Genomic DNA, 54699 nt, shown 5'->3' on the forward strand with positions numbered 1-54699 from the left:
GACTGCCAATCTCCCCCCTCGAGGGGGAGATGTCCGGCAGGACAGAGGGGGGCGCCGTAGAGTGCCGTCATCAAAAGGCCTGCCCCATCCTCAACGTCTGCGCCCCCTCGATCCCGAGCGGCAGATGCGTTGCCGCGACGATCATCCCGCCCTCGGAACAATGCCCCCTCATCAATCCCGCGAATCGCGCCTCCGAATCCTTGTCCAGACCCGCCGTCGGCTCGTCGAGCAGCCAGATCGGTCGGTGGCTGACCAGCAGTTTCGCGATCGCCGCGCGTCGTCTTTGCCCGGTCGAGAGATAGCCGAACGGCAGATGGCCGATGCCGCCCAGTCCGACCGTCTCCAGCGCCTCCTCGACGCCGAAGGATCCACCGCCGTTGAAGTCGCGCCAGAAGCGCAGGTTTTCCGTCACGCTGAGCGCCGTTTTCATTGCGTTCTGATGGCCGAGATAGTGGCAGGCCGAAGCGATCGACGGAAATTCATCGCCGCCGCCCTCGATCAGCAAATTGCCTTCAGCCTTCGGCAGCAGTCCGGCGACGATCCTGAGCAAGGTCGATTTGCCTGATCCGTTCGGCCCGGTGACGACAAGCGCCTGGCCTTGATCGAGGTCAAAGCCAATGCCCGAAAACACCGTCTCGCCGCCGCGTTCGCCGCCCAGATTTTCGGCGATAAGCCGCATCCCTCGCCCGCCCTGAAACAATCCGCCTCGGCCCCTGCCGCATCGCACAAATTTGCTTTTTAACTGTCTAGAACTATTCCAGAAAATTCTCTATATGCGGTGCATCCGTGCCAGCGGTCGGCGCGGGAACAGAACTAGCGCCGAACCAGCGCACGCGCCGCCTTGAACGGCTCGGGTTGCTTGGGAGCGGACAGCGGAAATGGCCGTACCCGCACCTTTGCGCGTGATTGCATGCCATCGGCGTCCGTTCCCTTTCAGGCTGAACAGACAAGGACGGATCGCACGTGTCAAAATCCCTCGACAGTTTCAATTGCCGCCGCACGCTGAAAGCGGGCGACGCCGAATATACCTATTTCGACCTCGTCGAGGCCGAGAAGAACGGCCTCATCGGCATCGCCCAATTGCCTTATTCGATGAAGGTTCTGCTGGAGAACCTTCTGCGCAACGAGGACGGCCGCTCCGTCACCAAGGACTCGATCAAGGCCGTCGCCGGCTGGCTGACCGACAAGGGGACGGCCGGCGTCGAGATTGCCTATCGCCCTGCCCGTGTCCTGATGCAGGATTTCACCGGCGTTCCGGCGGTGGTCGACCTGGCGGCGATGCGCGACGCCATGGCCTCGCTCGGCGGCGACCCGCAAAAGATCAACCCGCTGGTGCCGGTCGACCTCGTCATCGACCATTCCGTCATTGTCGACGAGTTCGGCTCGCCGATGGCCTTCGCGCGCAATGTCGAGCTCGAATATGAGCGCAACGAGGAACGCTACAAGTTCCTGAAATGGGGCCAGCAGGCGTTCCGCAATTTCCGCGTCGTGCCACCCGGTACCGGCATCTGCCATCAGGTCAACCTCGAATATCTCGGCCAGGTGGTGTGGACCAACACCGAGGACGGCGAAACGACCGCTTATCCCGACACCTGCGTCGGTACCGATTCGCACACCACAATGATCAACGGCCTCGGCGTGCTCGGCTGGGGCGTCGGCGGCATCGAAGCCGAGGCGGCCATGCTCGGCCAGCCCGTCTCCATGCTTTTGCCCGAGGTCATCGGCTTCCGTCTCACCGGCAAGCTGAAGGAGGGCGTCACCGCCACCGACCTCGTGCTCACCGTCACCCAGATGCTGCGCAAGAAGGGCGTCGTCGGCAAGTTCGTCGAATTCTTCGGCCCCGGTCTCTCCAATATGACGCTGGCCGACCGCGCCACCATAGGCAATATGGCGCCTGAATATGGCGCCACCTGCGGCTTCTTCCCGGTCGATAGCGAGACCATCCGCTACCTCACAATGTCGGGCCGCGAGGAAAGCCGCATCGCGCTGGTCGAAGCCTACTCCAAGGCGCAAGGCATGTGGCGTGACGCAGGCTCCGCCGACCCGGTCTTCACCGACTTGCTGGAGCTCGATCTCGGCGACGTCGTGCCGTCGATGGCCGGCCCGAAGCGCCCAGAGGGCCGCGTCGCGCTGGAAGGCATCCCGGCCGGCTTCGTCAAGGCTATGGACACCGAATACAAGAAGGCGGCTGAAATCTCGAAGCGCTACGCCGTCGAAGGCACCGGCCATGATCTCGGCCATGGCGACGTCGTCATCGCCGCCATCACCTCCTGCACCAACACCTCGAACCCGAGCGTGCTGATCGGCGCCGGCCTGCTCGCCCGCAACGCCAATCGCCTCGGCCTCAAGCAGAAGCCCTGGGTGAAGACCTCGCTGGCGCCAGGCAGCCAGGTGGTCGCCGAATACCTCGAGAAATCCGGCCTGCAGAAGGAGCTCGACCAGATCGGCTTCAACCTGGTCGGCTTCGGCTGCACCACCTGCATCGGCAATTCCGGCCCGCTGCCGGCGCCGATCTCCAAGACCATCAACGATAAGGGTCTGATTGCCGCCGCGGTGCTTTCCGGCAACCGCAACTTCGAGGGCCGTGTCTCGCCCGACGTGCAGGCCAACTATCTCGCCTCGCCGCCGCTGGTCGTGGCGCACGCGCTGGCCGGCACGGTGACGAAGGACCTGACCACCGAGCCGCTCGGCGAGGACAGGAACGGCAAGCCGGTCTACCTCAAGGATATCTGGCCGAGCTCGGCGGAAATCCAGGAATTCATCGAGAAGAACGTGACGCGCGAGCTGTTCGCCCGCAAATATGCCGACGTCTTCAAGGGCGATGAGAACTGGCAGAACGTCAAGGCGCCGGAAGGCCAGACCTATGCCTGGGACGACAATTCCACCTATGTGCAGAACCCGCCCTATTTCGCCGGCATGACCACGGGCTTCGGCAAGATCGGCGACATCAAGGGCGCCCGCGTGCTGGGCTTGTTCGGCGACAAGATCACCACCGACCACATTTCGCCAGCGGGCTCGATCAAGGCCGCCTCGCCGGCCGGCAAATACCTTACCGAGCATGGTGTCGGCGTTGCCGACTTCAACCAGTACGGCACGCGCCGCGGCAACCATGAGGTGATGATGCGCGGCACCTTCGCTAACATCCGCATCCGCAACCACATGCTGGGCGAGAACGGCAGGGAAGGCGGCTACACCATCCATTACCCGTCGAAGGAAGAGGAATCGATCTACGACGCGGCGATGCAATACAAGAAGGAAGGCGTGCCGCTGGTCATCTTCGCCGGCGTCGAATACGGCAACGGCTCGTCGCGCGACTGGGCGGCCAAGGGAACGAACCTCCTTGGTGTCCGCGCGGTCATCGCCCAGTCCTTCGAGCGCATCCACCGCTCCAACCTGGTCGGCATGGGCGTCATCCCCTTCGTCTTCGAGGAAGGCACCTCATGGGCTTCGCTCAACCTGAAAGGGGATGAGCTGGTCGAGATCGACGGCCTGGACGCCCTCAAGCCGCGCCAGAAGATGGAAGCCAGGATCACCTATGGCGACGGCACGGTGAAGAAGGTGCCGATCATTTGCCGCATCGATACGCTTGACGAACTCGACTACTTCAAGAACGGCGGCATTTTGCAGTACGTGTTGCGCGATCTTGCCGCGTAGCGGCAAGGGAGTAGGGCTTAGGCAGTAGGAAATAGGACCTACTGCCTACTGCCTCGCTGTGGCGCGCCGTAGCGCGCCGCGGCGGCCAGCAGCACGCCCAGCATCAGCCCGTTGAGCAGGTGCCAGAGGAAGTGCGTGCCGAGCGGGAAGCTGGTGCAGACCAGCGGATCGACCATGCGGCAGATGACCGACAGCACGAAGATCGCCGATCCGGCCAGATTATACCAGCCGGCGCGATTGCCGCTGGCCGTCACCCAGACACCGAAGAAGGCGAGCGCCAGGAACGGCGGCAGGTAGCCTGTGGTGCCGTTCGACGCCTGGCGCAGCCAATCCGGCACGGCCAGAGTTATCGCTCCGACAACGGCATAGAAAACGACGAAGATCGCGATCGCCTTGCCCCATTCCAGGCGCAGGAAGCGGCGCAGGTTGAACAGCGTGTAGGCCAGCGTGAAGCCGGCGATCGGCACCACGTCGGCCCAGACCGTTCCCTTGGTGGCGAAGATGTGAAAGATCGTCGAGCCGACGCCGATCGCCACCACCCACCAGGCCAGGACCTCGGCGAAAATGCCGGTCCTGCATCGCCGCACTTCGCGGACGCCCCATAGTCCCGCGGCAATGAAAGCCAGGTTGGTCAAAGCATTCACCGGCTCGGCCCAAAGTTCAGGACCCGTTCGCTCGCAATAAAGATCGACTGGAGCCAGGAAACTTTGCCACATGATGATGATCCCGCCCCCGAATCGAACCGCCGGTTGAAATGCAGTGGCTTCTCCTATTGCCGCCCTACCCAGGCTTGCAATGGCAAAATTTCACCGCAACGTGACTTCCCGTTGACTTCCGGTTCTGCCACATATTTCAGCCAATCAAAACAAAGCCGGCATCACCGGCGGGAATTGGAATGGTCATGGCCTCGCGTAGATCATTGTGGCTGGCAGCGTTTGCGCTGGCCATCTCGGCGTTCGCCGGTGCCGGGCACGCCGGCGAATCCGGCGGGCTCCTGGCCGACAAGCCCCAGGGCGACAGGCCCGTGGGCGTGGTCGAGCTGTTCACCAGCCAAGGCTGCAGTTCCTGCCCGCCTGCCGACGCCTTCTTCTCCGAACTTGCCGCCAGGCAGGATCTTGTCGCGCTCTCCTATCACGTCGGCTACTGGGATTATCTCGGCTGGCGGGACACGCTGAGCAGCAAGGAAAACACCGAGCGGCAATATGAGTATATGCGGGCCTTCGGCAACCGCTCAGTCTATACGCCGCAGGCGGTCATCAACGGCCGGGTCCATGTCAACGGCGCCAATCGCGGCGAGGTCGATGGCCAACTCGCCCGCATGGCAAGGATCGGCGAAGACATGCGGGTCGCCATCAAGGTCAGCCGGACCAGCGACCGCGTCATGATCGATACCGGCGATGGCGGGACCGGTCCCAGCGATGCCCATGTCGTCATCGTCTATTTCGAGCCGCCGCAGACGGTCACGATCGGCCAGGGCGAGAACACGGGCCGCAAGATGACCTATTGGAACGCGGTGACCGGCATCCAGACAGCGGGCATCTGGCACGGCAAGGCGCAGCGCTACGAATTGCCGATGAGTGAGATTTCCAAGAAGGGCGGCTGCGCCGTGCTTTTGCAGTCCGTCGGCAAGGACGGCCTGCCAGGGCCCATCCTGGGCGCCGCCTTCATTCACCGCCCCGGTTCCGATGCGCCGTTCGATCGAAGGCTCTGAAGCGCGCCGCCGAAAACGGAAATGATGCGACGCGCTGTCGGTCTCCATTCATGCCTGTCGACCAAACGGAATCGCGTTTGAGTGACCTGCCTCAATGGCCGGTCAGGCGATCAGCGAAAGCGGCGAGGCGCGACGTCCGCCCCAGGCCGTTTGCCTCCCGCCGGTCGGCGATGCGGTAGAGCTGGTACATGGCGTGGACGCCGAGCCAGCGCAGCGGCTCCGGCTCCCATTTCTTCACCGTGCGGTTGACCCAAGGCAACCGGGTCAGCTCCGTGTCGTGTCCGAGCACCAGGTCGCGCAAGGTGCGGCCGGACAGGTTCGAACTGGAAACGCCGAGCCCGACATAGCCGCCGGCCCAGCCGATGCCGCTTTCGCGATCGAAGCCGCACGTCGTGCACCAGTCGCGCGGCACGCCGAGCGTGCCGCACCAGGCATGGTCGAGCCGCACGCCTTTGGTCTGCGGCAGCAGCCTGGTCAGGATCTCGTGCAGCTGGTCGATGGTCGCCTGTTGTGTCTTGCCGCGCCTGTCGGTGCGCGATCCGAAGCGGTAGGGCACGCCCCGGCCGCCCATGGCGATCCGGCCTTCCCGCGTGCGCTGCGCATAGCAGTAGGTATGCGCGGCATCGCCCAGCACCTCGTAGCCGCTCCAGCCGATTTCGTCCCAGAGCTTCTGCGGCAGCTTCTCGGTCACCACGATGGCGCTGTTCAGCGGCAGCCAGAGACGCTCGTAGCCGGCAATACCGGCGGTGAAGCCCTCGGTGGCGCGCACGATCTTTTCGGCGCGCACGACGCCGCGGTCGGTGGTGACCTTGCCCTTCTCGAGCGCCAGCACCTGCGTCTGTTCGTAGATGGCGACGCCGAGCCGCGCGACCGCCGCCGCCAGACCCTGCACCAGCTTGGCCGGCTGCACGCGCGCGACGTCGCGCACGACGAAGGCGCCCAATACATTGTCGATGGCGATGCGCTCGCGCGCTTCCTGCGCACCGAGGAAGGCCAGCCGCTCGGGCGGCATTTCCCAATGCCGGGCCTCTTCGTACTCGGCTTTGGCGCGCTCAAGCTGCGCGGCGTTTGTGGCGACGGTGATGTTGTCGACGCGGCGGATATCGGCGTCGATCCCTTCGGCAGCGGCAATCGCGATCACCTCGTCGACCGTGCCGGACATGGCGCGCTGCATGTCGATCACCGCCCCGCGCGAGGAGGTTTTTGCATATTTCTCGCGCGACCAGCTGAAGCCGCCGGACAGCCATCCGCCATTGCGGCCCGAGGCACCGAAGCCGGCGAACTCCTTTTCGACGATGGCGATGCGCAGCGCGGGCTCCGCCTTCTTCAGATAGTAGGCCGTCCAAAGTCCGGTATAGCCGGCGCCGACGATGCAGACATCGGCCTCGATGTCGCCGGGCAAGGGTGGGCGGCTGGCCGGCGGGCCACCTATGTCGGCATACCAGAACGACACGTCGCCATTGCGCTGGGCTTGCATCTTGTGATCCGTTCTCCGTGCGATTCCAGGAAAAGTGTGGAGCGGTTTCCCGTCCGGAACTGCGTTAAAAACCAAGAGAGGAGGCGGCCTCGTCGTTTTCCATGGAAAGGCGAGGCCGCTCTGTTTCAGGTAAGGGTCAGGTCGGCCTTGTCGTCATCGGCGAGCAGCTTCACGTCGCCGCCGGCGAAGAGCACGTCGACCTCGTCTCCAATGGCAAAGGTGTCCGCCTCGAGCGTCGAGCGCACGATGGCTTTCGAGCCGTCGGCGAGCTCCACCTCGTATTTGGAGCCGGAGCCGAGATAGATGGCCTCGCCGATACGCCCGGCGAGCCGGTTGCGGCCATCCCCGCCGCCGCCGCGACGCGCAAGCGCCAGCTTTTCGGGACGCAGCAGCATCACCGGCTTGCCGCCATTGGCGAGACGCTTTGCGGTCGCCACTCTCTGGCCTGATATTTCGATCGCCGTCTCCTTGCCGGAAGTGGCGGCGGGGCCGCGCAGCACGGTGGAATCGCCAATGAACTTGCCGACGAAAAGCGTCGCCGGCTCGTCGTAGAGTTCGCGGCCGGTGCCGATCTGCTCGATACCGCCGCGGTTGAACACGGCGATGCGGTCGGAGAGCACCAGCGCCTCCTCCTGGTCGTGCGTCACATAGACGAAGGTGGTGCCGAGTTCGCGGTGGATGCGCTTGATCTCGAGCTGCAGCCATTCGCGCAGTTTCTTGTCCAGCGCGCCGAGCGGCTCGTCCATCAGCAGCAGCGGCGGATCGAAGACGATGGCGCGGGCCAGCGCCACGCGCTGCTGCTGGCCGCCCGAAAGCTCGCTTGGAAAGCGATGGCCGAAATCGGCCATCTTGACCATGTCGAGCGCGTGGCGGACGCGGCGTTCGCGTTCTGCCCCGGTGACGCCGCGCAGCTTCAGCGGATAGGCGACATTGCGGCCGACCGTCATGTGCGGGAACAGTGCATAGTGCTGGAAGACCACGCCGATGTTGCGCTTGTGCGCCGGCACGCCGACCACGCTCTTTTCCCCGACCAGCAGCTTGCCGCTGGTCAGGTCGGTAAAGCCGGCGATCACGTTCAGCGTCGTCGTCTTGCCTGAGCCGCTCGGGCCGAGCAGCGTCATGAATTCACCCGGCTCGATTCGCAGCGACACGCCGTCGAGCGCCTTGAAGGAACCATAGGCCTTGCTTACCGACTCCAGGTCGATCGCCGCACCGCGATTTTCCGCTTTCTGATTCATAAGCCTCCCTTCCGCTCACGGCCAAGAAGCAGCATGCCGCCGCCGATCAGCAGTGTCGTTGCGCATAAGAGGATCGTGCCGACGGCCGCGACCGTCGGGTCGGCGTCGCGCGTGATGGAAGCGAAGATCTGCACCGGCAACGTCTTGAGATAGGGATTGGTGATGAACAGCGACACGACGATCTCGTCGAAGGAGGTGGCGAAGGCGAACAGCAGGCCTGACAGTACCCCGGGGGCAATCAGCGGCAGCGTCACCGTGCGGAACGTGGTGAGCGAACCTGCGCCCAGGCTCGCCGCGGCTGTCTCCAGCCGCTTGTCGAACACTTCGAGATTGGCCGAAACGGCGATCAACACGAAAGGCAGCGCAAGGATGGTGTGGGCCAGAACGAAGCCGAGCAGCGTGCCGACAAGCCGCGTGTCGAGATAGACGGCGTAGATGCCGATGGCCAGGACCACGCCCGGCACCACCATCGGCGTCAGCATCAGCATGCGCAGGAGATTTGCCGGCCGCGCCTGCATGCGGTCGAGGCCGAAGGCGGCAAGGGTGCCGAGCACGGTTGCCAGAACCGCAACGATCGATGCGACCTTCAGCGAATTGAGGAAGCTGGTCGACCAATCCGGATTGGTGACGAAATTTTCGTACCATTGCCAGGAGAAGCCCTGGGGTGGAAATGCCAGCGATTTGTTCTCGTTGAATGACATCGGCACCACGACGAGCGTCGGTGCCACCAACCATATGGCTACCAGCAGGCAGACAAGGCCCAGCATGAGGCGGGTAAGCGGCTTCATCTCCATCAGGGCCGCCCCGCTTGCCGATGGCTGGACCGCATCACGGGCGCGGCAAGCGCCAGCAGCACGAAGGTCGTGACGAGCAGCACCACGCCCATGGCGCCGCCCCTGCCCCATTGCAGGAGGCTGAGCACCTGTGTCTGCACCAGCGTCGACAGCATCGTCGAGCGCGGTCCGCCGAGCAGGGCCGGCGTGATGTAGAAGCCGAGCGCCAGGATGAAGACGATGATCGCGCCGGCATAGACGCCAGGCATCGACAGCGGCAGATACACCGTGAGGAACGCGCGCGAGGGTCTCGCCCCGAGGCTCCGCGCGGCTTGCATCAGCCTGAGATCGATGCCTTTCATGACCGAATAGAGCGGCAGGATCATGAAAGGCAAAAGCACCTGCGCCATGCCGATGACCACGCCCGTCTGGGTGCGGATCAGCCTGATCCCACCGAACCCGAGCGCCCGCAGGATCGAGTTGATGACCCCCGAATCCTGCAGCAGTATCACCCAGGACAAAGTGCGTACCACGCCGCTCACCCAAAACGGGATCAACACACAGAGCAGCAGCACCAAGCGCACGCGTGGTCGGACCGCGGTCATCAGATAGGCATAGGGATAGGCGCAAACCACGCAGACCAGCGTGACCCATGCTGAAATGAGGAAGGTCCGCCGGAGCACGGCAAGGTTGATGGGCGCGCCGAAGAACCAGATATAGTTCTGCAGGCCCCACTGCGGCTCCGACAGGCTGCGCACGACGATGGTGAGCAGCGGATAGCCAATCACCGCGAAAAGCAGGACCAGCGCCGGCAGCGCGAGCGCGAACGGCCGCCACGCCCGGCGCCTTTCGGCGGCCGGAATGGTTGGCTGGGACGCGCTCACGGCTTTTGGTCTCCCTCAGCCGGTCAGTTGCCGGACATCAGCGCGGACCACTTCTCCTGCGCCACCGCGAAGTTCGGGACCCAGAACTTGAAGTTCTGCTTGTAGCCCTGCTTCTGGCGTTCGGGCGTGTTGGTCAGGAAAGCGGAGACGGAAGCGTCGACCTTGGGCTGCGCTTCACTGTTGATCGGCGTGTAAGACGTTTGCTCCGTCAACACCTCCTGCGCGTGCTTGCCAAGATAGGCGTTGAGCAGCGCGTAGGATGCCTCCGTGTCCTTGGCGCCGACGGGGATCGTCATCTGATCCATCACCACCAGCCAGTCCTGCCAGGCCGGTGCGTATTTGGCGCCGTTCTTGACCGCGGTCATGGCGCGGCCTGTCCACATCATCAGCATGTCGGCCTCGCCGGATTCGGCAAGTTGCTGCGATTCTGCACCCGTCTTCCAGAAGATGGTATCGGGGCCGAGCTTGCGAACCACATCGATGGCCTTGTCGATATCGGCCACCGTCATCGCCTTGGGGTCCCCGCCGGCAACCTTGAACGCCTGTTCCAGCAAGCCACCGGTCGGGCTGCCGGAGCCGTCGATTCCGCGCACGCCGGGGAATTTCTGCGTGTCGAAGAAGTCGGCCCAGCTCTTGGGCGGATTGTCCTTGTACTTTTCGGTGTTGTACATCAGCACGACGCCGTAGTTCATCGCCGGCACCGAGCACTCGCCGACCTGGCCCTCGGGAATTTTCGAGACGTCGAGTTTGGTGAAGTCCAGCTTCTGGAACAGTTTGCCGCAATAGACATAAGGCGGCAGATCGTCGGTATCGACAACGTCCCATGTCACATTGCCGGACTCGACCTGCGCCTGCAGCTTGGCGATCTCGGTCGGGCCGTCATTGAGCAGCTTGACGCCCGACTTGTCCACGAACTCCTTGAGCGCTGCCGCCTGGCCGTCCTGGTAGATGCCGCCATAGGACACGAAAGTCAGCGTCTTGCCCTTCAGCGAGCCTTCGGCCACCTCTCCGGCAACCGGCTTCGATTGCGCGAGCGCGGCCGTCGCCGCCAGAAGCACGCCCAGGCACGCCGCATGTGCAAATTTCACTCTCATGTTCAACTCTCCCATTCCAGAGCTCGCATTTGTTCTCATTCACCCGGATGCGAGCGGTTTCCGGGCCTGTACTGATCGAGTTCCAGCGCGCCTGCGGTCGGCGGCGCGATGATCCAGAGCACCTCCGCCGGTGTGTCGCCGACATTGACCGTGCGGTGCGGCACCGAGGTCGCGTATTCGACGCTGTCGCCTTCGCGCATCAGATGGCGCTCGTCGGCAAGCGTCAGTTCGACGGTTCCCTTGAGCACCATGAACATCTCATGCTCGCCGCCATGCACATAGGCGTCGTCGCCGGTCGAGCCGCCGACCTCGAAATGCCCCGCATAAACCTCGAACTGATGGATCGGCCGCCGCGACAAAAGCATCTTGCGGCCTCGCACGCCGACGGGAACGACAGGCCGTTCCTCGCGCCTCAGCACCTTGTGCAACGGACGGCTGCTGCCCTCGAACAGGTCGTTGATGCCGAGATCGAGAGCGGCGGCGATCCTGAGCAGCGTGCCTGTGTTGGCGCCGCACAGATTGCGCTCGAGCTGGCTGATGAAGCTCGCCGTCGTGCCGGTCATGTCGGCCAACCGGCGCAGCGAGACGCGCCTTGCCATGCGCAGCGCCTTGATGCGGGGACCGACGCCGCCGGCCTCAGGGGTGGCCGCGACCGTACCATTCACCTCTTTCGCCGTGGAGTCCGATATGCGTGGCATTGCCGCTCCCGTTTCACTTAACACCTTATTAAGTGGTGATGGCGTTGGCAAGCGCGGACGGCATGCCAAGATTTCGGCGCCCATCGATCCTGCCGGTCGCACCGGATCGGGCTGAAAACCGTCCATACGGCGGGAAATCCGCATTAGCGGCGATCCAGGCATGAAAAAACCGACGTCAGCTTGCTTCTGACGTCGGTCATTTAGGTTTTGGGATCGTCGCACCCGGTCTTTCCGAGGAAAAACCGAGGTTGGTTCGATCCGACGCAGACCCGTGGGCGGGGGGCTTGGGGTTTACGAGCCGGTGCCGGACCGAACCGTCTCAGGCAACGCCGGTAAATTCGTCGGACATTGGGGCATGAGCGCGGATAAAAAATGGCGAGAATGTGGCGGAGCATCACCAATTCCAACATGTCGTTTGCAAACGTGACTGGACGCGACGGAAATGGCGGGGGTCCGCACCGCTTCGCCGGCACTTGCAATTCGATGGCGAAAGCGCCAACTTTGGTTGGCAAAGATTCATTTTTGAAGGATCGAGGCATGACCGATCACGGCGGCGGGACGGAGGATGGCGACGCATCCGCGATACTGATCCCGCTCCACGAGGCACGCCGTGCGCGCCTCGACCAGCCGGTGCGCTTCGAGCGGCGCGAACTGGACCAGATCCTGAAACTCTACGGGCGCATGGTTGCCGCCAATGAATGGCGCGACTACGCTATCGATCATCTCACCGACAGGGCCGTGTTTTCAGTGTTCCGCCGGGCCAGCGAGGTGCCGCTGTTCCAGATCGTCAAGGACCCGAAACTGGCACGCAAACAAGGCGCCTTCGCCGTCATCGCCGCGGGCGGCCGTATCCTCAAGCGCGGGCAGGAGCTTGGCCGTGTGCTCGGCGTCTTCGACAGCAAGCTGAAGCTGGTCGAGGCCTGAACCGCGGCGCAATTGCTCGGTTGACCTCAGTCTTGGCGCTCATCTAAGCCCTTATTTTTCTTGGTGGAATTTCCGTTCCGGCAATGATTCCGGATCTGGCGGGGCGGATGCACCGCCGTTCAGCGCCAGTTGCATGAACACCGTGTCCAGCCAGCGTCCGTGCTTGTAGCCGGAACCTTCGAGGCGGCCGGAATGACGAAAGCCGAGCTTTTCGTGCAGCTTGACGGAAGCGCTGTCGGGATGGCCATCGCCGATCACCGCGACGATCTGGCGAAAGCCCGCAGCCTCGGCGGCCGCGATCAGGCTTTGCATCAGTTTGAGGCCGACACCCTGGCCCTTGGCATCAGGCGCGACATAGACGGAGTCCTCGACGACAAAGCGATAGGCCGGGCGCGGCCGGAAGGGACCGACATAGGCATAGCCGAGCACGGCGCCATCCTTTTCCGCCACAAGGTAAGGGAAGCCGCCGGCCTGGAGCGTGTCGAATCGCATGCCCATTTCGGCGCGGCCTGGCGGCTCCAGCTCGTAGCTCGCCGTGCCGCGGGTCACAGCGTCGGCATAGATTTGCGTAATGGCGTCGAGGTCGGCCGCGCGCGCGGCCCGTATAACGATAGTGCTCATTCTTTATGCAGGCCTCTTGTCTGCCTGCAATAACAGCAAAGGTCGGCGCAAAAGAAAAGGGCGGCCGTTGGGCCGCCCCTTCCAAACCCGATGGTCCAGTCAGACCATGACGCGGACCAGCCCTCAGCGGCGGTCGCCCATGAACTGGAGCAGGAACATGAACAGGTTGATGAAGTCGAGATAGAGCGTCAGCGCGCCCATGATGGCCTTGCGGCCAGCGACGTCGGAGGCGTCGCCCTCGAAATACATCTCCTTGATCTTCTGCGTGTCGTAGGCGGTGAGGCCGGCGAAGACCAGCACGCCGATCGCCGAGACGGCGAAGGATAGCGCCGACGACTGCAGGAAGATGTTGATCACCATCGCGATGATGATGCCGAACACGCCCATGATCAGGAACGAGCCCATCGCTGTCAGGTCGCGCTTGGTCGTGTAACCGAACAGCGACAGCGCGCCGAAGGCCGCGGCGGTGGCGAAGAAGGTCTGCGAGATGCTGGCGGTGGTGTAGACCAGGAAGATCGACGACAGCGACAGGCCGACCAGGCCCGCATAGACCCAGAACGTCGTCTGCGCCGCCGACACGCTCATCGACTGGACGCGGAACGACAGGAACAGAACGGCGGCCAGCGGGGCCAGCATCACCAGCCAGCGCAGCGGCGAGCCGAAGATCGCGTAGCCGAACGAGGTCAGCATCTCGCCGCTCGGCAGCGTCGCGACAGCCGAGGCCGGATCGGTGGTTGTGGCCAGCATGATCGTGCCGACGGCGGCAAGACCAGTGATGAGGAGACCAAGCCCCATCAAATTGTAGACCTTGATCATATAGGCGCGCAGGCCCTGATCGATGTCGACGGCGGCGCCGGGCACGGCGCGCGTCTGATAGTTGCGAATGGGTTCAGCCATTGTGGTCCTCTATTGCTTCTGCCCCGTCCGGTGTCGGGTCCACCCGGACCCAGGCGCCGCTGGCGGGACTCCAGCATGCCTGCGGCGAAATATGATGGTTATTCGCGTCAAGAACAAGACCGTAACCGGGTGTAATGCTTCGTGAGGCACGCATGGCGCGGTTTTCCAGCCCTTTGGCCGCGAAACATTACGTCGATTTAACCAAATGCCGGCCGTCGGCGGGGTGGAACCGATGCGGACTCAGAGGTTTCGCAGCACGGGCGCTGCCTTGTGGCCGAGCACCCGCCAGGTGCCGGCGAGACCGATGCCGACGGTGATGACCAGCGCAAAGAGAATGGTCGCCACCGCCACTTCCGGCATGAAATGCGACGGCAATGTCATGATGCGGGCGACGACGAACCATGCGGCGGCACTGCCGGCGGCGAGCGCGAAGACCGCCGTGGCGAGGCCGATCAGCATGTATTCGAGCGAGAAGGCCGATATCAGCGTCAGCCGCGTCGCACCGAGCGTCTTCAGCACCACCGCGTCATGGATGCGCGCCCGGTTGCCGGCGGCGAGTGCGCCGGCCAGCACAAGCACCGACGCGATCAGTGCCACGCCGGCCGCCGCCCTGATCGCCGCGCCGAGCTGTCCGACCAGACGGTTGACGATGTCGAGCGCGTCCTTGACGCGGACCGTAGTGACTGCCGGGAAGGCGCGGGTGACGGCATTGAGGATGCGGGCGTCATCAGCCGCGGTGGCGCTCTTTTCGGTCAGCGTCGCCACCCAGCCATGCGGCGCGCCGGCAAATGTGTTGGGCGAGAACACCATGACGAAGTTGATGCCCATCGTCTCCCATTCGACCTGGCGGAAATTGGCGATCCTGGCCGTGACATTGCGGCCGAGCACGTTGACGGTGACGGTATCGCCGAGCTTCAGCCCGATTTCCTTGCCTTCCTTGTCGGAAAACGAGACGAGCGGCTCGCCGGTATAATCGGCCGGCCACCAGTTCCCCTCGGTCAGCGTCGCGTTGTCCGGCTGCTTGGCCTCATAAGTCAGGCCGCGGTCGCCGCGCAGCACCCAGGCGCCCTCCGCCGGCACCTTGACCTTGTCGACGGCGACGCCGTTGAGCGCCATCACCCGGCCGCGCAGCATCGGCACCTTGGCCAGCGTCCCCTGCGGGGCCTCCTTGCTGATCAGACTGGAGAAGCCGTCGACATCGCTGCTCTGGATATCGACGAAGAAGAAGTTCGGCGCCCGCTCAGGCAGGCTGCCGGAGATCTGCCGCCGCAGATTGCCGTCGATCAGCGCCAGCGTCACCAGCAGCGTCAGGCCAAGCCCCAGCGACAGCACCACCGACGGCGTCAGCGCGCCTGGCCGATGGATGTTGCCGACGGCGAGCCTGAGCGCCACGAAGCGCACGCGCGGGCTCTTCCTTGCCGCCCATTGCACCAGCGCACCGACCAGGCGCAGCACCAGGAAGGCGAAGATGGTGGCCCCGACGAAAATCGAAGCGATGCGCTGGTCGCCCGAAAACAGGATGGCGAGCGCTGCAAGAAGCACTGCGATGCCGAGCGCCGAAACGACATAGACAGGGCGTGGAAAACCGCGGCCCTCCAGTCCCATCTCGCGGAACAGCGCGGTCGCCGGCACATCGCGGGCGCGACCGAGCGGCAGCAGCGCGAAGGCCAGCGTCACCAGCAGCCCGAACAGCGCTGCCATGCCGAGAGCGCCGGGATAAAAGCCGCCTTGCGCCGGCACCGGAACGACCGACTGAAGCGCGGCGCTCGCGGCAAAGGGCATCAGTGCGCCGAGCACCAGACCTGCGGCGATGCCGAGGGCCGCGATCATCAGGATCTGCACGAGGTAAACGGCAAAGACGAAGCCGCCCGATGCGCCCAGGCTCTTGAAGGTGGCGATGACGCCGCGCTTGCCGTCGAGATAGGCGCGCACCGCGTTGGCGACGCCGACGCCGCCGACCACCAGCGCCGTCAGCCCGACCAGGGTCAGGAATTGCGAAAAGCGTTCGATGTTGGAAGAGAGCGCCGGGGCCGCATTGCTGCGCGTGCGGATCGACCAGCCGGACTCCGGGAAATCCTTGGCAGCCTTGTCCTGGATGGCCTTGAGCCGCGCCTCGTCGGCGTCGGCGGCCAGCCGGATCTTGTAGGAATTCTCGACGAGGCTGCCCGGCTGAACCAGCCCTGTCGCGACCAGGCCCTCGGTCGAGATCATCAGGCGCGGCGCGAAACCGAAACCTTCGGACACGGCATCGGGCTCGGTGACCAGCCTGGCGCGCAGTTCGAAGGTGGCGGTTCCGAGCTTCAGCCGATCGCCGAGCTTCACATGCAGCCGCTCGAACAGCAGGTCGGGCGCGGCCGCGCCGAAAACACCGAACTGTTCGCCAAACAGTTCCTGCTTCGTCAGCGCCGGCTCGGTTTCCAGGGCACCGTAAAGCGGATAGGCCTCGTCGACGGCCTTGGCCTCGACCAGCGCCTGATCGGAGCCGTCGGCAAGCCGCGCCATCGAACGCATGCTGACGGTTCTCGACACCGTGCCCAGCCCATCGAGGAAGCCGCGTTCGGCTTCGCTTGCGTCGCGCTGGTTAAGCTGGAAGCGCAGATCGCCGCCAAGCAGCGTCTGGCCCTGGTTGGCGACGCCGGCACTGATCGAACGGGCCACGGAATTCACGCCGCCGATCGCCGCGACGCCGAGCGCGATGCAGGCAAGGAAGATCAGAAAACCGGACAGGCCGCCGCGCATCTCGCGCAAGGAGAAGCGGACGGCGAGCTTCAACGTCCGCGCCGGTGACATCAGGCGATGGCCTTGGTCGGCGCCGGTGCCTCGATCCTGCCGGAGCGCATGGAGACCTGGCGCGAACAGCGCGCCGCGAGCGCCGGATCATGCGTGACCAGCACCAGCGTCATGCCGCGCTCGGCCGCCTTGGCGAACAAAAGGTCGGCGACCTGCCTACCGGTCGCCTGGTCGAGATTGCCGGTCGGCTCGTCGGCGATGAGGATGCGCGGCGATGGCGCAAGCGCCCGGGCGATCGCGACGCGCTGCTGCTCGCCGCCCGAAAGTTCGCCGGGATAGTGCGTCACGCGGTCGCTCAGACCGACGGCCGCCAGCTCGCGTTCCGCCACCGAGAACGGATCGGCATGACCGGCCAGCTCCAGCGGCACGGCGACATTTTCGAGCGCCGTCATATTGGGGATGAGATGGAAGGACTGGAACACGATGCCGATGTTTCGCCCCCGAAACGATGCGATCTGATCCTCGCTCTTGCCGTTGAGCAGCTCGCCGGCGATTCGTACCGTGCCCGAATCGACCCTTTCCAGACCTGCGAGAACCATGAGCAGCGTCGACTTGCCCGACCCCGACGGTCCAACGATGCCGGTCGCCTCGCCGCGCGCCACATCGAGGCTGACGCCCTTCAGCACATGGACGGACGAGGCGCCTTCGCCCAATGTCAGCGATACGTCTTTCAGCTCGATGACGGCTTCTGTCAAAATGAAAGCGTCCTATATGGAGATGAGGGCTCCGCCTGCGGGCCGTCGCCGGAAGAATTCTCTGTCATATGGGACCTGCCGCATGTCTTTCCAACGCAGAATTGCCGCAGGCCTGATCGTTTTCCTCGCCATTTGCGGCGCCATCTCGTCGGCACGCGCCGAGCCTTTCAAGATCGTCGGTTTCGGTGACAGCCTGATGGCCGGCTACGGCCTCGGACCCGACGAGGGTTTTACCGACAGGCTGCAGGCGGCGCTGCGCGCCAGGGGCAGGGATGTAACCGTCGCCAATGCCGGCGTTTCCGGCGACACCTCCAGCGGCGGGCTGGCGCGGCTCGACTGGTCGGTGCCGGACGGCACGCAGCTTGTCATCCTCGAACTCGGCGCCAACGACATGCTGCGCGGCGTTTCGCCCGACATCACCCGCAAGAACCTGGATACGATGCTGGCCAAGTTGAAAGAGCGCAAGATCGCCGTTCTGCTGGCCGGCATGCGCGCAGCGCCCAATCTCGGCGCCGACTATCAGAACGCCTTCGACGCCATCTTCCCGGAACTGGCTGCAAAATACGGCGTTACCTTGCACCCGTTCTTTCTCGACGGCGTAGCCGGCCAGTCCGCCCTGCAGCTTGAGGATGGCTTGCATCCGAACGCCAAGGGGGTCGCCCAGATGGTCGAGCGCATCCTGCCTGCGGTCGAGAAGGCCATCGCGGCGGCGCCGGGAGGATCGTAAGACGGGATAGGCCCTTTCCGTTGGGGAAATCTTTTTGACGAGACCTGTGACCAACAAACCTCTTGCCCCGCTTGATTATCGATGATTCGCTGGGGGCACAGTTCGATTCGAGGAAGGGAGGCTCTTCATGCCGCGTCTTTTCACCGCCCTCGAAATTCCGCGTGACGCCGCCCTTTCGCTGTCCCTGCTCAGGGGCGGCCTGCCCGGGGCCCGCTGGATCGACGTCGAGAACTATCATCTGACGCTGCGCTTCATCGGCGATGTCGAAGGCCATGTCGCCGACGAGATCGCCAACGCGCTCGACCGCGTCCACCGCCCCTCCTTCCCGCTGACGCTGGCGGGCGTCGGCGCTTTCGGCCAGAGGAAACCCCATGCCGTATGGGCCGGGGTCTCTGCCTCGCCGGATCTCTCGGCGCTTCAGGCTGAAATCGAGCGCATCTGCCAGCGGCTCGGCATTCCGGCCGATCCGCGCAAGTTCATGCCGCATGTCACACTGGCCCGCCTGCGCAATTCGAGCCCGCTGGACGTCGCCCAATATCTTTCGGCGCGCGGCAATTTTTCGACATTGCCGTTCCGCATCAGCCGGTTCGTCTTGATGTCGTCGCGCGATTCGGTCGGCGGCGGCCCCTACATCGTCGAGGAAGCCTGGCCGCTGTCGGGCGCCGATACGCGCGCGGCAAGCCGCGTCGCCAGCGCCTCCGACGCTTCGCGGATCATGCGGTAGACCTCGGCGAAGGCTTCCTCGCCATGGTGATAGGGATCCGGCACGTCGCGCGCCTCTCCCTGCGCAAATTCCAGGAACAGGTGGATCCGGTCGCGCACGGCGGCAGGCGCCAGCGTCTTCAGGTCGGCGACGTTCGACCTGTCCATGCCGAAGATCAGGTCGAAACGCGAGAAATCCTCGGGCGTGATCTTGCGTGCCCGCAGTTCCGATATGTCGATGCCGTGGCGCGACGCGATGGCGATCGAACGCCAATCGGGGGCGGAGCCCACCTCCCAGTCGCTGGTTGCGGCCGAATCGAGCACTATGTCCCGGCCCAGTCCACGTTCCGTCAGCACGGAACGAAGCACGCCTTCCGCCAGCGGCGAGCGGCAGATGTTGCCCAGGCAGACGAACAGAATGGATTTTATGGGCTTCGTGCTCATCGATCCGGCGCTATGGTGAAAGTCATCTTCGAAATAGCACAGGAACCGGACATGACGAGAGAGAAACTTGGCAAGGAAGCCATCATCGCGGCGCTGACAGACCTCGAAGGCTGGTCGCTGGCTGCGGATGGCGCTTCCATCAAACGGACGTTCACCTTCAGGAATTTCTCCGAAGCCTTCGCCTTTATGACCCGCGTCGCGCTTGCTGCCGAGAAGATGGACCACCATCCCGACTGGTCGAATGTCTACAAAACCGTCGACGTGACGCTGAACACGCACGATGCCGGCGGCATCACGGCGCTCGACATCGAGTTGGCGAAGAAAATGAACCGCTTTGTTGGCTAGGGTAATCCATAGGTGCGGCAACCCCGGCTTCGTCATCCACGGGCGGAGCGGGAGCGAAGCGGACGCGCAGACCCGAGGATCCATGCCGCGACGTTGACTAAGGGGTGTAGTCGAGCAGAATTCAGCACCGCTGCGTCGCTCTTGAGTCGCGGCATGGATTCTAGGGTCTGCGCCGCGTCGCTTCGCTCCTTGCTTCGCCCTAGAATGACGACGGGAGGGGCGTTTGCCGCCGAACTCCAAGGGAGGACGACTGCCAGCGGAGTGTCCGCTAGGCCGGCATCACCTGATCCGCAGGACAGCACGGTAAAGACTGATCCCGATTTTCAGGCCAGCGATCTCCCAAGCTCTTGCAGCAAGCGTCGGGTTTCACCACATTTTGCCCCGCGGCCATGCGCAGGCAAGCGCATGAGCCCGCAAGGAGAAATTGATGGCGCAAAAATCCGGTTTTGATTTCTTCGGCTTTGGCGACAGGCTGGGCGGTGAGGGCGAGGTGCGCGAGAAATTCTGGCGCACGGCCAAGAAGGCTGCGCGGCAGATCCCGTTCATGGAAGATGTCGTCGCGGCCTATTACTGCGCCATGGACAAGAACACGCCGCTGCGCGCAAAAGGCATCCTGGTGGCGGCACTCGGTTATTTCGTCCTGCCGGTGGATATGGTCCCCGACTTCGTCCTCGGCCTCGGCTTCACCGACGATATCGCCGTGCTCACCGCCGCGATCACCGCCGTCAGCGCCCATATCACGCCGGCGCACCGGCAGGCCGCCAAGGACGCCATATCGGACAGGGGCTGAGCCCTGGAACCGGCCTCCGCGCTCTGGACACCAGCGTTCAGAGGGCTTGTGGAAAAGTCAAACTCTTGCCGCTTTCATGCCCTCCAAGTCGCCGAAGGGACATCGCGCCAGCCGCTTGAAAGGCGGCGGCGCGAAGACGGCGGCGGTTTCCTGGGGTGAGCGTCCTTTTCTCAGAGGTAATTCACCGTTTGGTAACCCAGATTAAATCAAAATGAAGCGACGGCAGGACGCCACGCGGCCCGCCTCCGCACCATTTCGAATACGGGAAAAACGATGCGCGGATTGATTGCTACAGTTTCGAGCCTGGTCCTGGTGGCCTTCGCAGCGCCGGCGATGGCGCAGCAGGCGACCAAGATCGGCCAGCACAATGCCTGGGGCACCTACAGCTACCAGGCATCGGGCGGCAAGGTCTGCTATGTCCTCACCGTGCCGACCGACAAGCAGCCGCCGACGCTCGACCATGGCGACATGTTCTTCTTCGTCAGCCAGCGGCCCGGCCAGCAGGTATCCTACGAGCCGCAATTCATCGCCGGCTACACTTTCCAGGAAAACTCCAAGGCCACCGTCACAATCGACAAGAAGACGTTTTCGATGTTCACGCGCGGCAAGTCGGCCTGGGTCGAGAACGCCGCCGAGGAGCCGGTGCTGATCGCCGCCATGAAATCCGGCACCGACATGAAGGTGCAGGCCAAGTCCGGCCGCGGCAACACCACCTCCTACGTCTTCTCGCTGAAAGGCATCTCGGCGGCGCTGTCGTCGATCGCCAACTGCAAATAGTCGAAATTTCGCTTTGAACAGAGAGGCCGGACCGCTGGGCCCGGCCTTTGTTTTTCACGCAGGACCCGGTTCCGGCGCCGCCTCCGCCGCCCTGCGCCTGCGGATGGCTTCCGCGATGAAGACGCGCGACAGCGCGTGATAGAGCGGCTCGCGCGAGATCATGCGCGCCGTGCCGTAGCCCAGCATCGAGGCCAGCATCAGCGCGATGACATTGTCGTGATTGCCGGTCATCTCCATGATGATGACGAAGGCCGTCATCGGCGCCTGCACGACGCCGGCGAAATAGCCGGCCATGCCGAGCAACGCGGCCGCACCCGTGCTGGCGCCGAAGACGAGGCCGAGCGAGCTGCCGATGCCGGCGCCGACCGAAAGCGAAGGCGCAAAGATGCCGCCCGGAATGCCCGAGACCATCGACAGCAGCCCGGCAAGGAACTTCTCGGCGAAGAAGAACCAGGGCAGCGGCGTGCCTTCAACGGCGCCGCGCGCCTGCGCGTAGCCGGTGCCGAAGGTCAGGCCGCCCGAGGCGATGCCGATCGCCGCGACGCCGAGCCCACAGATGGCGGCGACCAGCAGGACGCGCCGCAAGGGCTGCCCCGTGTTCCAGCGCCGGATCCGGCGCGTCGCCTTCAGCGCCAGGAGCGAGAACAGCGCGCCGAGGCCGCCGCCGATGACGCCGCAGGCAATCACAAGCGGCCACTCGGCGGCAAACGAGATCGTCTCCTTCGAGACACCGAAATAGGTGTAGTTGCCAAGCAGGCCGAGCGAGGCGATGCCGGCCAGTATCACCGCCGTCAGCACCAGCCCGTTGGTCCGCGCTTCGTAGGTGCGGCCCATTTCCTCGATGGCGAAGACGATGCCGGCCAGCGGCGTGTTGAAGGCGGCCGCGATGCCGGCGGCCGAGCCGGCCAGGATCAGGCCGCGCGCCTGCGCCATGCCGCCCCAGCGTGCCGCCTGCAGCATCAACGACGCGCCGACCTGCACGGTCGGTCCCTCGCGGCCGATCGAAGCGCCGCAGAACAGGCCGACCAGGGTGAGCGCGATCTTGCCCGCGACCAGCTTCAGCGACAGGATATGGCCACGGTCGTCGTCGTCGCGCAGATGCCGCGCCGCGATCGCCTGCGGAATGCCGCTGCCTTGCGAGCCCGGGAAGAAGGCTTGCGCCAGCCAGGCACACAGCACGAAGCCGAGCGGCGTGATCGCCAGCGGCAGATAGAAACGCCAGCCGCCGTCATCGCCGGTCATGGCATGGAACAGCGCCTGCGCCTTGTCGGCGAGCACCGCGAACAGCACGCTGATCACGCCGATGCAGATCGCGCCGGCCCAGAACACCAGCCGCGGCTGCCACACCCGGCGAGAGCCCCACATCGCGCGCGAACGCCGCAGCAAGGGGTATTTTCGCACTGTACCGGCCATGTCTGTCCTCTCGACGGAGCCCCAGCCCTAACACAGGCATGGCCTCGATCAAGCGTTCGCATCAGACGTGAAATGGAAGACGGACGTGGAGCAAAAGTCCATGGCTGCGGTTTGGCACCATGAACAAGGAACCATGAGTTATGCCGGTTCGGCGCAATGATCGTCGTTTCCGCATTGATCATGAGACACCCTCAACACCGACAGGTGGATATCTCGACCTGCGTGTGCTGAGCGGTCTGCGGGAACAAGGCTCGGATGGGCTCCCGCCGACCTTCGGGCCGGCGGGAATATCGATCGACGGCAGGCCTCACATGGCCATTTTTTCGCATTCCGCCTGAGCCTTCTTGGTCGACGTGTCGATCATGAAGGCTTTGCCCTTGGCGTCGGTCATCATCATCATGCAGTGCTTGATCGGCTTTGCCATCTTCATCATCTCGGCACTCATTTTCGCGTCCGGCGTCATGGTGCCCATATGCCCGTCCGGCATGATTGCCGTGACTTGCCCTGCCTTCATCATTGTCATTGTGCCCATCGCGTCTTCGGCAAATGCCTGCGAGGCGGAAAGGCCGACGAAGCTGGCAATGACGGCGAGCTTGATAGAGTTCATCGTGCATACTCCCATTTGTCGGGGCATGGTTGCCCCATTCAGGGTTCGAACGCGCGGTGAGAACCGTTACTTCAACACGATCAAGTGATCCGTTTTTAGTCGAAAAGCACGGACCGCAGGTCTGACCGGCCGGTGCATCTGTCAATCGGTCGGCGCACGGATCGCCTCGCCATCGCATGACTCCGCGGCCAAGCTGTGCTATGGGCCGCGCTTCATATCAGGCCGATGGATGAAATCGGCCGCAAACCGCTTATATCAGTGCAACCATGACCCTTTCATTCGACCTCACCGCCGAAGGCGCCCGTGACGCGTTGCGTGCCCGCGCGACACAGCCGGAAAAGCCGTCGCTGATCGGCCTGACGCGCGCCGAACTGGGCGAGGCGCTCGTCGCGTCCGGCATCGTGCCGGAGCGCCAGGCAAAAATGCGTGCACAGCAGCTCTGGCACTGGATGTATGTGCGCGGCGTCTCCGATTTCGCCGGCATGTTCAACATCTCCAAGGATCTTCGCGCCGAACTCGACAAGCATTTCACCGTGGCGCGGCCCGAGATCGTCGAAGAGCAGATCTCCGCCGACGGCACGCGCAAATGGCTGTTCCGCTTCCCGCCGCGCGGCGCCGGCCGCCCGGTCGAGATCGAGACTGTCTACATCCCCGAGGAAGGCCGCGGCACGCTCTGCATCTCCTCGCAGGTCGGCTGCACGCTGACCTGCTCCTTCTGCCACACGGGCACGCAGAAGCTGGTGCGTAACCTGACTGCCGAGGAAATCCTCGCCCAGTTGCTCACCGCGCGCGACCGGCTCGGCGATTTCCCCGACCGCGACACGCCCGACGGCGCCATCGTGCCGGCCGAGGGCCGCAAAGTGTCCAACATCGTCATGATGGGTATGGGCGAGCCGCTCTACAATTTCGAGGCGGTCAAGAAGGCGCTGCTGATTGCTTCCGACGGCGACGGCCTTTCGCTGTCGAAGCGCCGCATCACGCTGTCGACCTCAGGCGTGGTGCCGGAGATTTTCCGCACCGGCGAGGAGATCGGCGTCATGCTCGCCATCTCGCTGCACGCCACCAATGACGATCTGCGCGACCTTCTGGTGCCGATCAACAAGAAATATCCGCTCAAGGAGTTGATCGCAGCCTGCCGCGCCTATCCTGGCCTGTCGAACGCCAGGCGCATTACCTTCGAATATGTGATGCTGAAGGACGTCAACGATTCCCTCGACGATGCCAAGGCGCTGGTCAAGCTGCTCAGGGGCATTCCGGCCAAGATCAACCTGATCCCGTTCAACCCCTGGCCCGGCACCAACTACCAGTGCTCGGACTGGGAGACGATCGAGAAATTCGCCGACTACATAAATAACGCCGGCTATGCGTCGCCGATCCGCACGCCGCGCGGCCGCGATATCCTTGCCGCCTGCGGCCAGCTCAAGTCGGAATCGGAGCGCATGCGCAAAGTCGACCGGCTGGCGCTGGAAGCCATGATGATCGCGGGGCACGGCGAGGCGTGAGGCGTCTCGTCGCCGGGCTCAAGCGCTTCGTCACCATAGCAGTCGGCTATATCGCCGCCGTGCTGACCTCGATCCTCGTGCCTGTGCTGCTGATCGCTCTTCTGGAAGGGCTCGAATATGGCAACTGGTCCATCGTTTTCGCGTTCGACTGGCTGGTTTCCTTCCCGCTCGCGGTAGTGACAGTGGCGGTCTGCGCGCTGTTGATCGTCGGCCCCGCGATCTTCATGGCCGAACGCTTGTCGCTTCGGGGGTGGTTCTACTTCGCGGCCACGGGCGCGATCACGTCCATCGCATTCGGGGTTCTTGTCCCGGGCTCGGCCGGAGGGTTTGTTTTCAACCCGGGCTTTCTCGGGTTCCTGGCCACCGCCGGCATTGCCGCCGGTTCGGTCTACTGGTTTCTGGCCGGGCGCAAGTCCGGCCATCCCTTACGCCGGGATCAGCAATGACCCGTCTCGTCGCCTATATCGTGCGCCTTGCCGTCATCCTGTTCGGCTATGCCGTCGCCGCGCTGGCGGCCAGCGCGTTCCTCAATGTCCTGTTCCTGGCCTCCCTCGGCTACACGCCGGCGCATGCGGAGCCGGCGGCGACCGCCTCGCTCTATTTCTCGATCCCCTTCGTCGCGCTGTTTGCCGCCTATTTCGCCTTCATGCCGGCGGCCCTCGTGATTCTGATCGCCGAGATTCTCGGCCGGCGCGATTGGCTGTTCTATGCGCTGGCCGGTGCGATCGTCGCCGCCGTCTTCCTCGGCTTCGCCGACCAGATGGGCGATACGCCATTCGCCGTCACCGAGCCGCGCGCCATGGCCGCCGTCATCGGCGGCGGCATGGTCGGGGGCATCTTCTATTGGCTCAGCGCCGGGCGCTGGGCCGGAAGCTGGTGGAAAGCCGAACCCTGACCTCGAACCGAGCGCCCGCGTAAGCAGGGAGCTTTGCTGACCTCCGGTTCGGAAGAGATCAGCAGCGAACAGCAAAATCCTACTTCGCCTGGGCAGTCAGGATTTTGAGCGCGAACGCGGAAAACACGCCGGCGAAGAGATAGTCGACCACCCGCGTCACGCGCGGGCTGGCCTTCATCGCCGCCGAGAATTTCTCCGCCGCCAGCACCATCGGTGTCGTCACCGGGGTCGACAGCACGACGAACATGGCGCCGAGGAAGAACAGCTTTCCCGGCGCGTGCGGATCATGCGCCGAGACGAATTGCGGCAGGAAGGTCATGAAGAACAGGATGATCTTCGGGTTGAGCAGGTTGACGCCCAGCCCCACCATCCAGCTCCGGAACAGCGAGATTTGCGGGCCCGTCTTCTTCTCCGGCGAGAAGGCCGAACCCTTGGTGATCGCCTGCCAGGCCAGGAAGACGAGATAGCCGGCGCCGAAGATCTTCAGCACGAAGAAGGCCATCGGCGAGGCGACGATCAGCGCCGAGACGCCGACCACCACCAGCGTGGTGTGGATCAGCGTGCCGCACAGCGCCCCCGCCATCGAGGCGAAGCCTGCGGCGCGGCCCTGGCTCAGCGTGCGCGAGACGAACAGCGTCATGTCCGGTCCGGGCGTGATCGCCAGGATGACCGTGGCGATGGCGAACTGGATCAGCGTTGCGGTGTCGGGAATGAAGGACATGGTAGGCCCGTTGACTTTCGATACGCAGCTATAATGAACGGGGCCTGCCGTTGCCAGCGGCTGTGCGACGGAAAGGATGATCCAGCTGTCCCGTATGCCTGTTTCTCCGCGCCTTGCCCCGTTCATCCCTTGCGGTGACCGGAAACGGCGTGATACCTCGCCGGCCGAGAACTCTTGTCGCGGAAACAGCAAATGTCGAAAACAAAAGACGTCAAGAAGGTCGTGCTCGCCTATTCCGGCGGCCTCGACACATCAATCATCCTGAAATGGCTGCAGACCGAGCTCGGCGCCGAGGTCGTCACCTTCACCGCCGACCTCGGCCAGGGCGGCGAATTGGAGCCGGCGCGCCGCAAGGCCGAGATGATGGGCATCAAGGACATCCGCATCGTCGACGTGCGCGAGGAATTCGTTGCCGACTTCGTCTTCCCGATGTTCCGCGCCAACGCCGTCTACGAAGGGACCTATCTGCTCGGCACCTCGATCGCCCGGCCGCTGATCTCGAGACACCTCGTCGAGATCGCAAAGGAGACCGGCGCCGACGCGATCGCCCACGGCGCCACCGGCAAGGGCAATGACCAGGTGCGCTTCGAGCTTTCGGCCTATGCGCTCAATCCCGATATCAAGGTCATCGCGCCCTGGCGCGACTGGTCGTTCAAGTCGCGCACCGACCTCATCAACTTCGCCGAGCAGCACCAGATTCCGGTGCCGAAGGACAAGAAGGGTGACGCGCCGTTCTCGGTCGACGCCAATCTCCTGCATTCCTCTTCCGAGGGCAAGGTGCTTGAGGACCCGTGGAGCGAGCCGCCGGAATTCGTCCATCAGCGCACCGTCTCGCCGATGGACGCGCCGGACAAGGTCACCGAGATCGAGATCGAGTTCCTGAAGGGCGATCCGGTCGCGCTCGACGGCAAGAAGCTGTCGCCGGCAACCATGCTCGCCGCCCTCAACGATCTCGGCCGCGACAACGGCATCGGCCGGCTCGACCTCGTCGAGAACCGCTTCGTCGGCATGAAGTCGCGCGGCGTCTACGAGACCCCCGGCGGCACCATCCTTATCGCTGCCCACCGAGCCATCGAATCGATCACGCTCGACAGGGGAGCTGCCCACCTCAAGGACGAGTTCATGCCGCGCTACGCCGAACTCATCTACAACGGCTTCTGGTTCGCGCCCGAGCGGCTGATGCTGCAGACGATGATCGACAAGAGCCAGGAGGATGTCGAAGGTACGGTGCGTCTGAAGCTCTACAAGGGCAATGTCATCGTTACCGGCCGCAAGTCGAAGAAGACGCTCTATTCCGACGCGCTGGTGACCTTCGAGGACGACCGCGGCGCCTACGACCAGAAGGACGCCGCCGGCTTCATCCGCCTCAATGCGCTGAGGCTGCGCACCTTGGCGGCGCGCAACCGCCGGGACTGACCGCTTTACCGGTCAGCGAACAGGAAACCCGGCAACGCGGCCGGGCTTTCTGCTGAAAAGCAATTCCAGGAAAAGTGTGTCCGTTTTCCCGGGAAAAGCGCGTAGCGCTTTCCCTTGGGAATTGCGCAAAAACAAAGACATAGAGCGGTTCGCCGTCTCCGTGAAACGGTGAACTGCCCTAACGATTACTCGCCATCGATCGCCGTGGCGATACGGGCGATGGCCTGTTGATAGACACTCGCGGAGTTCCAGCCGGCAATTGCACCCATATTCGACTGAGCGCTCGCGCCGGCCTGCCAACCATGCGCCTTGAGGAAGTTGGCCGTGGAAGCCAGCGCGGTGCTCTTGTCGCGCAGGTTTCCGCTGCCCACTCCATATTTCAGGACATTTCCGGGCAGGAACTGCGTGTGGCCGATCTCGCCATGCATGGCCCCGACCGACGAGGCGGTCAACGTTCCGCGATCGACCAGCTTCAGCGCCGCAATGGCATGCGGCTGAAAGTAATCCGGACGGCGGCAGTCATAGGCAAGCGTCAAAATGGCGGACACCGTGTTCTGGTTGCCCATAGAGGCGCCGAAGCCCGTCTCCATGCCCCAGATGGCAAGCAGCACGCCCGGCGAGACGCCGTAGGTCCGTTCGATCTTGTCGAACAGCGCCGCATTCGATTTCTTCAGCGCCCGGCCCTTGGAAATGATCGCCGCCCCGCCGCGGCGCTTCATGAAGGCTTCCACCGAGCCGCTGAAAGCCTTGTGGATGGCGCGGTCCGCGGAAATGGTCCTGGTCGCGTAGGTCGCGCCCGCCAGGGCCGCCAGTCCTCTCGAACCCACGCCCTCGGCCCTGGCCTCCGCTGCGAAGTCCTGCTTCCAGGCATCGAAGCCGGCTCCGGTCTTGCCACAGCTGGCCGCCGCCTGTGCGCCCGTCGCCAGCGCAAGCATCGCCACCACAGTGGCCGCTGCAAACATCTTACCTTTGGCAAGAAATGCCATGTTGTTCTCTCCTGGTTGCCTGAATCACGTCCCGGCCGGAATTTGCCAGTGAAACGCGCACTTGTCACTGTCGCGCGCGCAAGCTGGCCAATGGAAGGGAATTTGCCTACGATCAAGCAAATATTGTGGCAAGAACCACCCATGGCCTGACGATCCTTGCGCCATGTTGCTCAATGACGTCACAGTCGGGAACGACGTCTGTCGGCCGGCGTTTTGCACGACGCGCCTTCCCCTGTTCCCTGGTCCGAGACCGAGATGAAACTCTTCGACTGTCCTCATTGCGGCCATCGTCTCTATTTCGAGAACGCCCGGTGCCTGAACTGCTCCAGTGCCGTGCTCTATGATCCGCAGCGCGCCTGCTTTGCCCTGTCCGGTGCCGACGGCGGCTCCCCATGCGCCAACGCCGACGAATGCGCCTGCAACTGGATGGCCGAGCCGGGACAGCCCTTCTGCCGCGCCTGCGCGCTCAACCAGCTGATCCCGGACCTCTCCGTCGACGGCAACCGCCGCCGCTGGATACGGGTCGAGGCCGCGAAGAAGCGCGCGGTCTATTCGCTGCTGGCTTTCGGACTGCCGGTGACGCCCAAGCAGAACCCCGCCGACGAGGCCGGCCTTGCCTTCGACTTCCTTGCCGATCCGATCGGCGGCGGCCCGGGCGGCGAGCGCATCCTGACCGGCCACGACAATGGCCTGATCACCCTCAACGTCGCCGAAGCCGACTCCGCCGAGCGCGAAAGGCGGCGCGTTGAGATGGGCGAGAACTATCGCACCTTGCTCGGCCATTTCCGCCACGAGCTCGGCCACTACTACTGGGACCGGCTGATCCGCGACAATCCGCAAAGGCTTGACGCCTTCCGCGCGCTGTTCGGCGACGAGCGCACCGGCTACGAGCAGGCATTGAAGAACCACTACGCCAATGGTGCCCCACCCGACTGGCAGCAACGCCACATCTCGCCCTATGCCACCTCTCATCCCTGGGAGGACTGGGCCGAAAGCTGGGCCCACCACCTGCACATCACCGACACGCTGGAAATGGTCCATGCGTTGAACTTCCCGCTCGGCCGGCTGGAGACGGTGGAAGCCAACGAATTGCCCCAGGGCGACACCGGGGGCATGCTGCAACCAGCGCCGTCCGAACCGACACCCGCTCCCGAACCGTTCGAAAAGATCCTGTCGCGCTGGCTGGTGCTGTCGGAAGCCTCCAATTCCATCAATCGCTGCATGGGTCTGCCCGACCTCTACCCTTTCGTCATCTCGGATGTCGCGGGGCGCAAACTAGCCTTCGTTCACGACCTTCTGACCGGCCTGCCGCAAGAAACGGGAACAAATCGTGAGTTGGTTTCAACATTTTAGCTGGAACGCATGCGCCGCTCTCCCGTTTTCGCTGCCGAGGGACCATGAAACGGAGAGAAACCATGAAATCCGTATTGTTTCCCGCGGTCGCCGGAATGCTCACGCTCTTCTCGGGCGCCGCCATGGCCGACACCCCCGTCTCCGCAATCACCGATCTCAACGTCCGCGCTGGCCCAGGCCCGCAATATCCTGTCATCGGCGTGCTCGCCGCCGGCCAGTCGGCGACGCTCAACGGCTGCATCGAAAACAGCAAATGGTGCACCATCGCCGAAGCCGGTGGCCAGGGCTGGGTCTATTCGGACTATGTGACGGCTGATTTCGGCGGCAACCGGGTCGTGTTGACGCGACGTCCGCTCGGCTCCAGCGTCGCCGTCGTGTCGCCGCCCGAGGGCTATTCCACCGACTACACCGGCTCGATCATCGCCGGCGAGCCGGTCGAGGACGCCATCCCGCAGCCTCCCGCCGAAGTCAGGACCTATGTCGACACGCATCGCGTCGACCCTGTCTATCTTGAGGGCGAGGTAGTCACCGGGGCCGTTTTGCCCGAGAGTGTCGAACTGCGCGAGATCCCCGATTACGACTACCGCTATGTCTATGTGAACGGCCAGCCGGCGCTGATCGACCCGCAGACGCGGCGCATCGTCTACGTGGTCCGCTGAGGCGGATAGGACACGGGGTCAATCATCGGAGCATGCCTTTCGCCTGCCGGCAGGCAGGCGAGCGCGGCGCGAATGCGCCGAAGGCTGGCGGGCGTATCGAATAGGAATGATTGCGCAGAACCGCCCGATCCCATAGATCATGCGACGCGAAGCACCAGCTTGCGAGAGAGCGTGATATCGGACCCTGCCGCCTTCGAGCACTATCGAAACACAGCCAACGAAAAGACGACCCTGCCGCGCCTGCTTCTCGGGACCGGGATCGTCGTCCTGTTCTGGGCCGCGTCGACGGGGGTCGTGCTGCTGGGCGGCACCTATGCTTTTTTCGCCTGGCGGACAGCGCAAGGCGCGGCTGCGCCCGCCGGCGGCATGCAGGGTTTCCTTGCGTCGCCAATCGGCATTCTCACCGCGCTCGCGTCTTTCGCCGGCATCTGGATCGGCTTGTGGATCGCCATGCGCTGGGTGCATGGCGAGAAGCTGTCGGCGCTCCTCGGCAACAGCCGTCGCATTTCGCGCTCGGGCTTCGTCAAGGGGCTGGTCGCGGTGTTGGTCACTTCGCTCGTGTCCGAGGTCCTGCTCTACCTGATGCAGCCCGAGATCGCGCGCGGCTCGATTGCCCTGTCGTCCTGGCTGCTGTTCCTGATCCCGATCCTCGCGCTCACTTTTCTGCAGACATCATCGGAAGAGGTACTGTTCCGAGGCTACCTGCTGCGCGGTCTTGCCTACCGGTTCAGGAGCCCGTTCGTCTGGGCGCTGCTGCCGGGCCTGCTGTTCACCTCGCTGCACTGGAGCGCGAGCGCCTCGGCCGCCATCAATGCCTGCGTGCTGGTCTCGATCGCCGCTTTTGCACTGCTTTTGACACTTGTCGTCTATGCCACCGGCAATCTCGGCGCGGCCCTCGGCGCCCATCTCGGCAACAATCTGACCGGCTTCCTGCTGATCTCGCATCAGGAGAGCTACAATTCCTTCGCCCTGTTTACCGCCAGACCACTCGAAGGGCCGGGCTGGGCGACGTCGGACGCGGTCCTCATCGCCACGATCGGCATCGCCTGCAGCCTGCTGACGATACTGCTGCTCTTACACCCGCGCTCGCCGCTGAGCGTCTCGGCCGAACCTGCAGACGCAACGAAGGCGACCTGATTGCTGCGCAGGGAGACCGGCGGAACGGTCCCTTGTCTTGACTCCGCGGCCGTTTTCCTGTCTACAGCCCCGAATTCCGCGACGAGTATCCCTCCGAGCAAGCCGACCAGGACGCCGAAGCCTCTTTGAGGCCAAGTGCTGTAAACAGATCCTGGAGGCCAACACCCGGCAGCGCTGTGCGCCCCCGGGTGCTTTTTGGTTTTGGCTTTTGCTTGCCACGAGACTTGGACACCTGGCGCGAACGCATTACCTCTCGGGCACCATCCGGTTGCCAGGGAAAAGGAAACAGAATGTTTGAATCACTTCAGGAGCGCCTTGGCTCCATCCTGAACGGCCTGACCGGCCGCGGCGCGCTGTCTGAGGCGGATGTCTCGGCGGCGCTCCGCGAGGTGCGCCGTGCGCTGCTCGAGGCCGACGTGGCGCTGGAAGTGGTGCGCTCCTTCACCGACAAGGTGCGCGAGAAGGCGGTCGGCGCGGCGGTGCTGAAGTCGATCAAGCCCGGCCAGATGGTCGTCAAGATCGTGCATGACGAGCTGGTCGACATGCTCGGCGCCGAAGGCGTCGCCGTCGACCTCAACGCACCGGCGCCCGTCGTCGTCATGATGGTCGGCCTGCAGGGTTCGGGCAAGACGACGACCTCGGCCAAGATCGCCAAGCGGCTCACCGAGCGTCAGAACAAGAAGGTCCTGATGGCCTCGCTCGACACGCGGCGCCCCGCCGCGCTGGAGCAGTTGCGCCAACTCGGCGAGCAGGTCAAGGTGGCGACGCTGCCTGTCGTGGCCGGCCAGAACCCGGTCGATATCGCCAAGCGCGCCGTGCAGGCGGCCAGGCTCGGCGGTCACGATGTGGTCATCCTCGACACTGCCGGCCGCACCCATATCGACGAGCCGCTGATGGTCGAGATGGCCGACATCAAGAAGGTGTCGGGCCCGCACGAGATCCTGCTGGTCGCCGACTCCTTGACCGGCCAGGACGCCGTCAACCTTGCCAAGAGCTTCGACGAGCGCGTCGGCATCACCGGGCTGGTGCTGACCCGCATGGACGGCGACGGCCGTGGCGGCGCCGCGCTCTCGATGCGCGCCGTCACCGGCAAGCCGATCAAGCTGATCGGCACCGGCGAGAAGATGGACGGGCTGGAGGAATTTCACCCCAAGCGTATCGCCGACCGCATTCTCGGCATGGGCGACATCGTTTCGCTTGTCGAAAAAGCCGCCGAGAACATCGACGCCGAGCAGGCGGCGGCGATGGCCAAAAAGATGCAGTCGGGCAAGTTCGACCTGAACGACCTCGCCCAGCAGCTTCAGCAGATGTCGAAAATGGGCGGCATGGGCGGCATCATGGGCATGATGCCCGGCATGGGCAAGATGAAGGACCAGATGGCCGCCGCCGGTCTCGACGACAAGATGTTCGGCCGCCAACTCGCCATCATCTCCTCGATGACCAAGGCCGAGCGCGCCAACCCCGACATTCTCAAGCACTCGCGCAAGAAGCGCATCGCCGCCGGCTCCGGCACCGACGCGGCCGAGATCAACAAGCTCTTGAAGATGCATCGCGGCATGGCCGACATGATGAAGGCGATGGGCGGCAAGGGCAAAGGCGGCGGCCTGATGCGCGGCATGATGGGCGGGCTCGCCTCCAAGATGGGTCTCGGCGGCATGATGCCCGGTGGCATGGGCGGCATGCCTGACCTCTCCAAGATGGATCCCAAGCAGCTCGAAGCCTTGCAAAAGCAGGCGCAGGCCGCCGGCATGAAGGGCCTGCCCAGCGGCCTTCCCGGCGGCGGTGGCCTGCCCGGCTTGCCCGGCGGCATGAAGCTTCCCGGGCTTCCCGGTCTCGGCGGCGGTGGCCTGCCTGGCCTCGGCAAGAAGAAGTGAGGACGCGATGAACGAGGAAAAGGACATGGCGGACGCCCGCACCATCCTGGCCGGCTACCGTGCTTCGATCGACAACATCGATGCCGCCCTCATCCACATGCTGGCCGAGCGCTTCCGCTGCACCAAGGCGGTCGGCCTGCTCAAGGCCGAGCATGGCTTGCCGCCGGCTGACCCGGCGCGCGAGCAGCAGCAGATCGCCCGTCTTCGCCAGCTCGCGGACGATGCGCATCTCGACCCGGATTTCGCGGAGAAATTCCTCAATTTCGTCGTCCGCGAAGTGATCCGCCACCACGAACAGATCGCCGCTGCCAACGGCGTGACGAAAACCGGCTGAAGACAAAGATTTAGCCGCAACCCTACCAACGAAATCAGAGCTTTTAGGAGATAAGAAATGGCACTGAAGATCAGATTGGCCCGCGCGGGCTCGAAGAAGCGTCCCTACTACCACGTCGTCGTCGCCGACGCGCGCTCGCCGCGCGACGGCCGTTTCATCGAGTCGCTCGGCTCGTGGAACCCGCTGCTGCCGAAGGACGGCGAGCGCGTCAAGGTTGACGCCGAGCGCGTCAAGCACTGGCTGTCGCACGGCGCCCAGCCGACCGACCGCGTGCTGCGCTTCCTCGATGAGGCCGGCCTCGCCAAGCGCGACGCCCGTTCCAATCCGAAAAAGGCCGAGCCCGGCAAGAAGGCACAGGAGCGCGCCGCGCTTCTGAAGAAGGCGCAGGACGACGCCGCTGCCGCCGTCGCGGCGGCTGCGGCCGCGCCGGCCGAGGCGGAGCCCGCCACGGCCGAGTAATCGATCACCGATCGTCTTTTTCGAAACGGCGGGCCCTTAGCCCGCCGTTTTCTATTTCGAATTCATTGTGCGGATGCTGCCGCTCAATAGCCGCTCGGGCAACGATCGACATAGACATGGCCGCGGCTGTCGCGATAACGGCAGCGGCCCGGTTCGCTGGCCCGCCCGATCAGCGCGCCGGCCACGGCACCGACCGCGCCGCCGACCACGGCGCCCTGGACGGGATCGCCCGCCACCGCCGCGCCGACCGCTGCTCCGCCCAGGCCGCCGACGGCCGCGCCTTTTTCCGTCTGCGAACAGGCGCCAAGCGCTGCCGTCAGCACCAGAATGGTCATGATTTTCTTCATTGTCGTTCCTCTCTCACGGGATCGCCGTCCTCGCCGCCATGTTCCTAACTCCCAGGCGGCCGATTTGATCCCTAGACATTGAAGGCCGGTGCTTCGCCGCGCCTGCCAAGGCCATGCCGATCTCCGGCAAGCATTTGAAATCGTTGATGTTCTCACGCCGCAGCGCAGTTCTCTCGCCGGGTTGTCCGTGCAGCGCGCCGGCGTGGCTATCGGCGCGCTTCGGTCGCGTATATGAAGAGCCGGCGGGCGTGGCCCCTCAGACCAAGAGCAGGCAATATGGCCGGAGAGACAGATCTGAAGACATTGCTGGCGTCGATGACGCCGCAATTGATTGCCGGCATCCATGTCTTCGCCACGCTGCCGGCGGGTGTATCGGTTCCGGAAGGACTCGAAGCGGTCATGCTGTTTCGCGAACGCGAAGGCACGACATTGATCCTGCTCGAAGACGAGGCGCAGGCAGCCGGGCTGGAAGCCGTTTTCCGCTGCCGCATGATAACGCTGAACATCCATTCGTCGCTGGAAGCCGTCGGCTTCCTCGCCGCCATCACCGCACGCCTCGCCGCCGCCGGCATGGGCGTCAATCCCGTCTCCGCCTTCTATCATGACCATCTGTTCGTGCCGGTCGACCGGGCCGAGGAAGCGATGAGGTTGCTGCGGGAACTGGCGGCGGAAAATCGGACATAGGCCGGCGCCCCCCTCATCCGCCTGCCGGCACCTTCTCCCCATATAAGGACGGGGGGAAGGTGAGCTAACGGCCGAAGGCCGAGCCCGCGACTGCGGGCCGCCGGTCGTCCGGCGCCCTCGCGGAGGGCCAGCCGCGGCAGCGGCGGTGCGGCCCGCGAGCGAAAGCCAAACAGCCGTCAGGCTGCCTTCTTCTTCGGCTGGATCAGGCCGCGCTCGACCAGCAGTTCGGCGATCTGCACTGCGTTGAGGGCGGCGCCCTTGCGCAGATTGTCGGAAACGATCCACATCGACAGGCCGTTGTCGATGGTCGAATCCTCGCGGATGCGCGAGATGAAGGTGGCGTCCTCGCCGGCCGATTCCAGCGGCGTGATGTAGCCGCCGTCCTCGCGCTTGTCCAAGACCTGGCAGCCCGGCGCCTCGCGCAGGATGTCGCGCGCCTCGTCGGCGGTGATCGGGTTCTCGAACTCGATGTTGACCGCTTCCGAATGGCCGATGAACACCGGCACGCGCACGCAGGTCGCCGTCAGCTTGATCTTGGGATCGAGCATCTTCTTGGTCTCGGCGACCATCTTCCACTCTTCCTTGGTGAAGCCGTCATCGAGGAAAACGTCGATATGGGGGATCACGTTGAAGGCGATGCGCTTGGTGAACTTCTTGACGTCGACCTGGTCGGCGACGAACACGGCGCGGGTCTGCGTGAACAGCTCGTCCATGCCTTCCTTGCCGGCGCCCGACACCGACTGGTAGGTGGCCACGACGATGCGCTTGATGGTGGCCGCGTCATGCAGCGGCTTCAGCGCCACGACGAGCTGCGCCGTCGAGCAGTTCGGGTTGGCGATGATGTTCTTGCGGGTGAACAGCGAGATCGCATCCGGGTTCACTTCCGGGACGATCAGCGGCACGTCGGCGTCGTAGCGGAAGGCCGAGGAATTGTCGATGACGACGCAGCCCTGCTTGCCGATCTTGGGTGACCATTCCTTCGAGACATTGCCGCCGGCCGACATGATGCAGATGTCGGTGTCGGAAAAGTCGTAGGTGTCGAGTGCGCGGACCTTCAGCGTGCGGTCGCCGAACGACACTTCCGTGCCCTGGCTGCGGCGCGAGGCAAGCGCCACCACTTCGCTGACCGGAAAACCGCGCTCTTCCAGTATGTTGAGCATTTCGCGGCCCACATTGCCCGTGGCGCCAACTACCGCAACCTTGAAACTCATAAAGATCTCCTATCCCTCTCCGCTTGGTTGTTGGAGAAAACCCGCCGGCCAGGTGCGGGTTCCGTCCCCCGGGCCGAACCCGGGAGAGGGTGGTCAGGCCAAGGGAATCACACCGTTTTGGTGGTGGTTTTGGCCGTTACTTTGCTGGAACGGGGGGACGCGCCGAAACGCCCGGCGCAATGATGCTCATTGCGGCTGGGGGCATCGAATGCAAGAAGAGCCATCAAAAGGCCGCGCATCGAAAAACGATCCCGTTCGAAGCGGGCTTTTACGCGGTTTGCGGCAGGAGTCAATCAGTGGTGTTTCTTCCTTCCCTCCTTGCGGGAGAAGGGAAGGCGGTGCCGCCTGCCCTGTACAAGAGCGGCGCCAGCAAGTACGAACGGGCGAGATCGTCTGGCTGGCGCTGCGCCAGCCCTGTATGTGCTCCATGATGAGCGCAAGCCCTGAATTCCGAAAGAGTGAGATGTCCAACTTCGAAGCACTTGTTCCTGCGCTGGCAAAGGCGCTGGAAAAACGCGGCTATGCCGAACTGACGCCGGTGCAGAAGGCGGTCCTGGAACTTGGCCAGGCCGACGCGCTGGTGTCGGCGCAGACCGGCTCCGGCAAGACGGTGGCCTTCGGCCTTGCCATGGCGCCGACGCTCCTCGGCGGCGCCGACCGCTTTGCCCATGCCGCGGCCCCGCTGGCGCTGGCGGTGGCGCCGACGCGCGAGCTGGCGCTGCAGGTGACGCGCGAACTGGAATGGCTCTACGAGCTGACCGGCGCCACGGTCGCCTCCTGCGTCGGCGGCATGGACATGCGCACCGAACGGCGCGCGCTGGAGCGCGGCGCCCATATCGTCGTCGGCACCCCCGGTCGGCTGCGCGACCACATCACGCGGAACTCGCTCGACATGTCGGCGCTGAAGGCGGTGGTGCTGGACGAAGCCGACGAGATGCTCGATCTCGGTTTTCGCGAGGACCTGGAATTCATCCTCGACGCCGCCCCCGCCGAGCGCCGCACGCTGATGTTTTCGGCCACCGTGCCGCGCTCCATCGCAACCCTCGCCCAGGGCTATCAACGTGACGCCGTGCGCATCTCGGCCGCCGGCGAGGAGAAGCAGCATCTCGACATCGAATACCGGGCGCTCAGCGTCGCCCAGGCCGATCGCGAGAACGCCATCATCAATGTGCTGCGTTTCTACGAAGCGAAAAACGCGCTGGTGTTCTGCAACACCCGTGCCGCCGTCAACCATCTCACCGCACGCTTCAACAACCGCAATTTTTCCGTCGTCGCGCTCTCGGGCGAGCTCAGCCAGAACGAACGCAGCCACGCGCTGCAGGCGATGCGCGATGGCCGCGCCAAGGTCTGCATCGCCACCGACGTCGCGGCGCGCGGCATCGACCTGCCCAATCTGGAGCTGGTCATCCACGCCGACCTGCCGACCAACCCGGAAACGCTGCTGCACCGAAGCGGCCGCACCGGACGCGCGGGTCGCAAGGGCGTCAGCGCGCTGATCGTGCCCAACAGCGCCCGCAGGCGCACTGAACGCCTGCTGGCGAGCGCAAAGCTGACCGCGACATGGGCAAGTCCGCCATCCGCCGACGACGTGATCCGCCGCGACGACGAGCGCATCCTTGCCGATCCCGCCTTCGACGAACCGGTGAAGGACGACGAACGCGGCTTCATCGACGCGCTTCTCGCCAAGCACGGCGCCGAGCAGGTGACGGCCGCCTTCGTGCGGCTGTGCCGCTCGAGCCGCTCGGCGCCAGAGGATCTGATGGACGTCGCGCCGTTCACGCCGTCGCGTGAAAGACCGGCGGGCGAAAACTTCGCGCGCCGCGACGAGGCGCCCAGCCGCCGCGACGATTTCGGCGCCAGCGTCTGGTTTTCGCTGTCGGTCGGGCGCCGGCAGAATGCCGAGCCACGCTGGCTGATTCCGATGCTGTGCCGCACCGGCAGCATCACCAAGCGCGAGATCGGCGCCATCAAGATGCAGCCGGAAGAGACCTTCGTGCAGATCGCCGCCGACTGGGCCGACCGTTTCCTCGCCGCCGTTGGTCCCGACCGCAAATTGCAGGGTAACATCGTGGTGAAACGGCTGGACGGCATGCCGGACCTGTCGCGCGCCGGCTACCAGCCGCCAAGTCCGGACAAGAAACCGCATCGCGGCAAGGCGCCGTTCGACCCGAACGCGCCGAAGCGCAAATTCGAGAAGCGCGCGCCGGCTGGCGACCAGCGCCCCGCCGCATCTGACGCGAAGCCCTGGGCGAAAAAGCCGGGCAAGCCGAAATTCGACAACGCCGGACCGCCGAAACCCAAGAAGGCGAAGAAGCGGCCGAGCTGAGATCTCCCGGCCATGTCGTCACGATGGCTGCCGCGCCAGCCGTCGCATTTTCATGCTGCCCCTTGCGATCCGCCGGAACTTTGAACAGTCTGGTCGGGCGTTCGGGGGATCGGGGCATGCGCGGCGAAGTTCTTCACTATGACGAGACCCAGGGCTTCGGCTTCATCACCGGGGCGGATGGTGAGCGCTATACTTTCGCGCGTGAGGATCTGCGCCGCGAAATCGCAATTGCCCGAGGCACGGCCGTTGAATTCCAGCCCGGCGGCGGCCAGGCGCGCGACATCTTCCCGGCCGGCGCCCAATCCGCGCCTCCAACCGGCGTGGCCGCCGGCGCCCATGCGCGAACCGGTGCGTCCGTCTCTTCCGCTGCTCAAATCGCACAGCCGCGGCATTTTGGCCGCGCCGCCAGCACCGGGCCGGCCGAGCCCGGCCTGTGGGGTTATTTCTGGCGCGGCATCACCGAGAATTATTTCAACTTCACCGGCCGCGCCCGCCGCAAGGAATACTGGGCCTATTGCCTGTTCTGGTTCGTCGCGCTGCTGGCAGTGACCGGCATCGGCATTTTCGCCGATGCCGCGATGGGCAATCTCGACGACGCTGAAATGCCGGCGGTGACGATTGGCCTGTTCGGCCTTTTCCTACTTGCGACCTTTCTGCCTGGCCTCGGCATGACCGTGCGTCGTCTGCACGATATCGGCCTGACCGGCTGGCTTTTCCTGGTGATCCTGATCCCCACCATCGGCAGCCTGATCATCCTGGTCTTCGCGCTCATCCCGACCCAGGCCCGGGAGAACCAGTGGGGACCGGTGCCGGCGGGCGCCAGAACGTAGCCCTGCGTGCGTATTGCAATTACGTGCAACTTTAAGTAGCGTCTCGCGACGCAATGTGAAATGGGGCAGAGCATGCGCGGGACGGTGTTCCACTATGACGAAGGCCAGGACTACGGTTACATCAACGGAACCGACGGCAAACGCTACATCTTTTCCCGTATCGATTTCAGCCTGGAACTGCCCCTCGGCAAGGGTACCCTTGTCGAGTTCCAGCCGGGCGACGGCACGGCGCACAACATTGTCGCCACGGCCTCGGCCGCATCGTCGTCAACCACCAGTCAGCCACGGCAGACCAGCCGTTCTGCCCGAAGCCGTCCCGCCTACTCCACAGGGCTGTGGGCTTATTTCTGGCGCGCGGTGATCGCGGATTATGGTAATTTCACCGGACGCTCCCGCCGCAAGGAATTCTGGGCCTTCTGGCTATTCTACACCCTCGGGGTGCTCGCGCTTTTCGGCTTCGGGATACTTGTTGAACTGGCGATCAACGGCTTCGAAACCAACGCGGACAGGACGCCGATGGGGTTCATAGGGTTCATACCCCTACTGGTTTTCTTTTCGGGATTGATCCTGCCTTGCATTGCGCTCCTCGTACGGCGTGCGCATGACGCCGGCCTGAGCGGCTGGTTTGCCCTGCTTTGCTTCGTCCCGCTCATTGGCGGCATCGCCGTGCTAGTCTTCGGGCTTATGCCGCCTCAGCTGGGCGAAAATCCTTGGGGACCGGTGCCGGCGGGCGTCAGGGTCTGACCGCCCCCAGCGCCTCGCCCGAAAGCCTGAGAAAGATCTTCTGGCCGTGGCGTTCGGCGCCAAGCCGGTCGTAGAAGCGCAGCGCGCCTTCGTTCCAGTCCTCGGTGGTCAGGTCGATGCGGCCGATGCCGTTGCGCCGGCAATGGTCGGCGAGAAAGCCGACCAGCGCCCGGCCGACCCCAGCGTTGCGAGCCTTGTCGCGCACGAACAGATCCTTGAGGAACAATAGCCGCTCGAGGTCGATGCCGGGATGCGCGATCGCTACCGACGCCAGGCCGCTGATCTCGGCCCCGATGAAGGCCAGCGCGAAATGCGGATAGGCCGGGCTTTCCTCATCCAGCCATTTGCGTGCCGCCGACAAGGCGCGCTCGTGGTCGAGCGGCGGCTGCCGGTAGTACACCGCCATGTCGCACAGCATCGTGGCGAGCGCCGTCGCGTCGCCGGTCGTCGCCCAGCGGACGGCGATCATCATGGGCTCAGCCCAGGAACTTGGCGATGATCGCGTCGCTCATCTCGACGGTGCCGACCTCGGTCATGCCGGCGGAGAGGATGTCCTTGGTGCGCAGCCCGTCGTCGAGCACGGCGGCGATTGCCGCTTCGAGCTTGTCGGCTTCATCGACCATGGCGAAGGAATAGCGCAGGCACATGGCGAAGGAAGCGATCATGGCGATCGGGTTGGCGATGCCCTTGCCGGCGATATCGGGCGCCGAACCGTGCACCGGCTCGTAAAGCGCCTTGCGCTTCTTGGTCTTGGCATCAGGCGCGCCGAGCGAGGCGGAAGGCAGCATGCCGATCGAGCCGGTCAGCATGGCGGCGATATCGGACAGCATGTCGCCGAACAGGTTATCGGTGACGATGACGTCGAACTGCTTGGGCCAGCGCACCAGTTGCATGCCGCCGGCATCGGCCAGCATGTGGTCGAGCTTGACGTCGGAATATCGGGCCTTGTGGGTCTGGGTGACGACCTCGTTCCACAACACGCCGGACTTCATGACGTTGCGCTTTTCCATCGAGGTGACATGGTTCTTGCGCGTGCGCGCCAATTCGAAGGCGACGCCCGAAATGCGCTCGATCTCGAATGTGTCGTAGACCTGGGTGTCGATGCCGCGCTTCTGGCCGTTGCCGAGATCGATGATCTGCTTGGGCTCGCCGAAATAGACGCCGCCGGTCAGTTCGCGCACGATCAATATGTCGAGGCCTTCGACCACCTCTTGCTTCAGCGAGGAGGACGCCGCCAGCGCCGGATAGCAGATCGCGGGCCTGAGATTGGCAAACAGCTCCATGTCCTTGCGCAGGCGCAGCAGGCCGGCCTCGGGGCGAACCTCGTAAGGCACGGCATCCCATTTCGGACCGCCGACGGCCCCGAACAGCACGGCGTCGGCGGCAACAGCCTTTTCCATGTCGGCATCGGAAATCGCGGCACCATGTGCATCGTAGGCGCAGCCGCCGACCAGCCCCTCGTCGGTGGCGAAGCCGCTGCCGAGCTTCTCGTTCATGGCCGCTATCAGCTTCTTGACCTCGGCCATGGCCTCGGGGCCGATGCCGTCGCCGGGAAGCAGGAAGAGATGTTTCGAAGCCATGGAGAGCCGTCCCAGAAAGAATGCGTTTCGATTTGCACAGCATCCTTCGCGCGCCAATGAGGCGCGCGGCGCTGTGCGACCGCGGCCTTGCTAACCGCCAAGCGGTTGCGACGCAAGGAAGAACAATTGGCGAAGGCGGCTAAGTGCGTAATCTCCCCCCCTTGAGGGGGAGATGGCCGCCAGGCCAGAGGGGGGCGCTGTCCCGCCAGCATGTCCAGGTCAGCAGTCGCCTCGGCGCTTTGCAGATGTTTCACCGATGCGAGAGAATGTTGACCAGCCGGTTGAAAGGGTCGCGCACATAGAAGCGCCGCACGCCCCAGGGCTCGTCGGCCGGCCCGTATTCGATGGCGAAGCCGGCTGCCTTCATGGCGTCGAGTGCGGCATCAACGTCGTCGACCTCGATCGACAGGTCCGGCACCGGCGTGCCCGACCCGCCTTGCGCCATGAAGCTGACCTGTACCTGCATCCTTTCCTCGGACCCGTAGGTGACGATCCAGCCTTGATCCATGAGCACATCGAGGCCGAGCACGTCATGGTAGAAGCGCCTCGCCGATGCCGCGTCCTTTGTTTCGATATTGGCTACGATACGCCGCACTGCCATGGCATTGGCCTCCTCAGTCTGTGCGCCGAAGCGCCGTCACCTCGATTTCGATCTTCATCTCCGGTCTGTTGAGCTGGCACACGATCATCGTTGCCGCCGGCCTGATCTCGCCGAACGCTTCGCCGAGAATGGGGAACACCACGTCGACGAAGGCCTGGTCGGTGATATAGTAATGCGCGCGCACCACATCTTCCATGTCGAAGCCGCCGTCCCGCAAGGCACTGGCGATGGTTGCCAGGCAATTGCGCGTCTGCGCCTCGACCGTTTCCGGCATCGTCATCGAGGCATAGTCATAGCCGGTCGTTCCGGACACGAAACACCAGTCGCCCTGCACCACGGCGCGCGAATAGCCGGCGGTCTTCTCGAAGGGCGAACCGGTGGAGATCAGCTTTCGCATGGCATCCTCGCAAGGGGTGTTCGCAACCACTTTGCGGGCAAAGGCCTCGCACGGCCATAGGCCAGACGGAGCTGGCCGTTGTCCCGAGGGCCTTGGCCGTCCGCTGGGGCGCGTCAGCTCGCCAGCCGGCTGACCATCTCGTGCTGGGCGTAGGCACGGCCGAAGCGGTTGGCGAGGAAGGCGTCGAGCGCGATGTCCTCCTGCTTGACGAAGCCAGTCGCCGGCAAGGTGCCGTCGGCCAGCATGTCGAGCACGGCGCAGATTCCCGATGCCGTGGTGATCTGGATGGCGCTGCGCACCGTCTGGCCGACCCGCTTCGAATAGATCTTGTTGGCGTAGGTCTCCTGCAGCAGGCGGCCGTTCTTGCGCCCCGAGACGGTGACGAAGACGATGACCACGTCCTGCAGCGTCGCTGGCAGCGCGCTTTCGAAAATGTCCTTCAGCACCTCGCGGCGGTGGCGCAGGCCGAGGTCGTTGAGCAGCGCCTTCATGATGGCGGCGTGGCCGGGATAGCGGATGGTGCGATAGTTGAGCGTGCGCACCTTGCCCTTCAGCGTCTCGGCCAGCGTGCCGAGCCCGCCGGAGGTGTTGAAGGCCTCGTAGGTCACCCCGTCGAGCGAGAATTCCTCACGCTCCTCCAGCGGCGGCACCTCGACCAGCTCGCCCTCGACGATCGCCTCGCAGGGCTCGCAATATTCGTTGATGACGCCGTCGGTGCTCCAGGTCAGATTGTAGTTCAGCGCGTTCGAAGGATATTGCGGCAGCGCGCCGACCCGCATGCGCACGCTCTCCAGCGTATCGAAACGGCTGGCGAGGTCGTTGGCGACGATCGAGATGAAGCCCGGCGCCAGCCCGCATTGCGGGATGAAGGCGTTGTTGGCCGAACGCGCCAGTTCCTTCACGCGCCGGGTCGAGACGACGTCCTCGGTGAGGTCGAGATAATGCACGTCGGCGCTTGCGGCGGCTTCGGCGATGCGCGTGGTCAGATGGAAGGGAGCGGCGCTGAGCACCGCGAATTTTCCGGCGAGCGCAGCTTCCAGCGTGCCCGCGGCCGCGATGTCGAGTTCCAGCGTCTCGACCCCGTCAGGCAGTTCGGCCGCGGCAAGCTGCGCGGCCGAGCGGTCAACGAGAGTGACGTGATAGTCCCCGGTTGAAAACAGCATCTCGGCAATGGTCGAGCCGATCTTGCCGGCGCCGACGACAACAATTTTCTTCATGACCCGGTTCCCTCGCCCGACAGTTGATTTGTCCCGCTACAATCGCGGCTTGCCGGACGAAAGGAAGCGTGGAATTGTACGAAATGAAGTACCCTTTTTGCCGATATGCCGACCAGGTTCGTTGAAATGCTGAGTGATGCCGACCAGGCCCTGCTTGTCCTGTTGCGCGAGAACGCCCGCGCCTCGACCGCCGCTCTGGCGCGCCGGCTCGGCGTGTCGCGCACCACGGTGCAGAGCCGCATCGAACGGCTGGAGCAGCGCGGCATCATAGCCGGCTACGGCGTCAAGCTTGCGCCCGATTATGAACAGGGACTGGTGCGGGCGCATGTGCTGCTCACCGTAACGCCCAAGCTCGCCGACAAGGTGGTGCGCAGCCTGCGAGCCCTGGCGCCGGTCAGGACGCTGCATTCGGTGAGCGGCAATTTCGACATGATCGTCATCGCCGACGCGCCGTCGATCAAGGACCTGGACACGCTGCTCGACCAGATCGGCGCCCTCGAAGGCGTCGAACGGACGTCGTCATCGATCATCCTGTCGACGCGGATCGATCGGTGATCACCGGTGAAAAACCGGGCCGCAGGCGGCCCGGTCGTGCCGCCTTTACTTGGCAGGCTGGATGTTCGAGACCAGCGATTTGCCGGATTTCGTCGAATAGGTGACGATCACCTTCTTGCCGGGCTTCAGCGTCTCGACCTCTATGCCCTCCGGCAGGTTCAGCGTCTTGCCGTCGGCCAGCGTGATGGCGTCGCCCTTTGCATCGACATTGACGATGGTGCTGGTAACCGTCCTTGCAAGGGCTGCCGTCGAGGATGCGGCCGCCAGCACTGTCGCGGCGGCGATGACGAATTTCCTCATGGTCTTTTCTCCTAACGCTTGTTGTGGTGCCGAAGTGGTTCGGCATCGAGGGGTCGGAACGATTACAGTTGCCGCCCCGCTTCCCCCGGATCGAGAGAAGATCGGTCGATCCTAGCGAGGCGAGTTGTCGGGCAGCTGGCCGGCGCCTTACGGATCCGTAAGACCGGGATGACGGACAGAGGATCCAGGTCTATCGCCGGCTAACCCGACGCCAGCGGGAAACTCACCATCACGGCGAGACCCGGCCGGCAGTCCTCAAGCGTGATCGATGCGCCGTGCAGGTCGGCGATGGCCCTAACGAGGCTGAGGCCGAGGCCGCTGCCTGGCGTCGAGCGGCTGTGGTCCAGCCGGTAGAGCCGCTGGAACACTTTTTCACGCTCGTACGCCGGGATGCCAGGACCGTTGTCGGCGACTCTGGCCAGGATATGCTCGTCCCGGCGTTCGGCCGACAATTTGATCGCGGTGCCGGGCGGGCAATGGCGCAGCGCATTCTCGACCAGGTTGGCGAACATCTGCATCAGCAGCTCGCGATCGCCATGGATCCGGTCCGTCGTCCCGTCCAGCCGCTGCGACGACAGCGACTTGCAGTCGTCCTCTGCCACCTCGGTGTAGATCTCGGCGATGGTTTGCAGAATCTCGCCGAGATCGACATCGGTAAAGCGCGCCTTGCGCGCGCCAGCCTCGATCTGTGCAATTCTAAGCAGCGCGTCAAAGGTCTCGTTGATCTGGTGACCCTCCGCGCGCGCGTCGGCCAGGTCGCCGGAGACATCCTGATCCTGCGCCGCCTTGTCGGCCGCGCCCTCCAGAATCATCTGCAGCCGATTGAGCGGCGTCTTCAGATCGTGCGCAATGTCGGCGCTGACCTGCTTCATGCCTTCGACCAGCGCCGACAGACGATCAAGAGCCGCATTGACCTGATTGGACACGACGTCGATGTCGTCGCCATTGCCGGTCAGTGGAATGCGGGTATCCAGCCGGCCATGCGAGACATCCACCATAGTGGCGGCAATGCCGTCGAGCCGGCGCTGAACGCGCGAGGCGAGCAAGGCGCCGCCGGCCACCGCCAGCCCGGCGATGATCAGCGTCGCCCAGCCGAAGCTCATCAGTATGATAGTTTCCAGTTCCTCCGTCTCGGACAGGCTGAAGGCGATCGTCAGATTGTTGCCGCCAATCGAGCCGGAATAGGCACGGTATTGGGCACCGGCCGGCACACCGGGCATTTTTGCGTCGAGCATCGAGAACCCGTCGGGAACTCCAGCCGCGGTGAAGTTGCCGGCCAGACGGTTGCCGGCCGCGTCGGTCAGCGAAAAGAGCTGTTCCTTCTTGGAGCTGAGCTGCGAATGACTCTCGACCGTGGCGATCAGGTCCTCGAGGTCGCTCTCGGTATACGTTGCGGCGACGACCGAGTAGGTTTCCCTGATGGTTTCGTCGAGCCGTCCCGCAAGATCGGCGCTCATCATCCGGTAGACGATGGCGCCGGACAGCACGAAAGCCAGCATGAACAGGAGGGCGAACGTCAAGGCGAGCCGGAACGGCGTGCTGCGCGGCAGCCGGGACCATGTTGCGGTCATGGTGAAAGCGGTGCGTGCAGGCTGTAGCCGGTATTGCGGACCGTATGGATGAGCTGGGTTTCGAAAGGCCTGTCGATCTTGGCCCGCAAGCGGCTGATATGGGTCTCGACGACGCTGGTCCTGGGATCGAAATGGAAATCCCAGACGCGCTCCAGGAGCATGGTGCGGGTGATCACCCGGCCCTCGCCGCGCATCAGCACTTCCAACAGGCTGAACTCACGCGGTTGCAGGTCGATCGGCTGGCCCTGCCTGGCAACGCGGCGCATGATCAGGTCCATTTCGAGGTCGGCTACCCGCAGAACGGTCTTCTGCTCCAGTGCGGCCGGCCTGCGGCCGAGCGCATTGATGCGGGCAAGCAATTCGGAAAAGGCGAAAGGCTTGACCAGATAGTCGTCGCCGCCAGCCTCGAGGCCCTCGACACGGTCGTCGATGCCGCCGACGGACGTGAGAAAGATCGCCGGCGTGCGCACGCCCGCCGCACGGACCGCCTTAACCATCGACAGGCCGTCGAGGCCTGGGATCATCCGGTCGGCCACGATCACGTCATAGCCGCCGCTGGTCGCGGCGAAGAGCGCGTCGTGCCCGTTGCGCAATAGGTCGCAGACATGGCCGGCCTCGGTCAGGCCCCTGACGATGTAGTCAGCCGTCCTGTGGTCATCCTCGACAAGAAGAAGTCGCATCGCTGTTCCGGTTGATTGCCGATGTTGGGAACAGGCTAGCACCGGCGTGGGTCCGTTCCTAGGATGGCACGTGGCCGGCAAGCTCGGCTGCGCTTGTCCGGCGTCAGTCCGATTCCAGCAAGATCTCGTCGGCATCGTCTGCGGTCTTCTTCAGCGTCATGTAGAGAACCAGGGCAATGATGCAGCCGAGGAAGATCAGGCTGGTGAAGGTGGTGCCGAAACCGAGGCCGCCATATTCGACTGGCTGCGACAGCAGATCGCCGAAGGAGGCGCCAAGTGGCCGCGTCAGGATATAGGCGAGCCAGAAGGCGAGAATGCCGTCCAGATGAAGCAGGTAATAGGCACCCGCGATGACCGCGATTACGCCGCCGAACAGCAGGCCGGTCGTCAGGTAGCCCATGTCGAAGCTCTCGGCGACGAGATCGCCGGCGGCGGTGCCGAGCGAGAAGGTGAACAGGATCGCCAGCCAGTAGAAGATCTCGCGCCGGGTGGTGAAGATGGTGTGGATCGACAGCGTCCGCTCGCTTGCATACCAAACAGCGAATGTGGCGGCGAGCATGACGGTGAAGGCGATCGTGGTCGTTTCGAGACGCACGCCGAAATTGTCGACCAGATTGTCTGATATCAGCGTGCCGACGACGCTGATCAGCACCACCGCCAGCCAGTAAGCCCAGGGCACGTAGCGTTTCTGGGCGAACTGGAGGGCAAGGGCAACGACTAGGACGCCGGTCATGATCAACGACGTGGCGGTCAGCCCAAGGCCAAGGTTGACGGCGAGATAGTCAGCCGCCGTCTCGCCCATGGTCACCGCCATCAGCTTGATCAGCCAGAAATCGGCGGTGACGTCCGGGACCCTGTTGTGGGTCGATCCGGCGGGCTTTTGCGCGTTGGAAGTGAGCATGGCGGATGTCCTGCGGTTTGTGATTCGCGGACTTACTTGCCTATGACCTTCATGGCCTGGGCGAAGAAGTCGTCGGCGCGCTTATCATCGTCGGCATTGCAGCGTTCGATGCCCTGGCTCTCCAGTTCCGAGACCTTCGCCTTGTCGGAGGCGCCGAGCTTAACCGTAGCCTCCGCCGCGCGAAGAGCCTTCAGTGTGTCCTCGCAAGGTGCGGTGGCGGCGAAAACGGGCGAGATCGAAGCCGAGACAGCGAGGCTGCCCACCGCAATGGCAAGTGCAAATCTTCTCATGAAACCAGTCCCTGTCCGATGCCGGTGGTCCGGCGGCCATAGTTGATGTCGGCCCATGGCGGACCGGCATCGCAATGATATGGAAGCGACTTCACTCCAGCCTGTCCGCCGGCATACAAATTCGTAAGGTTGGACCTGGTTGGCGCAAAAAGGCTTTACGAACGTCGTGCGCTGCTTTGATAGAAAGCGATTGCCTTGTATCCGCCATCAATGGCGTGCCCGAGTGCACGGGGGCCTCGCCAGCGCCCCAGGAAAACACGAATGACCTACGCTTCCCTCAAGCCGGTCTCAGAGGCCTTCGTCCAGCGCAAACGGCTGATTTTCGTGCGAGTGGCGGCGGTGCTCGCGGTCCTGCTTCTGTTCCTCACCAAGCCTGGGCTCAACGAGGGCTCGCAAGGCCACGAGACGCTCGAATTCCTCGGCTTCTGTCTGGTGCTCGCCTGCGTCGCCGGCCGGCTCTGGAGCATCCTCTATGTCGGCGGCAAGAAAAACGAGGAACTGGTCTCGATCGGACCGTTCTCGATAAGTCAGAACCCACTCTATTTCTTCTCGACGGTGGGCGCTGTCGGTATCGGACTGCTCTACGGCTCGGTTCTGGCGGCCGTGGCGCTGGGCGCTGCCAGCTTCCTCATCTTCCGCGTCACGGCGCGCAAGGAAGCCGAATACCTCCTGGGCAAATTCGGCCCGGCCTATCTCGCCTACACCAAGGCCACGCCGCGCTTCTGGCCGAACCCGCTGCTCTACCGCGACAATGACGAGTTGCAATTCTCGACGCGCGCGCTGAAGCGCACCTTCTATGACGGGCTCTATTTCCTGGCCATTTTCCCGGCCATCGAGCTGATCGAATATCTCCGGGAGAGCGGGCTGCTGTTCCCGGCCTTCGTGACGCTCTACTGATCGTCGGATCGGTTGCAAAAACCGACCGCCCTCGACAACAGGCGCTATCAGCCTCCCAGCGGATAGGGCATGTAGCCGACGAAGCCCGCGATCTTCCAGCTGCCGCCGACCTTCCTGCAGAAATACAGCGTCTGCCATTTCAGCCGATCGACGCCGCCATCCGCCTTGGCGACGGTGCCGTCGAATTTCTTGTGCAGCACGGCGCGGTCGCCGTCGACATCGATGTCGCGCAGGTTGGTGACGCGGAACAGCGCCTCGCGCAGCGGCTCGGCGAATTTGTTCGCCGCCGTTTCCTTGGCCTGGCGCAGCCACTCGTCGCGATAGATCTCCAGCCGCGGGAACTGCAGCCGCCAGGCGTCGGCGTTGGCAAGAAAATGCGCGTGCATGCCGAAGAAGCTTTCGGCGATGAAATCGTCCTCGACCATGGACCAGTCCTGACCGATGAAGGCATCGATGTCGCGCCGCACCAGCATCTCCCAGAGGGCGTGGCGGTCGGCATCACCTGATGGAAACGGGTTCTTGTCGAAGGTCATTCTCGGTTCTCCGCTCTGGAAATGCGGCCGTCCGTTTCAAGCCCGGCCGGCGAGCGCGCACGATGCAAGCGCTTCTGTAATAAAGCAACATGGATTTCCAGGAATGTTGCTTTCCAACAAGACCTCTATCGGGATCGCCTCGATCGGGGTAAATCTCGACCGAAGCGGGCGCTCCCATCGTGTCCCGTCATAGCATCAGAGGAGGTCCGCTCTTGCCCAAGCAATGTTTTGGAACGTCGCATGTCCCGCTGTCACCCGCAGTGCGGGCCGGCGACTTCGTCTATATTTCGGGCCAGGTGCCGGTCGGCGGCGACGGCATCGTGGTCAGGGGCGGCATATCCGAACAGACGGAGCAGGTGCTTTCCAACGTCAAGGCGGCGCTGGCGCTGGCCGGCTGCACCATGGACGATGTGGTCAAGACCACCGTCTGGCTGGAGGACGCGCGCGACTTCGGCGCTTTCAACACCGTTTATGCCAGGCATTTCCCGAAGAACCCGCCGGCCCGCACCACGGTCGAATCGCGGCTGATGATCGACATCAAGATCGAAGTGGAAGCCGTCGCCTACCGGCCGCTCTGACGGCCGTTGACGAGGATGGAACGAAGCGGAGAGGCGCGCCCGATGCAGTTTGATCTTCTGTTCAAGGGCGGGCGGCTGATCGATCCGGCGGCCGGGCTCGACGCGCCGCGCGATCTCGCCATCGCCAATGGCCGCGTCGCCGCCATCGACGCCGACATTCCCGCCAACCGCGCGGCCAGCGTCATCGATGCCAAGGGCTGCATCGTGGCGCCCGGCCTCGTCGACCTGCACAGCCACGTCTATTGGGGCGGCACCTCGCTCGGCGTCGATGCCGACCGGCTGGCGGCCAAGAGCGGCACCACCACCTTCATTGATGCCGGCAGTGCCGGCGCCGGCAATTTCCTCGGCTTCCGCCGCCATGTCATGGAGCGCTCGAAGGTGCGCATCCTGGCCTATGTCAACATCTCCTTCGCCGGCATTTTCGGCTTCTCGCAGACCGTCTCGGTCGGCGAGTGCAGCGATCTCAGGCTCTGCGAACCGCGCGAAGTGGTGGCGGCGGTGCGCGAGCACGCGGACGTCGTCGTCGGCGTCAAGGTCCGCTCCGGCAAGCATGCCGGCGGCACCAGCGGCATCGCGCCGGTCGATCTGGCGCTGGAGGCGGCCGACAAATCCGCTCTGCCGCTGATGGCGCACATAGACGAGCCCCCGCCCGGGCGCTCGGAAGTGCTGCCGCGCCTGCGCAGGGGCGACATTCTCACCCATTGCTTCCGACCGTTTCCCAACGCGCCGGTCTTCGCCTCCGGCGCGGTGCGGCCCGACATGCGGCTGGCGCGCGAGCGCGGCGTCATCTTCGATCTCGGCCACGGCATGGGCTCGTTCGACTTCGAGGTCGCTCGCGCCATGCTGGCCGAAGGGCTGGCGCCCGACGTCATCTCGAGCGACGTGCATCTCTACTGCGTCGACGGTCCTGCCTTCGACATACTGGTGTGCATGTCGAAGCTGCTGGCGCTCGGCATGCCGCTGGTCGAGGTGTTGCGCGCCGCCACCCAAGCGCCGGCGCAGGCGATCGCGCGGCCTGATCTGGGCACGCTCAAGGTCGGAACCGCCGGCGACGTCGCGCTGCTGCGGCAGCACTCCGGCCGCTTCACCTTTGTCGACGCGGTCGGCGCCTCGCTGGTCGCCGACCAGCGGCTGATCTGCGAAGGCATCGCCATCGGCGGCGCCTGGTGGCCGAACGAGACGATGAACGATGCCGGCGATACCGAGCGTTTCGAGGCGCATGTGGGGCATACGCATGTCGAGGTCGCGGCCAGGCACTTTGGGCACCGGCATGATTGATTGATCTCGGTAGCACTGCGCCGCCTGTCTTGCCGCGGCGGCGCGTTTGGCGAACGGCTTCCCCCACTCCGTCGCTGCTCCGCAGCGCCACCTCTCCCCCCTCCGGAGGGAGAGGAAGGGAGCCTCCCGGCAAGCTCGCGCCCTTCCTCTCCCCCGTCGATCGGGGGAGAGGTGTCGAGCGAAGCTCGACGGAGTGCGGGTCGACCTTCCCTTGAAGCAACGCTTCCGCTTCACCGCCGCGCGTTGCTGACCGGCCCATAAACCGGCGTCGCAATCCCCTCCATCCGCGCCTTGATCTGCAGCGCCACATATTTCGAATAGAAGCGCGAGAGCGCCAGATTGCCGCCGTGGAACCACAGCGCTTCCTGCGCCGTCGGTTTCCACATGTTGCGCAATTCGCCCTGCCATGGCCCGGGATCGCCCTTGACGCCGGAACCGAGGCCCCAGCACGGGCCGACCCTGTCGGCGACCTCGCGCGAGACGATTTGCGCCACGGTTTCGTTCATCGACTGATAGCCGGTGCAGGCGATGATGGCGTCGGCTTCAAGCTCGCTGCCGTCCTCGAAGAGAATGCCTTTCGCCGTCAGCGACTTGATCGCCACGCCGCTGCGGATGCCGATCTTGCCGTCGATGATCAGGTCCGAAGCGCCGACATCGATGTAGTAGCCGGAGCCGGTGCGGTAGGCCTTCATCAGCAGGCCGGTCTCGTCGTCGCCGAAGTCGAGGGCGAACCCGGCGGCGCGAAGCCGATCGTAAAAAGCCGCATCGCGCGCGCGGATGACGTCGTAGAGCGCCCGCTGGCCCTTGGGCACCAGCGCGAAGGGCGTCGAGGCGACGATCATGTCGGCCTTTTCGGTGGTGATGCCGCGCGACAGCGCCTTCTCCGAAAAGATCTCGAAACCGACTTCCATCAGCGTGTCCGACTTGACCACGGTCGTCGGCGAACGCTGGATCATGGTGACCTCGGCGCCGCTTTCCCAGAGATCGACGCAAACATCGTGCCCGGAGCTCGCCGCGCCGATGACCGCGATCTTTTTGCCGCGGAACTTCTCGCCGCTGGAATACTGGCTGGAATGCAGCAGCTCGCCCTTAAAGTCACCGGCGCCCGGTAGGTCGATCGGTCGCGCCGGACCGTAGGCGCCGGTGGCGAAGACGATGTGCTTGGGCTTCAGCGTGATGTGCTGGCCGACGCGGTCCACGACCACGGTCCAGACCTTCTCGGCCTCGTCATAGCTGGCGCTGACGCATCTGGTGGCGACCCAATAGTTGAGCTCCATGACGCGCGTGTACATTTCCAGCCAGTCGCCCATCTTGTCCTTGGGCGTGAAGACCGGCCAATTGTCGGGAAACGGAATGTAAGGCAGATGGTCGTACCAGACCGGATCGTGCAGCACGAGGGTGCGGTAGCGCTTGCGCCAGGAATCGCCCGGCCGGGCATTCTTCTCGATGACGATCGAGGGCACGCCGAGCTGCCTGAGCCGCGCGCCCAGCATGATGCCGCCCTGGCCGCCGCCGATGACCAGGCAATAGGGCTGCTCCGAAGCGCCAAGCTCGCGGGTCTCGCGCGCCCGCGCCTCCGACCAGGTCTCGCGCTCCGGGTCGGCCTTGTGGCGCACGCCCAGCGGCCGCGTCGCGCCCTTGCGCTCCTCGAATCCTTTCAGGTCGGTCATTGCCGTGAACAATGTCCGGCAGCGGCCGTCGCGCAGGCGCATGATGCCCTGGCCCGAGGCCACCGCGGTCTCGAAGGTGAACCAGGCCTCGATTATCCCCTCGTCCGAGGTGGCTTCGCCGGTGAGCTGCCATCTTGCCGGCCGCGTCGCTGCCAGCGTCGCCTTCAGCATGTCGGCGATCGCCTCGCGCCCTTCCATCGTCGTGACGTTCCAGGTGAAGGTCAGGAGGTCACGCCAGTAGCAATCGTCGACGAACAGGTTGGCCGCGGCCGTTATGTCACCGGCTTCGAGCGCCTTGTCGAAAGCGCCGAGCCATGCGGCTGCCTGTTGCGATGGTGCTATTTCGAGCATTTGTTTCCCTCTTTTTCGCGTTGGCGCTGTCCGGTGTTCCCTTCTCCCCTTGTGGGAGAAGGTGGCCTCGCGGAGCGAGGTCGGATGAGGGGTGCTCCAGCTCGGCACGGACGGCACTCCGTCACCCACCCCTCAACCGTCTCGGCGCTGCGCGCCGATCCACCTTCTCCCACAAGGGGAGAAGGGAAAAGCCTCCTAATCCCCGAGCGGCTCCATCTCCTTGCCGGTGCGGTGGATCTGGGCATTGTATTTGATGCGGCGGACCGTCTCGCGGGCCGAGCCGTCAAGCTTGTAGGCGGCAGCCACCGCCATCAGGTCGATCATGGCCAGGAAGGCGAAGCGCGATGCCGTCGGCTTCAGCGTATCGGGATATTCCGGCACCGCCACGGTCAGCCTGACGTCGCCGACGCGCGCGAGCTCGGTGTCGGGCGCAGTCACGCAGATGGCATTGGCGCGGTAGTGCTTGGCGAGTTCGACCGCCTCGATCACCTCGCGCGTGCGCCCCGTCGCCGAAATGGCGATCACCAGGTCGCCGGGCTTCAAGGTCGAGGCGGTCATGCG

The 54699-nt window shown here is 64.3% G+C and carries 58 protein-coding genes (1 of these 58 only partly in view); 26 read left to right on the forward strand and 32 right to left on the reverse strand.

What is annotated here, in order from left to right; genetic code table 11:
- Window positions 1-70: 70 nt before the first annotated feature.
- On the reverse strand, window positions 71-679 hold the full coding sequence (ccmA, locus tag FJ426_RS02390) for a heme ABC exporter ATP-binding protein CcmA (protein ID WP_140514013.1): 609 nt from the start codon (window positions 677-679) through the stop codon (window positions 71-73).
- Between the two features lie 284 nt (window positions 680-963).
- On the opposite strand from ccmA, the gene acnA reads away from it, so the two are divergent.
- Window positions 964-3654 (forward strand): aconitate hydratase AcnA, encoded by a 2691-nt coding sequence (gene acnA / locus FJ426_RS02395; protein ID WP_140514014.1) that lies wholly within the window; start codon window positions 964-966, stop codon window positions 3652-3654.
- Window positions 3655-3692: 38 nt separating this feature from the next.
- On the opposite strand, the gene FJ426_RS02400 is transcribed toward acnA, so the two are convergent.
- Entirely contained in the window at window positions 3693-4370 is a 678-nt protein-coding gene (locus FJ426_RS02400) for a ceramidase domain-containing protein (RefSeq protein ID WP_140559230.1), read from the reverse strand.
- 179 nt (window positions 4371-4549) lie between these two features.
- Between FJ426_RS02400 and FJ426_RS02405 the strand changes: the two genes are divergently transcribed.
- Entirely contained in the window at window positions 4550-5365 is an 816-nt protein-coding gene (locus FJ426_RS02405; RefSeq protein ID WP_140559229.1) for a thioredoxin family protein, read from the forward strand.
- Between the two features lie 91 nt (window positions 5366-5456).
- Here the strand turns inward: FJ426_RS02405 and FJ426_RS02410 are convergent, their stop codons facing one another.
- From FJ426_RS02410 to FJ426_RS02435, 6 genes are all read right to left on the reverse strand, one after another.
- A complete protein-coding gene (locus FJ426_RS02410) occupies window positions 5457-6842 on the reverse strand; it encodes an FAD-binding oxidoreductase (RefSeq protein ID WP_140492246.1) in 1386 nt (461 codons plus the stop codon).
- A 125-nt stretch (window positions 6843-6967) separates the two neighbouring features.
- The gene (locus tag FJ426_RS02415; RefSeq protein WP_140492243.1) at window positions 6968-8080 is read right to left on the reverse strand and encodes an ABC transporter ATP-binding protein; all 1113 of its coding nucleotides are present in this window, start codon (window positions 8078-8080) and stop codon (window positions 6968-6970) included.
- Window positions 8077-8874 carry an ABC transporter permease gene (locus FJ426_RS02420; protein WP_140559228.1) on the reverse strand — a complete coding sequence of 266 codons (798 nt, stop codon included), beginning with the start codon at window positions 8872-8874 and terminating at the stop codon, window positions 8077-8079. The genes FJ426_RS02415 and FJ426_RS02420 overlap by 4 nt, the downstream gene beginning before the upstream one ends.
- Window positions 8874-9737 carry an ABC transporter permease gene (locus FJ426_RS02425; RefSeq protein ID WP_140559227.1) on the reverse strand — a complete coding sequence of 288 codons (864 nt, stop codon included), beginning with the start codon at window positions 9735-9737 and terminating at the stop codon, window positions 8874-8876. Before FJ426_RS02425 ends, FJ426_RS02420 begins: the two co-directional genes overlap by 1 nt.
- A 23-nt stretch (window positions 9738-9760) precedes the next feature.
- A complete protein-coding gene (locus FJ426_RS02430) occupies window positions 9761-10831 on the reverse strand; it encodes an extracellular solute-binding protein (protein WP_181165196.1) in 1071 nt (356 codons plus the stop codon).
- Window positions 10832-10866: 35 nt separating this feature from the next.
- The gene (locus tag FJ426_RS02435) at window positions 10867-11529 is read right to left on the reverse strand and encodes an XRE family transcriptional regulator (protein ID WP_140559226.1); all 663 of its coding nucleotides are present in this window, start codon (window positions 11527-11529) and stop codon (window positions 10867-10869) included.
- Between the two features lie 537 nt (window positions 11530-12066).
- Between FJ426_RS02435 and FJ426_RS02440 the strand changes: the two genes are divergently transcribed.
- On the forward strand, window positions 12067-12453 hold the full coding sequence (locus FJ426_RS02440; protein ID WP_140514020.1) for a DUF2794 domain-containing protein: 387 nt from the start codon (window positions 12067-12069) through the stop codon (window positions 12451-12453).
- 51 nt (window positions 12454-12504) lie between these two features.
- Here FJ426_RS02440 and FJ426_RS02445 read toward each other — a convergent pair whose 3' ends face one another.
- The 4 genes from FJ426_RS02445 to FJ426_RS02460 form a co-directional block, all read right to left on the reverse strand.
- On the reverse strand, window positions 12505-13074 hold the full coding sequence (locus FJ426_RS02445; RefSeq protein WP_140559225.1) for a GNAT family N-acetyltransferase: 570 nt from the start codon (window positions 13072-13074) through the stop codon (window positions 12505-12507).
- Window positions 13075-13197: 123 nt separating this feature from the next.
- A complete protein-coding gene (locus FJ426_RS02450; RefSeq protein WP_140492223.1) occupies window positions 13198-13971 on the reverse strand; it encodes a Bax inhibitor-1/YccA family protein in 774 nt (257 codons plus the stop codon).
- A gap of 240 nt (window positions 13972-14211) precedes the next feature.
- Window positions 14212-16761, reverse strand: a complete 2550-nt coding sequence (locus FJ426_RS02455) for an ABC transporter permease (RefSeq protein WP_140559224.1) — start codon at window positions 16759-16761, stop codon at window positions 14212-14214.
- Window positions 16761-17456 (reverse strand): ABC transporter ATP-binding protein, encoded by a 696-nt coding sequence (locus tag FJ426_RS02460; RefSeq protein WP_140559223.1) that lies wholly within the window; start codon window positions 17454-17456, stop codon window positions 16761-16763. The genes FJ426_RS02455 and FJ426_RS02460 overlap by 1 nt, the downstream gene beginning before the upstream one ends.
- Window positions 17457-17538: 82 nt before the next feature.
- On the opposite strand from FJ426_RS02460, the gene FJ426_RS02465 reads away from it, so the two are divergent.
- Entirely contained in the window at window positions 17539-18183 is a 645-nt protein-coding gene (locus tag FJ426_RS02465) for an arylesterase (RefSeq protein ID WP_140559222.1), read from the forward strand.
- A gap of 127 nt (window positions 18184-18310) precedes the next feature.
- The gene (gene thpR / locus FJ426_RS02470; RefSeq protein WP_140559221.1) at window positions 18311-18907 is read left to right on the forward strand and encodes an RNA 2',3'-cyclic phosphodiesterase; all 597 of its coding nucleotides are present in this window, start codon (window positions 18311-18313) and stop codon (window positions 18905-18907) included.
- Here the strand turns inward: thpR and FJ426_RS02475 are convergent.
- Entirely contained in the window at window positions 18811-19329 is a 519-nt protein-coding gene (locus FJ426_RS02475; protein WP_140559220.1) for a low molecular weight protein-tyrosine-phosphatase, read from the reverse strand. The two genes, thpR and FJ426_RS02475, sit on opposite strands and share 97 nt — an antisense overlap.
- Window positions 19330-19380: 51 nt before the next feature.
- Between FJ426_RS02475 and FJ426_RS02480 the strand changes: the two genes are divergently transcribed.
- The 3 genes from FJ426_RS02480 to FJ426_RS02490 all read left to right on the forward strand — a co-directional run bounded on the left by FJ426_RS02480 (window position 19381) and on the right by FJ426_RS02490 (window position 21241).
- Complete coding sequence (locus FJ426_RS02480; protein WP_140559219.1) at window positions 19381-19674, forward strand: 4a-hydroxytetrahydrobiopterin dehydratase; 294 nt, start codon at window positions 19381-19383, stop codon at window positions 19672-19674.
- Window positions 19675-20101: 427 nt separating this feature from the next.
- Window positions 20102-20464: a YkvA family protein gene (locus FJ426_RS02485; protein WP_140550608.1), complete on the forward strand. Its 363-nt coding sequence runs from the start codon at window positions 20102-20104 to the stop codon at window positions 20462-20464.
- Window positions 20465-20737: 273 nt separating this feature from the next.
- Window positions 20738-21241, forward strand: coding sequence for an invasion associated locus B family protein (locus FJ426_RS02490; protein ID WP_140492199.1), 504 nt, complete (start codon window positions 20738-20740; stop codon window positions 21239-21241).
- Window positions 21242-21295: 54 nt separating this feature from the next.
- Here the strand turns inward: FJ426_RS02490 and FJ426_RS02495 are convergent, their stop codons facing one another.
- Both FJ426_RS02495 and FJ426_RS02500 read right to left on the reverse strand, forming a co-directional pair.
- The gene (locus tag FJ426_RS02495) at window positions 21296-22654 is read right to left on the reverse strand and encodes a chloride channel protein (RefSeq protein WP_140559218.1); all 1359 of its coding nucleotides are present in this window, start codon (window positions 22652-22654) and stop codon (window positions 21296-21298) included.
- 307 nt (window positions 22655-22961) lie between these two features.
- A complete protein-coding gene (locus FJ426_RS02500) occupies window positions 22962-23261 on the reverse strand; it encodes a hypothetical protein (RefSeq protein WP_140554786.1) in 300 nt (99 codons plus the stop codon).
- 266 nt (window positions 23262-23527) lie between these two features.
- Here FJ426_RS02500 and rlmN point away from each other — a divergent pair, with 266 nt between their 5' ends.
- The 3 genes from rlmN to FJ426_RS02515 are packed head-to-tail and all read left to right on the forward strand — an operon-like array spanning window position 23528 to window position 25658.
- Window positions 23528-24763 (forward strand): 23S rRNA (adenine(2503)-C(2))-methyltransferase RlmN, encoded by a 1236-nt coding sequence (gene rlmN, locus FJ426_RS02505; protein ID WP_140559217.1) that lies wholly within the window; start codon window positions 23528-23530, stop codon window positions 24761-24763.
- Window positions 24760-25209, forward strand: a complete 450-nt coding sequence (locus FJ426_RS02510; RefSeq protein ID WP_140492187.1) for a hypothetical protein — start codon at window positions 24760-24762, stop codon at window positions 25207-25209. The genes rlmN and FJ426_RS02510 overlap by 4 nt, the downstream gene beginning before the upstream one ends.
- The gene (locus tag FJ426_RS02515; RefSeq protein WP_140492184.1) at window positions 25206-25658 is read left to right on the forward strand and encodes a hypothetical protein; all 453 of its coding nucleotides are present in this window, start codon (window positions 25206-25208) and stop codon (window positions 25656-25658) included. Before FJ426_RS02510 ends, FJ426_RS02515 begins: the two co-directional genes overlap by 4 nt.
- Window positions 25659-25737: 79 nt before the next feature.
- On the opposite strand, the gene FJ426_RS02520 is transcribed toward FJ426_RS02515, so the two are convergent.
- Entirely contained in the window at window positions 25738-26379 is a 642-nt protein-coding gene (locus FJ426_RS02520) for a LysE family translocator (protein WP_140492181.1), read from the reverse strand.
- A 192-nt stretch (window positions 26380-26571) separates the two neighbouring features.
- On the opposite strand from FJ426_RS02520, the gene FJ426_RS02525 reads away from it, so the two are divergent.
- Window positions 26572-27795 (forward strand): argininosuccinate synthase, encoded by a 1224-nt coding sequence (locus FJ426_RS02525; RefSeq protein ID WP_140559215.1) that lies wholly within the window; start codon window positions 26572-26574, stop codon window positions 27793-27795.
- A 185-nt stretch (window positions 27796-27980) separates the two neighbouring features.
- On the opposite strand, the gene FJ426_RS02530 is transcribed toward FJ426_RS02525, so the two are convergent.
- Window positions 27981-28781, reverse strand: coding sequence for a lytic transglycosylase domain-containing protein (locus FJ426_RS02530; RefSeq protein WP_140559214.1), 801 nt, complete (start codon window positions 28779-28781; stop codon window positions 27981-27983).
- Window positions 28782-29036: 255 nt separating this feature from the next.
- Here FJ426_RS02530 and FJ426_RS02535 point away from each other — a divergent pair, with 255 nt between their 5' ends.
- The 6 genes from FJ426_RS02535 to rpsP all read left to right on the forward strand — a co-directional run bounded on the left by FJ426_RS02535 (window position 29037) and on the right by rpsP (window position 34597).
- On the forward strand, window positions 29037-30134 hold the full coding sequence (locus FJ426_RS02535; RefSeq protein WP_140559213.1) for a putative zinc-binding metallopeptidase: 1098 nt from the start codon (window positions 29037-29039) through the stop codon (window positions 30132-30134).
- A gap of 62 nt (window positions 30135-30196) precedes the next feature.
- Window positions 30197-30793: a DUF1236 domain-containing protein gene (locus FJ426_RS02540; RefSeq protein ID WP_140559212.1), complete on the forward strand. Its 597-nt coding sequence runs from the start codon at window positions 30197-30199 to the stop codon at window positions 30791-30793.
- 171 nt (window positions 30794-30964) lie between these two features.
- The gene (locus tag FJ426_RS02545; protein WP_140559211.1) at window positions 30965-31930 is read left to right on the forward strand and encodes a type II CAAX endopeptidase family protein; all 966 of its coding nucleotides are present in this window, start codon (window positions 30965-30967) and stop codon (window positions 31928-31930) included.
- A gap of 290 nt (window positions 31931-32220) precedes the next feature.
- Entirely contained in the window at window positions 32221-33804 is a 1584-nt protein-coding gene (ffh, locus tag FJ426_RS02550; protein WP_140824721.1) for a signal recognition particle protein, read from the forward strand.
- 7 nt (window positions 33805-33811) lie between these two features.
- Window positions 33812-34138: a chorismate mutase gene (locus tag FJ426_RS02555; protein WP_140492160.1), complete on the forward strand. Its 327-nt coding sequence runs from the start codon at window positions 33812-33814 to the stop codon at window positions 34136-34138.
- 57 nt (window positions 34139-34195) lie between these two features.
- Window positions 34196-34597, forward strand: a complete 402-nt coding sequence (rpsP, locus tag FJ426_RS02560; protein WP_140492156.1) for a 30S ribosomal protein S16 — start codon at window positions 34196-34198, stop codon at window positions 34595-34597.
- Between the two features lie 83 nt (window positions 34598-34680).
- On the opposite strand, the gene FJ426_RS02565 is transcribed toward rpsP, so the two are convergent.
- Window positions 34681-34944 (reverse strand): glycine zipper domain-containing protein, encoded by a 264-nt coding sequence (locus FJ426_RS02565; RefSeq protein WP_140492153.1) that lies wholly within the window; start codon window positions 34942-34944, stop codon window positions 34681-34683.
- A gap of 276 nt (window positions 34945-35220) precedes the next feature.
- On the opposite strand from FJ426_RS02565, the gene FJ426_RS02570 reads away from it, so the two are divergent.
- Window positions 35221-35628: an ACT domain-containing protein gene (locus tag FJ426_RS02570; protein ID WP_140514037.1), complete on the forward strand. Its 408-nt coding sequence runs from the start codon at window positions 35221-35223 to the stop codon at window positions 35626-35628.
- A gap of 176 nt (window positions 35629-35804) precedes the next feature.
- Here FJ426_RS02570 and FJ426_RS02575 read toward each other — a convergent pair whose 3' ends face one another.
- Window positions 35805-36839 carry an aspartate-semialdehyde dehydrogenase gene (locus FJ426_RS02575; RefSeq protein ID WP_140492147.1) on the reverse strand — a complete coding sequence of 345 codons (1035 nt, stop codon included), beginning with the start codon at window positions 36837-36839 and terminating at the stop codon, window positions 35805-35807.
- Between the two features lie 463 nt (window positions 36840-37302).
- Between FJ426_RS02575 and FJ426_RS02585 the strand changes: the two genes are divergently transcribed.
- The 3 genes from FJ426_RS02585 to FJ426_RS02595 all read left to right on the forward strand — a co-directional run bounded on the left by FJ426_RS02585 (window position 37303) and on the right by FJ426_RS02595 (window position 40739).
- Window positions 37303-39165 carry a DEAD/DEAH box helicase gene (locus FJ426_RS02585; protein WP_140559210.1) on the forward strand — a complete coding sequence of 621 codons (1863 nt, stop codon included), beginning with the start codon at window positions 37303-37305 and terminating at the stop codon, window positions 39163-39165.
- A gap of 116 nt (window positions 39166-39281) precedes the next feature.
- Window positions 39282-39995, forward strand: coding sequence for a DUF805 domain-containing protein (locus tag FJ426_RS02590; RefSeq protein ID WP_140492138.1), 714 nt, complete (start codon window positions 39282-39284; stop codon window positions 39993-39995).
- Between the two features lie 72 nt (window positions 39996-40067).
- On the forward strand, window positions 40068-40739 hold the full coding sequence (locus tag FJ426_RS02595) for a DUF805 domain-containing protein (RefSeq protein ID WP_140514041.1): 672 nt from the start codon (window positions 40068-40070) through the stop codon (window positions 40737-40739).
- Here the strand turns inward: FJ426_RS02595 and FJ426_RS02600 are convergent.
- The 5 genes from FJ426_RS02600 to FJ426_RS02620 form a co-directional block, all read right to left on the reverse strand.
- Complete coding sequence (locus FJ426_RS02600; protein ID WP_140559209.1) at window positions 40729-41211, reverse strand: GNAT family N-acetyltransferase; 483 nt, start codon at window positions 41209-41211, stop codon at window positions 40729-40731. The two genes, FJ426_RS02595 and FJ426_RS02600, sit on opposite strands and share 11 nt — an antisense overlap.
- 4 nt (window positions 41212-41215) lie before the next feature.
- On the reverse strand, window positions 41216-42319 hold the full coding sequence (leuB, locus tag FJ426_RS02605) for a 3-isopropylmalate dehydrogenase (protein WP_140514043.1): 1104 nt from the start codon (window positions 42317-42319) through the stop codon (window positions 41216-41218).
- 250 nt (window positions 42320-42569) lie between these two features.
- Window positions 42570-42920, reverse strand: coding sequence for a VOC family protein (locus FJ426_RS02610; protein ID WP_140559208.1), 351 nt, complete (start codon window positions 42918-42920; stop codon window positions 42570-42572).
- Window positions 42921-42933: 13 nt separating this feature from the next.
- Window positions 42934-43317, reverse strand: coding sequence for a RidA family protein (locus FJ426_RS02615; protein ID WP_140524557.1), 384 nt, complete (start codon window positions 43315-43317; stop codon window positions 42934-42936).
- 113 nt (window positions 43318-43430) lie between these two features.
- Window positions 43431-44534 (reverse strand): saccharopine dehydrogenase family protein, encoded by a 1104-nt coding sequence (locus FJ426_RS02620; RefSeq protein ID WP_140524555.1) that lies wholly within the window; start codon window positions 44532-44534, stop codon window positions 43431-43433.
- A 126-nt stretch (window positions 44535-44660) separates the two neighbouring features.
- Between FJ426_RS02620 and FJ426_RS02625 the strand changes: the two genes are divergently transcribed.
- Entirely contained in the window at window positions 44661-45089 is a 429-nt protein-coding gene (locus tag FJ426_RS02625) for an Lrp/AsnC family transcriptional regulator (protein WP_140559207.1), read from the forward strand.
- A 45-nt stretch (window positions 45090-45134) separates the two neighbouring features.
- On the opposite strand, the gene FJ426_RS02630 is transcribed toward FJ426_RS02625, so the two are convergent.
- From FJ426_RS02630 to FJ426_RS02650, 5 genes are all read right to left on the reverse strand, one after another.
- Entirely contained in the window at window positions 45135-45389 is a 255-nt protein-coding gene (locus FJ426_RS02630; RefSeq protein ID WP_140492115.1) for a DUF1344 domain-containing protein, read from the reverse strand.
- Between the two features lie 200 nt (window positions 45390-45589).
- Window positions 45590-46960 (reverse strand): ATP-binding protein, encoded by a 1371-nt coding sequence (locus FJ426_RS02635; protein ID WP_140559206.1) that lies wholly within the window; start codon window positions 46958-46960, stop codon window positions 45590-45592.
- On the reverse strand, window positions 46957-47640 hold the full coding sequence (locus FJ426_RS02640) for a winged helix-turn-helix domain-containing protein (protein ID WP_140492109.1): 684 nt from the start codon (window positions 47638-47640) through the stop codon (window positions 46957-46959). Before FJ426_RS02640 ends, FJ426_RS02635 begins: the two co-directional genes overlap by 4 nt.
- Before the next feature lie 103 nt (window positions 47641-47743).
- Window positions 47744-48541 (reverse strand): hypothetical protein, encoded by a 798-nt coding sequence (locus FJ426_RS02645; protein ID WP_140492106.1) that lies wholly within the window; start codon window positions 48539-48541, stop codon window positions 47744-47746.
- Between the two features lie 32 nt (window positions 48542-48573).
- On the reverse strand, window positions 48574-48831 hold the full coding sequence (locus tag FJ426_RS02650; protein WP_140514048.1) for a hypothetical protein: 258 nt from the start codon (window positions 48829-48831) through the stop codon (window positions 48574-48576).
- Window positions 48832-49092: 261 nt separating this feature from the next.
- Here FJ426_RS02650 and FJ426_RS02655 point away from each other — a divergent pair, with 261 nt between their 5' ends.
- Complete coding sequence (locus tag FJ426_RS02655) at window positions 49093-49728, forward strand: isoprenylcysteine carboxylmethyltransferase family protein (protein WP_140514049.1); 636 nt, start codon at window positions 49093-49095, stop codon at window positions 49726-49728.
- A gap of 47 nt (window positions 49729-49775) precedes the next feature.
- Here the strand turns inward: FJ426_RS02655 and FJ426_RS02660 are convergent, their stop codons facing one another.
- Entirely contained in the window at window positions 49776-50261 is a 486-nt protein-coding gene (locus FJ426_RS02660) for a hypothetical protein (RefSeq protein WP_140559205.1), read from the reverse strand.
- A gap of 212 nt (window positions 50262-50473) precedes the next feature.
- Here FJ426_RS02660 and FJ426_RS02665 point away from each other — a divergent pair, with 212 nt between their 5' ends.
- Both FJ426_RS02665 and FJ426_RS02670 read left to right on the forward strand, forming a co-directional pair.
- Complete coding sequence (locus FJ426_RS02665; RefSeq protein ID WP_140559204.1) at window positions 50474-50839, forward strand: RidA family protein; 366 nt, start codon at window positions 50474-50476, stop codon at window positions 50837-50839.
- A 42-nt stretch (window positions 50840-50881) separates the two neighbouring features.
- Window positions 50882-52117 carry an amidohydrolase/deacetylase family metallohydrolase gene (locus tag FJ426_RS02670; RefSeq protein ID WP_140559203.1) on the forward strand — a complete coding sequence of 412 codons (1236 nt, stop codon included), beginning with the start codon at window positions 50882-50884 and terminating at the stop codon, window positions 52115-52117.
- 230 nt (window positions 52118-52347) lie between these two features.
- On the opposite strand, the gene FJ426_RS02675 is transcribed toward FJ426_RS02670, so the two are convergent.
- Together FJ426_RS02675 and FJ426_RS02680 are read right to left on the reverse strand one after the other, a co-directional pair.
- Window positions 52348-54138 (reverse strand): NAD(P)/FAD-dependent oxidoreductase, encoded by a 1791-nt coding sequence (locus tag FJ426_RS02675; protein WP_140559202.1) that lies wholly within the window; start codon window positions 54136-54138, stop codon window positions 52348-52350.
- Window positions 54139-54333: 195 nt separating this feature from the next.
- On the reverse strand, window positions 54334-54699 hold the 3' end of the coding sequence (locus FJ426_RS02680; protein WP_140492084.1) for a MurR/RpiR family transcriptional regulator. 579 nt of this gene lie beyond the right edge of the window; the window shows 366 of its 945 coding nt (coding positions 580-945); its start codon lies off the right edge, out of view — the gene reads right to left on this strand; it ends in the stop codon at window positions 54334-54336.

This window comes from Mesorhizobium sp. B2-6-4, assembly GCF_006441495.1.
Classification (GTDB): domain Bacteria; phylum Pseudomonadota; class Alphaproteobacteria; order Rhizobiales; family Rhizobiaceae; genus Mesorhizobium.

Bases quoted from the DNA above. Each gene is read 5' to 3' on its own strand.
- ccmA (WP_140514013.1), bottom strand. From the start codon at position 679: ATGCGGCTTATCGCCGAAAATCTGGGCGGCGAACGCGGCGGCGAGACG.
- FJ426_RS02400 (WP_140559230.1), bottom strand. From the start codon at position 4,370: ATGTGGCAAAGTTTCCTGGCTCCAGTCGATCTTTATTGCGAGCGAACG.
- FJ426_RS02405 (WP_140559229.1), top strand. From the start codon at position 4,550: ATGGTCATGGCCTCGCGTAGATCATTGTGGCTGGCAGCGTTTGCGCTG.
- FJ426_RS02410 (WP_140492246.1), bottom strand. From the start codon at position 6,842: ATGCAAGCCCAGCGCAATGGCGACGTGTCGTTCTGGTATGCCGACATA.
- FJ426_RS02415 (WP_140492243.1), bottom strand. From the start codon at position 8,080: ATGAATCAGAAAGCGGAAAATCGCGGTGCGGCGATCGACCTGGAGTCG.
- FJ426_RS02420 (WP_140559228.1), bottom strand. From the start codon at position 8,874: ATGGAGATGAAGCCGCTTACCCGCCTCATGCTGGGCCTTGTCTGCCTG.
- FJ426_RS02430 (WP_181165196.1), bottom strand. From the start codon at position 10,831: ATGAGAGTGAAATTTGCACATGCGGCGTGCCTGGGCGTGCTTCTGGCG.
- FJ426_RS02435 (WP_140559226.1), bottom strand. From the start codon at position 11,529: ATGCCACGCATATCGGACTCCACGGCGAAAGAGGTGAATGGTACGGTC.
- FJ426_RS02440 (WP_140514020.1), top strand. From the start codon at position 12,067: ATGACCGATCACGGCGGCGGGACGGAGGATGGCGACGCATCCGCGATA.
- FJ426_RS02445 (WP_140559225.1), bottom strand. From the start codon at position 13,074: ATGAGCACTATCGTTATACGGGCCGCGCGCGCGGCCGACCTCGACGCC.
- FJ426_RS02450 (WP_140492223.1), bottom strand. From the start codon at position 13,971: ATGGCTGAACCCATTCGCAACTATCAGACGCGCGCCGTGCCCGGCGCC.
- FJ426_RS02455 (WP_140559224.1), bottom strand. From the start codon at position 16,761: ATGTCACCGGCGCGGACGTTGAAGCTCGCCGTCCGCTTCTCCTTGCGC.
- FJ426_RS02465 (WP_140559222.1), top strand. From the start codon at position 17,539: ATGTCTTTCCAACGCAGAATTGCCGCAGGCCTGATCGTTTTCCTCGCC.
- thpR (WP_140559221.1), top strand. From the start codon at position 18,311: ATGCCGCGTCTTTTCACCGCCCTCGAAATTCCGCGTGACGCCGCCCTT.
- FJ426_RS02475 (WP_140559220.1), bottom strand. From the start codon at position 19,329: ATGAGCACGAAGCCCATAAAATCCATTCTGTTCGTCTGCCTGGGCAAC.
- FJ426_RS02480 (WP_140559219.1), top strand. From the start codon at position 19,381: ATGACGAGAGAGAAACTTGGCAAGGAAGCCATCATCGCGGCGCTGACA.
- FJ426_RS02485 (WP_140550608.1), top strand. From the start codon at position 20,102: ATGGCGCAAAAATCCGGTTTTGATTTCTTCGGCTTTGGCGACAGGCTG.
- FJ426_RS02490 (WP_140492199.1), top strand. From the start codon at position 20,738: ATGCGCGGATTGATTGCTACAGTTTCGAGCCTGGTCCTGGTGGCCTTC.
- FJ426_RS02495 (WP_140559218.1), bottom strand. From the start codon at position 22,654: ATGGCCGGTACAGTGCGAAAATACCCCTTGCTGCGGCGTTCGCGCGCG.
- FJ426_RS02500 (WP_140554786.1), bottom strand. From the start codon at position 23,261: ATGAACTCTATCAAGCTCGCCGTCATTGCCAGCTTCGTCGGCCTTTCC.
- rlmN (WP_140559217.1), top strand. From the start codon at position 23,528: ATGACCCTTTCATTCGACCTCACCGCCGAAGGCGCCCGTGACGCGTTG.
- FJ426_RS02515 (WP_140492184.1), top strand. From the start codon at position 25,206: ATGACCCGTCTCGTCGCCTATATCGTGCGCCTTGCCGTCATCCTGTTC.
- FJ426_RS02520 (WP_140492181.1), bottom strand. From the start codon at position 26,379: ATGTCCTTCATTCCCGACACCGCAACGCTGATCCAGTTCGCCATCGCC.
- FJ426_RS02525 (WP_140559215.1), top strand. From the start codon at position 26,572: ATGTCGAAAACAAAAGACGTCAAGAAGGTCGTGCTCGCCTATTCCGGC.
- FJ426_RS02530 (WP_140559214.1), bottom strand. From the start codon at position 28,781: ATGGCATTTCTTGCCAAAGGTAAGATGTTTGCAGCGGCCACTGTGGTG.
- FJ426_RS02535 (WP_140559213.1), top strand. From the start codon at position 29,037: ATGAAACTCTTCGACTGTCCTCATTGCGGCCATCGTCTCTATTTCGAG.
- FJ426_RS02540 (WP_140559212.1), top strand. From the start codon at position 30,197: ATGAAATCCGTATTGTTTCCCGCGGTCGCCGGAATGCTCACGCTCTTC.
- ffh (WP_140824721.1), top strand. From the start codon at position 32,221: ATGTTTGAATCACTTCAGGAGCGCCTTGGCTCCATCCTGAACGGCCTG.
- FJ426_RS02555 (WP_140492160.1), top strand. From the start codon at position 33,812: ATGAACGAGGAAAAGGACATGGCGGACGCCCGCACCATCCTGGCCGGC.
- rpsP (WP_140492156.1), top strand. From the start codon at position 34,196: ATGGCACTGAAGATCAGATTGGCCCGCGCGGGCTCGAAGAAGCGTCCC.
- FJ426_RS02565 (WP_140492153.1), bottom strand. From the start codon at position 34,944: ATGAAGAAAATCATGACCATTCTGGTGCTGACGGCAGCGCTTGGCGCC.
- FJ426_RS02570 (WP_140514037.1), top strand. From the start codon at position 35,221: ATGGCCGGAGAGACAGATCTGAAGACATTGCTGGCGTCGATGACGCCG.
- FJ426_RS02575 (WP_140492147.1), bottom strand. From the start codon at position 36,839: ATGAGTTTCAAGGTTGCGGTAGTTGGCGCCACGGGCAATGTGGGCCGC.
- FJ426_RS02585 (WP_140559210.1), top strand. From the start codon at position 37,303: ATGTCCAACTTCGAAGCACTTGTTCCTGCGCTGGCAAAGGCGCTGGAA.
- FJ426_RS02590 (WP_140492138.1), top strand. From the start codon at position 39,282: ATGCGCGGCGAAGTTCTTCACTATGACGAGACCCAGGGCTTCGGCTTC.
- FJ426_RS02595 (WP_140514041.1), top strand. From the start codon at position 40,068: ATGCGCGGGACGGTGTTCCACTATGACGAAGGCCAGGACTACGGTTAC.
- FJ426_RS02600 (WP_140559209.1), bottom strand. From the start codon at position 41,211: ATGATGATCGCCGTCCGCTGGGCGACGACCGGCGACGCGACGGCGCTC.
- leuB (WP_140514043.1), bottom strand. From the start codon at position 42,319: ATGGCTTCGAAACATCTCTTCCTGCTTCCCGGCGACGGCATCGGCCCC.
- FJ426_RS02610 (WP_140559208.1), bottom strand. From the start codon at position 42,920: ATGGCAGTGCGGCGTATCGTAGCCAATATCGAAACAAAGGACGCGGCA.
- FJ426_RS02615 (WP_140524557.1), bottom strand. From the start codon at position 43,317: ATGCGAAAGCTGATCTCCACCGGTTCGCCCTTCGAGAAGACCGCCGGC.
- FJ426_RS02620 (WP_140524555.1), bottom strand. From the start codon at position 44,534: ATGAAGAAAATTGTTGTCGTCGGCGCCGGCAAGATCGGCTCGACCATT.
- FJ426_RS02625 (WP_140559207.1), top strand. From the start codon at position 44,661: ATGCTGAGTGATGCCGACCAGGCCCTGCTTGTCCTGTTGCGCGAGAAC.
- FJ426_RS02630 (WP_140492115.1), bottom strand. From the start codon at position 45,389: ATGAGGAAATTCGTCATCGCCGCCGCGACAGTGCTGGCGGCCGCATCC.
- FJ426_RS02635 (WP_140559206.1), bottom strand. From the start codon at position 46,960: ATGACCGCAACATGGTCCCGGCTGCCGCGCAGCACGCCGTTCCGGCTC.
- FJ426_RS02640 (WP_140492109.1), bottom strand. From the start codon at position 47,640: ATGCGACTTCTTCTTGTCGAGGATGACCACAGGACGGCTGACTACATC.
- FJ426_RS02645 (WP_140492106.1), bottom strand. From the start codon at position 48,541: ATGCTCACTTCCAACGCGCAAAAGCCCGCCGGATCGACCCACAACAGG.
- FJ426_RS02650 (WP_140514048.1), bottom strand. From the start codon at position 48,831: ATGAGAAGATTTGCACTTGCCATTGCGGTGGGCAGCCTCGCTGTCTCG.
- FJ426_RS02655 (WP_140514049.1), top strand. From the start codon at position 49,093: ATGACCTACGCTTCCCTCAAGCCGGTCTCAGAGGCCTTCGTCCAGCGC.
- FJ426_RS02660 (WP_140559205.1), bottom strand. From the start codon at position 50,261: ATGACCTTCGACAAGAACCCGTTTCCATCAGGTGATGCCGACCGCCAC.
- FJ426_RS02670 (WP_140559203.1), top strand. From the start codon at position 50,882: ATGCAGTTTGATCTTCTGTTCAAGGGCGGGCGGCTGATCGATCCGGCG.
- FJ426_RS02675 (WP_140559202.1), bottom strand. From the start codon at position 54,138: ATGCTCGAAATAGCACCATCGCAACAGGCAGCCGCATGGCTCGGCGCT.